Source organism: Roseomonas aeriglobus, from assembly GCA_016937575.1.
GTDB classification, from domain to species: Bacteria; Pseudomonadota; Alphaproteobacteria; order Sphingomonadales; family Sphingomonadaceae; genus Sphingomonas; species Sphingomonas aerigloba.
Genome location: JAFHKN010000002.1, coordinates 3,092,031 through 3,149,701 on the forward strand (window position 1 = coordinate 3,092,031; position 57,671 = coordinate 3,149,701).

Below are 57,671 nucleotides of genomic sequence, written 5' to 3' on the forward strand. Positions count from 1 at the left end.
CCGATGCCGGCGATATCATCGGATTCGGCGATCTCGTGTGGGCGACCGGCGGCGAGCCGCGTCGGTTGACCTGCGACGGCCATGATCTGGCGGGCGTGCACACCGTCCGCACCCGAGCCGATGCCGATCGCATGCGCAGCGAACTGCCCGGTGTCGAGCGCGTGGCGGTGATCGGCGGCGGGTATATCGGTCTCGAAGCCGCGGCGGTCATGGCGAAGGCTGGCAAGTCGGTCGTGCTGCTCGAGGCACTCGACCGCGTGCTGTCACGTGTGGCGGGGGCCGCGTTGTCGGACTTCTTCGAAGGCACGCACTGCGCGCACGGTGTCGATGTCCGCGTCGGAACGATGGTCGAATGTCTGCTCGGCTCCGGGCGCGTCGAGGGCGTGCGACTGGTCGGCGGTGAAGTCATCGCGGCCGATCTGGTCGTCGTGGGTGTCGGCATCGTGCCCGCAGTCGACCCGTTGCTGGCGGCGGGTGCAGAGGGCGGAAACGGCGTACGCGTCGACGCGCAGTGTCGCACGACCCTGCCGCATGTCTTCGCGATCGGCGATTGCGCGCTCCACGCCAACCGCTTCGCCGACGGGGCGGCGATCCGGCTGGAGTCGGTGCAGAATGCCAACGATCAGGCGACGGTGGCCGCTCGCGCGATCGTCGGCCATGCGATCGACTATGACGTCGTGCCGTGGTTCTGGTCGAACCAGTATGACCTCAAACTCCAGACGGTCGGGCTGTCGTCCGGGCATGACGTCGCGGTGGTCCGCGGCGATCCGCAGACCGGCAGCTTCGCGGTCGTCTATCTCAAGGACGGGGCAGTGATCGCGCTCGACTGCGTCAACGCGGTCAAGGACTATGTCCAGGGACGCAAGCTGGTCGAAGGTCGGGTGCGCGCCGATCCGGCGGCGCTGGCCGATTTGACCGTGCCGCTAAAGACGTTAGCCCAGGAACAAGGATCTCAACCATGACCGATGCCCTGATCATCGATGCCGTCCGTACGCCACGCGGCATCGGCAAGGCCGGCAAGGGCGCGCTTGCCCATATGCATCCACAGCATCTGGCGGCGACTGTGCTGCGGGCGATAGCGGAGCGCAATGCGATCGACACGGCGGACGTTGACGACATCATCTGGTCGACCTCGACGCAGCGTGGCTTACAGGGCGGCGATCTCGGGCGGATGGCGGCGCTCGATGCGGGCTACGATATCAAGGCATCGGGGGTGACGCTCGATCGCTTCTGCGGCGGCGGCATCACTTCGGTCGCCCTGGCGGCGGCGCAGATCATGAGCGGGATGGAAGACCTGGTCATCGCCGGCGGGACCGAAATGATGAGCTACACCGGTGCGGTCGCCGCCGAGGACATGGCCGAGGGCAAGCCGGCGACGCTGATGGGATCGCATAATGCCCGCCTCGATGCCGCGCACCCGCAGTCGCACCAGGGCGTGTGCGGCGATGCGATCGCATCGATCGAGGGCATCAGTCGTGAGGACCTCGACGCATTCGGGCTCGACAGCCAGCGCAAGGCTGCGCGCGCGATCGCCGAAGGAAGGTTCGAGAAGTCGGTCGTGCCGGTGATCAACGACGACGGGACGGTCGTGCTCGACCGCGACGAATATCCGCGACCCGAGACCACGTCGGAAGGTTTGGCGCAATTAAAGCCCGCGTTCGCCGGCCTCGCCGACTGGGCATTCGACGACAGCGGCACGACGTTCCGCCAGCAAATCAACCGGCGGTATCCCGACGTCGATATCCGGCCGGTCCATCACGCCGGCAACTCGTCAGGCGTGGTCGATGGAGCCGCAGCGCTATTGCTGGCGTCGCCCGACTATGCGGCGCAGCATGGCCTGAAGCCGCGCGCACGGATCGTCGCGACCGCGAATATTGGCGATGATCCCACGCTGATGCTCAACGCCCCTGTGCCGGCGGCCCGGAAAGTGCTGGCGAAGGCCGGGTTGACCAAGGACGACATCGACCTGTGGGAGATCAACGAGGCCTTTGCGGTCGTCGCCGAGAAGTTCATTCGCGATCTCGAGCTCGATCGGTCTAAGGTGAATGTGAATGGCGGATCGATCGCCCTTGGTCATCCGATCGGTGCGACGGGCGCGATCCTGATCGGAACGGTGCTCGATGAGCTTGAACGTACCGGCGGGCGCTACGGCCTTGTGACCATGTGCGCAGCGGGCGGCATGGCGCCTGCGATCATCATCGAACGAGTTTGAAGGGCTGGCACATGAACATTTCGAACGACATCGCCGCGGTGGTGACCGGCGCCGCATCGGGCCTGGGCGCAGCGACCGCGCGGGCGTTGGCGGCCAAGGGCGCAAAGGTCGCAATCTTCGACTTGCAAGCGGAAAAAGGCGCGGCGCTGGCAGCCGAGATCGGCGGCGTGTTCTGCGAAGTAGACGTGACATCGGACGACAGCGTTGACGCGGGCTTCGCCAAGGCGCGCGCGGCGCACGGGCAAGAGGCGGTGCTGGTGTGCTGCGCTGGCACCGGCAACGCGATCAAGACTGCCAGCCGCGCGAAGGAAGACGGGAGCATCAAGCACTTCCCGCTCGACGCGTTCGAGCGGATCATCCAGATCAACCTGCTCGGCACGTTCCGCTGCGTCGCGAAATCCGCGGCGGGGATGCTGACGCTTTCACCTGGCAAGGATGGTGAGCGCGGCGCCATCGTCATGACGGCAAGCGTCGCAGCAGAGGATGGTCAGATGGGACAGGCGGCCTATTCGGCGTCGAAGGGCGGCGTCGCCGGCATGACGCTGCCGATCGCGCGCGACCTGATGAGCGAGGGCATTCGCGTCAACACCATCCTGCCGGGCATCTTCGCGACCCCGCTGATGCTCGGGATGGGCGACAAGGTCGTCGACGCCCTGTCGGCAACCGTGCCGTTCCCCAAGCGGCTGGGCGATCCGGCCGAGTTCGCGCATCTGGCGGTGACGATGATCGAGAACGGATATTTCAACGGTGAGCGCGTCCGCCTCGACGGCGCGATCCGCATGGCGCCTCGCTAACCCAAAGCGCGCGACGCGACCGCAAGCGCGGTCAGATGGAAAACAGCTTCGCTAGGCTCGTCATGCGCGCGCTGACGTCGGCGATCCGATCGTCGTCGAACCGCGCTTCGAAGTCGCTGGCGGTCAGCCCATAAAGCGGGCGTCCGTCGCCGCCCGATATGATGACGCCGATCGACACGATGCCGGGATACAGCGTTCCGCGATCGATGCCGTACCCCGTCTCGCGCGCCGTGCGAACCTGTTCGACATAGTCGTCGGCGCTGATCGGGCCCTCCCACCTCAGTTTCCTGAACGCCGCGCGAAGCTGGGGATCGGTCATCTTGAGATATGCCGCCATTGCGCGACCGACAGCGCCCATCATGATCGGCAGGCGCTGTTTCACCGGCATGTCGAGCCGCATCGGCTGATCCGATACCGCCCGTTCGATCAGGATCATGCGGTCGGGTGTCGCCTGCCATATCCCGACCAGGCACGATGTCTCGGTTGCGAGACGATTGAGTTCGGGCCTGATCTCGGCGACCAAGCTGTGTCCCAGAAGCTTGCGAGACAGCGTGAGCAGTCCGCCGCCAAGCGCATAGGTCTTTGACGGCTCATCGAAGTTAACCAGCTTCTCGACTACCAACGTCCGCAGGATGTTGAATGCTGTCGATGGGTTGATCTTGGTCTCCCGCGCCAATGCGCTGACGCCCATCGGTTTGTCGCTGACCTCGAGCGCGTGAAGCAGCTTGACCGCCTGTACGACCGCTCCCACGAGCTTGACATTGCTATCGTCCGGATTGCCCATGCGGCATCGCTATTGGCTGGAGCAGGTTCGGTCAATTAGGGCGGCCTCGCCAGCGGCCTGCTTTGCCGTGCTCGTCAGCCCGGTGCGCGGCAGCGCGCGTGCGGGCGCGGGGGAAGCCGATACATACACCATCTTTCTCATGTCGGAATGTCATTCTCTATTGTTGACACGGTTCGTCAGGCATGTGACGTTTGTCTCCTGATCGGACCTGGTGGGCCGGTCGAGACGGAAAAAATCGAGAGCGGACGTTATGGTGGCCAGCAAGCCTGTGGCGCTGGCAAGCTGCAAACGATCCGATCCGGCGAGAGGATGGATCGCATGCACACTTCCAGCACGGCCGAAGTCGACATTCCGTCGCACGTGCGCCCCGAGCAGGTTCACACCTTCGATATCTACAGCGATCCCCGACTGCTAAAGGATGTCCACACCGGCTACCGCGCTTTGCAGCTCGAAGCGCCAGAGATTTTTTTCACGCCGCGCAACGGCGGCCATTGGATGGTGACCCGCTACGACCTGATCGAGACGGTCATCAAGGACACCAACAATTTTTCGAATCGCGAACTCGAAGTTCCGAAAACGCGCAGCCCGTTCGTCGCCATTCCGATCAACCTCGATCCCCCCGAGCATACGCCGTACCGCAAGATGCTCATGCGGCATTTCACACCGCGAATGGTCGCCGATCTCGAAACGCAAATGCATGACTGGGCGACGCGGCTGATCGACAAGGTCTATGATGCGGGGACGTGCGACTTCGCCGAGCAGCTTGGCGCGCTCTATCCGGTCACGATCTTCATGGAACTGGCCGGTTTGCCTCTCGATCGCTACGTGGAGTTCCGCGAGATCGTAACGGAATTTTTCAGTCACATCACCAAAGAGCGTCGTATCGAACTGCAGCGGCAGATTTTTTTCGAACTCGAGACGGTGTTCCGAGCGCGTATGGAGAAGCCGCGCGACGACCTGTTCAGCCGGCTCGTCGCCGAAGAGATCGACGGGCGGAAGCTGACGATGGACGAGCTCCTGTCGATCGGCTTTCTGCTCTTCGTGGCGGGTCTGGACACCGTCGCCAATGCGCTCACCTTCGCCTTTCACTTTCTGGCACAGCATCCGGAGATCCAGGACCGCCTGATCGCCGATCCGGCAGCGATCCCTAAATTCGTTGACGAGGCGATGCGCCGTTTCCCGGTGACCAACGGTGTGCGCGAGATTCGAAACGACATCGAGCTTGGCGGGGCTCAGCTGCGAGCGGGCGAAATGATCGTTGCCCCGATGACGCTAGCCGGGCTCGACGATAGGCGTAACCCGGATCCGGAAAGTTTCGACATCGATCGCCAGCGTCGCCAACACATCAGCTTCTCGACCGGTCCGCATCTTTGTCTCGGTCACTATCTCGCCAAGGCGGAGATGCGCATCTTCATCGGTGAGTTTCTGCGCCGCATCCCGCGCTTCGAACTTGCGGACGGCTTCGTGCCAAAGTTTCGTGCCGGCATCGTGATGGCGCTCGAAACGCTACCGATCACGTGGCGGGCAGCGCCTGAGACCTGATCATCACCTGCATCACGCGGAGCCGCGACTTCGCTATTCAGAATGATATTCTTTTAGCGGAATATCCGTTTTGGGGTTTCCAATGTTTTTTGACCCGGCAGCAGTGAATGTAATTGGCGAGCAGATCATTGGCGGCCGCGTGCCGGGCGAGCGCTCAGCGGAGGTCGTCAGTCCATCGGATCACGAAACGATGCGTTCCATGACCTGGGCGTCCGACGCGCAGGTCGACCTGGCCGTGACGACTGCGCGCGCCGCTTGGTCCGAAAGCGGCTGGGGGCGGGCGGGACCACGCGAACGTGCCGCCGTGCTCACGCGCTTCGCCGATTTGGTCGATGCAAATGCCGAAGAGCTCTGCCGTTTGGAATCGCTAGTTTCCGCCCGCATCTATTCGGAGGCGATGGCTCGCGACGTGAAGGTGGTCTCGGGCGTGCTGCGGTACTTCGCCGAATACGCTGACAAAGTGGACGGCAGCGTCACGCCGACACCGCGCAATTCGCTTTCTCTGACGGTTCACGAGCCGCACGGCGTGGTCGCGGCGATTTCGCCGTGGAATTTTCCGATGATCTTAGCCGCGTGGAAGTTCGCGCCGGCGCTCGCTGCCGGCAACGCGGTCGTCCTGAAGCCATCCGAGATGACTCCGTTCAGTGCGGCGCGGATTGCCGAGCTCGCAGTCGAGGCAGGGTTGCCTCTGGGCCTGTTCAACGTCGTACAGGGGGACGCGTCGGTGGGGGCGGCGCTCGTTAGCCATCCCGGCGTCGATTACGTAACTTTCACTGGATCAAGCGCGACAGGCGCGCGCATCATGGCAGATGCGGCGATGACGGGACTGAAGCCGGTCAGCCTGGAGCTCGGCGGCAAGGGGCCGCAGCTCGTGTTCGATGATGCCGGCGAGATCGATCGGCTAGCGAGGATGATCGCGCGCGGGATCACCTACAATTCTGGTCAGGTTTGCTTCGCGGGATCGCGGCTGATCGTGCAGCGCGGGATCGCCGACGAATTGCTTGACGCGGTCGCAAGGGTGATGCGCGACTTTCGCGTCGGGGCGACGTGGGATGAGGCGACGACGATGCCGCCGATCATCAACGCGAAGCAGGCGAAGCGGATCGACGACATCGTCCGCGCCGGGATCGCCGACGGAGCGACCGCGCTGTGCGGGGCGGCGCCGGTCGAGCATCCCGATGGCGCGTTCTATGCCCCTACCATCCTGCGCGGCCTGCCGAGCGACAGCCGCGCGCTGCGGGAAGAGATATTCGGGCCCGTCCTAGCGGTGCAGGAATTCGACGATCCCGACGAAGGCGTCGCGCTCGCCAACCACGCCGACTACGGTCTGACGGCGTCGGTGCACACCCGAGACATCAATCGCGCGTTCGAAGCCGCGCGCGCGATCGAGAGCGGAACCGTGTGGATCAACGACTGGGGGCGCCGCACTGACTTCACCGCACCGTTCGGCGGCTACAAGCGCTCGGGCCTGGGCAAGGACATGGGGCGCGCAGGCTTCGAGAAATATTTGAAGACCAAAGCGATCTGGGTCGAATTCGCATGATCGCGCGCTCTTTAGGAGATTTGCGATGCCGTTAGCCCAGATAACGCTGGTCGAAGGTGCGTCCGAAAGTCAGAAGCGCGCGCTGATCGCGAAGATCACCGACGCGATCGCCGAGAGCCTCGACCAGCCGCCGCAGGCGGTGCGGGTTCTGCTGAACGAAATCCCGGCGGCGCACTGGGGCGTGGCGGGCGTATCGATGAAAGACCGCGCAACGTGAGGTTCGGCGAGGTCATCAACGATCCCCCGAGCCCGGCCTACCGCAGCTATGTGCTCGGCGTGTTCGCCGTCGTCTATGCGCTCAACTTCATCGACCGCCAGATCGTCAGCGTCTTGGCACTCGACCTGAAGCGCGATCTCGGTCTCAGCGACGCCGATCTGGGATTTCTGTACGGAACCGCCTTCGGCGTTTTCTACGCGCTGTTCGGTATTCCTATGGGGCGGCTGGCGGACAGCTGGAACCGCGTGCGGCTGACCACACTCGGTCTCGCCTTGTGGTCGGCGATGACGATGGTGTCGGGCTTCGCGCGTAACGGGATACAGTTGACTGCGGCACGGATCGGCGTCGGAATTGGCGAGGCGACAGCCAGTCCCTGCGCCTATTCGATCCTGTCCGACTATTTTCCCCGTGAAAAGCGCGCGACCGCTCTCGCGACCTACTCGGCGGGCATGTATGTCGGCGCCGGGCTGTCGCTGTTCATCGGCGCCGAAGTGCTAAAGCGCTGGAACGCGGCCTTTCCCGATGGTTGGCACGGGATCGTTGGTTGGCAGGCGACCTTCATGATCGTTGGCGTGCCGGGGCTGCTGCTTGCGGTGTTGGTTGCGACGCTGAAGGAACCGGTGCGCGGCCTGTCCGACGATCTCGTCGCGCCGCCGTCGCCGCATCCTTTCCGGGCGTTCGGCGAGGAACTGGTGACGATGCTGCCGCCGCTCACGCTGATCGGCGCGGCGCGGCGGGGGGCGGGTGCCCTGGTCGCCAACATTGCCGGCGGCGCCGCGATTGCCGTAATCGCGTGGGCGCTGATCGCTTGGACAGGCAATATTCTGCAGTGGGTCGCCGTCGCTACCGGCGTCTATGCGGTGTTCAGTTGGGTATCCGCACTCAGGACGCGCGACTATCCGGCATTCGCGCTAATCTGGAAAACGCCCTCCTTCTTGCTGCTCGCTATCGGGCATGGACTGACGTCGTTCGTGAATTATGCGGTGATTTTCTGGTCGCTGCCTTATGCCGAAGGCGTGCTGGGTGCAGAGAAGTCGACTGCCGGTCTCATCATCGGCGGTGCGGGCGCCGCGGGAGGGTTCTTGGGGTTGATGGCCGGCGGGCGAATGGCGGACCATCTGCGCAAGACTAACCCGGCGGGGCGTGTGCTGGTCGTCATCGCCGGTGCTACGATCCCCTTCGTGCCGCTGACGATCAGCTTCACCACCGACAGCCTAATGCTGTTCTATGTGCTTCATTTACCGATGGTCGGGCTTGCAAGCATCGGCCTGGGGGCGTCGGGTGCGACGACGCAGGATCTGGTGTTGCCGCGTATGCGCGGGCTTGCGACTGCGACCTTCTTTCTGTCGATCACGATGATCGGGCTGGCGCTGGGCCCGTACAGTGTCGGCCGCATCTCGGCACTGACCGGCAGCCTGTCGACGGGTGTGCTGTCGTTGATGGCGGTGTTGCCGGTTTCGACGACCTGCTTGATTCTGCTCTATTTCAACCTCCCGCGCGCCGAGGCCAGCGTCGTCGAGCGCGCGCGCCGGGCGGGGGAGGCGATATGAGGTCCAAGATCCGCTCCAGTCCGACTGCCGCGCTCGACGGCATTTTGCGCGACGGCATGACGATCATGTCGGGCGGCTTTGGACTGTCCGGCAACCCCGAAAGCCTGATCGATATCGTGCGCATGTCGGGCGTGCGCGACTTAACCGTCATATCGAACAACGCCGGCGCCGACGGGTTTGGATTGTGGCACTGGTTGAACGGCGGTCAGGTGCGCAAAATGATCTCGTCCTATGTTGGAGAGAACAAGCTTTTCGAGCGCCTGTACCTGTCTGGCGAACTGGAGCTTGAACTCAACCCGCAAGGTACGCTTGCCGAACGCATCCGCGCAGGCGGGAGCGGAATACCGGCCTTTTATACAAGGACCGGCGTCGGCACCGTCGTTGCGGAAGGGAAACCGGTCGAGGAATTCGATGGCGAGCTGTACGTTCGTGAACGTTGGCTGCGCGCCGACCTGGCGATCGTGAAGGCGTGGAGGGCCGATCCGGCGGGCAACCTGATTTTCAGGAAGACCGCGCGCAACTTCAACCCGATGATGGCAACCGCGGCGACGATCACCGTTGCGGAGGTGGAGGAGATCGTCGAGCCCGGCGCACTCGCGGCCGATTTCGTCCACACGCCTGGTATCTACGTTGATCATATCGTTCTCGCGACGATCAACGAGAAGCGGATCGAGCGCCTGACCGAGCGCGATCCGGAGGTGAATAAATGAGCTGGACCCGTGACCAGATGGCGGCGCGCGCGGCGCGCGAGTTGACCGACGGCGCCTATGTGAACCTCGGTATCGGCATCCCGACGCTCGTCGCCAACCATGTGCCGGCCGGCTTCGATGTCACCTTCCATTCCGAAAACGGCATGCTCGGCATCGGGCCGTTTCCGCTGAAGGGTGAGGCCGATCCCGATCTCATCAACGCTGGCAAGCAGACCGTCACCGAACTCCCGACGACCAGCTTCTTCTCGTCTGCGGACAGCTTCGCAATGGTGCGCGGCGGGCACATCGACCTGACGGTTTTGGGCGCGATGCAGGTCGCGCAGAACGGCGACATCGCCAACTGGACGATCCCCGGCAAAATGCTGAAGGGGATGGGCGGCGCGATGGATCTGGTCGCGGGTGTGAAGCGCATCGTCGTCGTGATGGAGCACGTGTCGAAGGATGGCTCGCCCAAACTATTAAGACGCTGCACGCTGCCATTGACGGGAGCGGGGGTGGTCGACCTCGTGATTACAGACCTCGCCGTCTTCGCGTGCGATGCGCAGGCCGCTCGCCTCACGCTGATCGAACTGGCGCCCGAGGTCGCGATCGACGCGGTCACCGCCGCGACCGAAGCGGAATTTACGGTCGCCCTGACGGCTTGACCAGACATATCCGGAGACGAACATGACCCAGTACGACGCCTCCCTAGGGCTTTATATAGCAGGCGAATGGCGCCGCGGTGGCGGGCGCGACACCCACGTCCTGCTCGATCCGTCGAGCGGCAAGCCGCACGCGGAACTGCCACTCGCCACAGCGCAGGATCTCGACGACGCGCTCGACGCCGCCGAGCGCGGTTTCCGAGCGTGGCGTGTCACGCCCCCCGAACAGCGCGCTGCGGTCCTTATGAAGGCCGCGACGCTGCTGCGAGAGCGCGCCGACCGCATCGCCACCATCGCGACGCTCGAACAGGGTAAGCCCAAGGCGGAGGCGCTAGGCGAGATCGGCCTAGCCGCAACGCTGTGGGAATTTCATGCAGGCGAGGCGCAGCGCATCTATGGCCGCGTTCTCCAGCGTCCGCTCGGCACTCGGTCGATGGTACTGCAGCAGCCGGTGGGACCGGTGGCGGCGTTCTGCGCATGGAATTTTCCAGCGCTCAATCCGATCCGTAAGCTTGGACCGGCGATTGCCAGCGGTTGCTCGATCATCCTGAAGCCCAGCGAGGAAACCGCCGGCTCCGCGATCGAGGTATTTCGCTGCCTTCAGGACGCAGGGCTCCCCGGCGACGTCGCGCAGTGCGTGTTCGGCGTGCCGGATATGGTATCCCGCCATCTTCTGGCGTCGCCGGTCACCCGCAAGCTGAGCTTCACCGGATCGGTGCCGGTCGGCAAGCAGCTCATGCGCCTCGCCGCCGACACGATGATGCGGACGACGATGGAACTGGGCGGGCACGGCCCCGTGCTGGTGTTCGACGACTGTGATCTCGACAAGACGCTCGATCTGCTGGTCGCGAACAAGTTTCGCAATGCGGGCCAGGTCTGTATCGCGCCCACTCGCTTCTACGTGCAGGACGGTATTTACGACCGGTTCGCGGCCGGCTTCGCCGAACGCGCTCGCGCGCTGAAGATCGGGCACGGTCTGGAAAGCGGTACTCAGATGGGACCGATGGCCAATCCGCGCCGCCCGGAGGCGATCGCTGCCATGGTCGATGACGCCCGCGCCGCGGGAGCCCGCGTGTTGGCCGGCGGCGATGTGCAAGGCGCGGACGGCGGGTTCTTCTTTACGCCGACCGTGCTGGCCGATGTGCCGACGATCGCGCGCGCGATGAACGAAGAGCCGTTCGGGCCGCTGGCGCTGCTGACGCCGTTCGCAACGATCGAGGAGGCGATCGAGAATGCGAATCGGCTGCCGTTCGGTCTCGCCGCCTACTGCTTTACGGAGAACGCCCGTCGACAGAACGTCCTGATGGAATCGATCGAGGCTGGCATGATCGGCATCAACAACGTCCGCCTGAGCTGGGCCGACTCTCCCTTCGGAGGAATGAAGGACAGCGGTTACGGGTCAGAAGACGGCCCAGAAGGTATCGCCGCGCATCTAGTAACGAAAACGGTTCACTCGATGTAGAGAAATTCTGAATGGAGAATATTATTCTCATTTCTTGACACGGCCGCTGGGACGCGGGATGACGGAGCCAGTGTCGCGTTTAGAAGCGGTTGGAGAGGTCCTGTGAGCGCAGTCCAGCGGATACGCGGCGGCATCGGTGCCGATGAGGAATATTGGCTGGCAATAGAGCGCGGCGAATTCCGCATCTCGCGGTGTCGCCATTGCAAGAGCTGGATGTGGCCGGCAAATTTCCGATGCGGCAAATGCGGATCGTGGGACATCGACTGGGAGCCGGTCGAGCCGATCGGTACCATCTACACCTGGACGCGCAATCATGCCGTGTCCGAGGCGCTCGCCGAGCGGCAGGCGGACCTTCCGTACGTTACGCTGCTAGTCGAATTGCCGCAGGCGGGCGGTGCACGAGTGGCTGGGGTGCTGGAGGGCGACGAGACTGCGTTGAAGATCGGCGCCCAGGTGCGAGGCCGAATACTGCCGCCGAGCGACAAGGCGAAAGGCTATGGCAGTGTCGTCTGGTCGATCGAAAGCGACGCGGCATGACTCGCTCGATGCGCGGCAGCGCGGCGATCGTCGGGATCGGACAGACGCCATATTACAAACGCGGCACCTCGCCGGACGCCGAGATGAAGCTTGCATTACGCGCGATCGTCTCGGCGTGCGACGATGCGGGGATCGACCCACGCGATGTCGACGGCTTCGTCTCCTACGGCTCGGAGCATAACACCGGGCAGAAGCTGGTCCCGGGGCTCGGCACACGCGAGTTGCGCTTCGGGGCGCTCGCATGGACGCACGGCGGCGGCATCCCGGCGGCGGTCGGCATTGCCGCGGCGGCGATCCACGCGGGTCAGGCCGACGTCGTCGCGGTCTATCGCGCAATGGCGGAGGGATCGAACCAGCGCCTACGCGTTGCGGTCACGCAAAACGACACCCCCGCGCAATTTCTCGTCAACGGTATCGACATGGTGATGCAGCGCTCGGCAATGCGCTCGCGGCGCATGATCGAGGTCGACGGCGTACCCGCTGAAACGCTCGAGACGATCGCGCGCGTCAGCTATTATCATGCGCAGAACAATTCCGGTGCTGTTGGCCACGGTCGGATGCTGACCCATGAGCAATATGCCGGGTCTCGCTTCATTTCAGAGCCGTATCATCTGTTCGACTGTTCGCGGGAAAACGATGGCGCAGCGGCGCTGATCCTCGTCTCTGCCGATCGCGCGCGGGACCTGAAGCAGAAACCCGCCTACGTTTTGTCCGTGCCGATGGGGGCAGGTGCCGACGGCGGCTCGCGCGAGGACAATCACGAACCCTACACCTCGGTAGGCATGATCGGGCTGGCGAAGCGGATGTGGGCCGAGAGTGGTTACGGCCCAGCGGACGTCGACGTCGCACAGATCTACGAAAATTTCACCGGAATGGCGGTGCAGTCGATTATCGATCACGGGTTCTGCACGGCTCAGACGGCAGGCGACTTCGTTACTTTCGACAACCTGATCGCGCCGTCGGGCTCGCTGCCGATCAACACCTCCGGCGGTAACATCGCTGACGGCTTCATCCACGGCATGGGCTCTATGGTGGAGGCGGTGCGCCAGATCCGCGGCACGTCGACCAATCAGGTGCCGGGCGCGAAGCTGTCGATGATGGCGGGCGGCCCAGGCGATTCGATGACGAGCACCGGGCTGTTCGGCGCTTTCGAGACATTGTGACGGAGCAGGCGTAATGGAAAAGACGACCGATACCCAGAGCCCGCCGCCGCGCAAGGTGGCAACGCTGGAGACGCTGAACGCCAGCCAGATCGCCGCCATCAGGGCGATACCGGAATACAATACCGTCCCGCCGCCGGTCCTGACGGAGACACGTCCGGTGTCGATTTTCCTCGACCAAGCGCGCTTTGATCAAGAACAGGCGAGCATTTTCCGTAAGTTGGCGGTGCCCGTAACTTTATCGGCGGCGCTGCCGGAACCAGGATCGGTGATCGGGCACGAGGGCTATGGTCTGCCGCTGATCGTTGCGCGGGCTAAGGATGGCAAGGTCCGGGCCTTTCTGAACGCCTGCAAACACAAAGGATCAAAGCTGGTCGAGGATTGCGCTCATCACAAGATGGCGCGCCTGACATGCCCGTATCATGCCTGGACCTACGGGCTTGACGGGCGGCTGTTGGCGGTCGCGCGCGGCGACGCCTTCGAAGCGATCGACAAGGCCGACTACGCATTGACCGAACTCGCCTGTCGCGAACACGGCGGGATCGTCTGGGTGTCGCTCAACCGTCACGCGGAACCAGATTTTTCTGCGTTGATGCCCGAGCTCGAGGACGATCTGAACGCCCTCGGGATTCCCGGTATGACGCTGTACGGGCGCAAGACTTTCCATGTGAAGGCCAACTGGAAACTGGTGCTCGAGCCGTTCATGGAGAGCTACCATGTGCCGCGACTTCACGCCGGTTCGATCGGTGAATTATTCGGTGACGTCACGCGCGTGATTGACCAATTCGGCCCGCACCAGCGTAAGATCGCCGGCAAGATCCGCTACAAGCCCGAGATGCTCGACTTGCCGGGTGAGAACATCCACAAGACCGTCACGCACGCCTATCAGATCTTTCCGAACGCGGTGCTCATCACCAGTCCCTATTACATGAGCTTCATGACGTTGATGCCCAAGGCGCCGGGCGAGACGATCGTCGAATATTTCAATCTTGTGCCGGGCGAGGCACCCAACGAAAAGGTCGCCGACCTCTACCGACGCTCATACGAACTCGTCCTCCACGTTTTCGGAAACGAGGATTTCCGTGCGGCCGAGATTAGCCATGCCGGTCTTGCCTCAGGCGCTCTCGACGTCGTGACCTACGGCGGCATGGAGAATACGATCCCGATGTATTACGAGCAGCTCGAAGCGCGGCTATGACGCACAACGGGCTGCTGCACGACGGGCTTGCGTACGGCGCGCGGCGCGATCCCGACAAGGTGTTCGGATCGGTTGACGGTGACGTAGTACGCTATGGCGAACTGGCCCGATGGAGCGACGGTGTCGCCGCGCATTTACAGGACAGGGGCGTGCAGGCAGGCGACACCGTCGCGCTCGCGGGGGGCAATTCGCTGGCTTGGATGGCCGCCGCTTTTGCGATCCTGAAATGCGGCGGGATCATCGTCCCGGTTAACGATCGCTACGTCGCCGACGAGGTCGACTATCTGATCGGCTTTACAGAACCGCGCGTGGTCATGGCTGACGACGCCCGCCGTGCGATCGTCGCTCAGACACGCTGCGACGTGCCGGTGATTGCACTTGAAGCGCTGGAAACCTTTCGCGATGGCCCACCACTCGGTTGGCGCGAGGTGCGTACGTCGTCCGATGCGGTGGCGATGGTGATCTTCACCAGCGGATCGACCGCGCGCCCCAAGGGCGCGATGATGACGCACGGCAATTACCTCGCGAAATTTCTCGAGATGATGCTGCTCGATACCAGGCTAGGGCCCGACACGCGGGCGCTTATGCCGCTCGGGCTGCATTCCTCGCCGGGCCTGCCGTGGGGCATATTATTCACCGCTACGCTCGGCGCGACGTTATACGTTACTAAGAAATATCGTGCCGACGAAACGCTTGCGACGCTGCGCGATGCACGCGTGACCTTCTTCATCGGCGCGCCGATGATCTTCGACCAGATTGCCAAGCTTCCTGATTTTGCCGCAGCCGATCTGTCAGCACTCCGTTTCGCGCGATGCGGCGGAGCTACGCTCAATCCTGCGACGGCTGCGGCCTGGCGCGCCAAGGGAGTTGTCGTTCGCGGGCTATACGGCATGACGGAGATGGGCGGCGGATCGCTGATTGCGAGCGAGGAGGAAGCGCTCGTCGCGCCGGACAGCTGCGGACGCGGCCTTACTTTCACTCGCTTCCGGATCGTGCGCCCCGATGGCGGCGACTGCGCACCAGGCGAGCCCGGCGACATCCTGCTTCGCGGTCCCGGCATGATGGCTGGCTACTGGCGAGATCCAGAAGCGACGGCGGCCACCATCATAGATGGCTGGCTGCATACCGGCGATGTCGGCGCGGTCGATGAGGATGGATATTTCCGCTTTGTCGATCGGTCGAAGGAGATCATCAAATCCGGCGGTTTCAATATCTCCCCGACGGAAATCGAGGCCGTCTTGGTCGAAATAGACGGTGTGATCGAAGCGGCGGTGTTCGCCGTCGGCGACGACAAATTCGGCGAAGTCCCGTTCGCGTCACTGTGTGTCAGCGCCGAGATCGAACCGGGTCACGTGATCGAGCGCTGTCGTGGCAAGCTCGCCGCATTCAAGCTGCCGCGCTATGTCTTGGTCGATCGCGCGCCGCTGCCCCGGCTTGCAAATCAAAAGCTCGACCGACGGACGCTGAAGGCGCTCTTTGCGGATCCTGCACGGCGACCAAGCCGCATCGACTAGTCCGTGTAATTCTCTATAGAGAATATCATTTCAAGTTAGTTGACACGTGCTGTCGTTGTTGACACTCCTATTCAATCCGGTGCCGCACCGGCGCGTGACGGGGCTCTAAAAGTGTCCGGCGCAAAAAAATGGCGAGTACTCGCCGTTGGGGAGGATTGAGAATGACGCACCGAATCCGTCGATCGATGCTGACCTTGAGCGTCGCTACCGCAGCGTTGATGAGCATCCCCGCGGCGGCGCAGGACACGCCCTCGCGTCCAACCGCTGCAGATGAGGAACAGGCTAGTGCGGTCGAACGCGACATCATCGTCACGGCGCGCCGGCGAGATGAAACGTCGATAGCGGTTCCGGTTGCAATTACGGCGGTTAGCGGTGAGCAATTGGCGCAGCGCGGCATCGCTTCGGTCGATGCGCTCGCGCGTGCGGTCCCGACGCTCATCACGTCCGAGGCGACCTCGTCACCACAAGGCGGCATCGTAGCGATCCGCGGCCTGTCAGGCGTTGATGCGAACCCGTTCGGGGATCAGGCAGTATCGTTCAACATCGATGGCGTCGGCGTCGCGCGCTCGTCGGTGCGTCGCCTAAGCCAGATGGACATCGCGCAGATCGAGGTCCTCAAAGGGCCGCAGGCACTGTTTTTTGGCAAGAACTCGCCCGGCGGCGTCATCTCGGTCCGATCTGCCGATCCCACCCGCACGTTACAGGCGGGCGCGACCGTCGGCTATGAGTTCGAGGCCGATGAACTGCGTACCGAAGGCTACGTTTCCGGGCCGCTCGGGGATACACTCGGGTTTCGCATCGCCGGCTATTACGACCGCATGGAAGGCTATGTTGACAACATTGCTCCCGCGACCGGAACGGGCGTTTATGCTCCGTTCGATCGCCGCGCTCCAAATGGCGACGAATTCGCGGTCCGCGGCACGCTGAAATGGGACCCGACCGATCGCTTCAACGCACGTTTAAAAATTTCGTACAACAAGGCGGACGGATCGGGTTCGACTGATCTTCTGCAATATTTTAATTGTCCGCTTGGCGTGCCGCAGGGGAGCTCTGCACCCGAGAACTGCAAGGCAGACGACAAGGTCACGACGTCCGACAACATCGGGCCGAATTTTGTCAACGCCGATCCTCGGTACGGTGGAAATGAGACGTTCCTCAAGTCAGACCAGACGCTCGGCGGCCTTGAGTTGAACTATGACGTCACGGGTGATCTGACGCTGTCGTCGATCACCGGCTATTACAAAGCGAACAACAGCTATGTCGGCAACTTCACCGCGACTTTCGCCGATACCGGAGTGCTACCTCGCGTATTCCTTCCCGCCTACGCCCGGCTCGACATCCGCGAGATCACACAGGAATTGCGCCTGACGTCGAATTTCGACGGTCCGGTCAACTTCATGTTCGGTGGCCTGTACCAGGATACGAGCGCGAACGTGGAAGCCACGGTCTATTTCAACGCGCAGACGCCCGTCTTTTCGTCAAACTATCAGTATCGGCAGGACGGCACGGCGCATTCCGTGTTCGGTCAGGCACAGGTCAAGTTTACACCCACCCTCGAGTTGTCGGGTGGTGCGCGTTACTCTTACGAGCGCAAGCGGCTGCCGATCTGGCGCACGGGTATCGCCGGGGCACCGCGCACGCTACTCGACATTGACGGACCGCGTGAAGTTTCCTTCAACAATCTTTCGCCGGAGGCCACGCTGAGCTGGCGCCCATCCAATCGGTTGACCGTTTATGGTGGGTATAAGGAAGGCTTTCTGTCGGGCGGATTTAACGCGACACAGCCGGCCACGGTGGCGGGGTCGAGTGCAAGCCGACGTACATCACTAATCGATCCGCGCTATGATCAGCAGCTGATCCAAGGGTTCGAAGGTGGCGTGAAGACGGCGCTGCTGGATAACAGCCTGCGCTTGAACCTGACCGGCTACACCTATCGCACGATCGGTTTGCAAGTGGCGACACTCGTCGGGCTGCAACAGGAATTGCGAAACGCCGGGTCGGTGCGGACGAAAGGCGTTGAATTTGATTTCAGCTACCGCACCCCGTTGCGCGGTCTGTCGCTATATGGCGCGGTCGCGTACGAAGACGGTAAGTATACCGATTATCAGGCTACCTGCTATCGCGGGTTGTCCGCACCCCGTTGCTCCACCCAGGTCAACCGATTCACGCGCTCGACCGGATTGTTCAACGATCTTTCGGGAACGCAGCTGGTACGCGCGCCTGACTGGACCGGGAACTTTGGAGCGGATTTCGTGTCGCAGCCGATCGGCGCGTTCAAGATCGGTCTTTCGGGTAATTACACCTTTTCGGACAGCTTTTTCACCGATGTCATTTCGGCGCCGGGGGGGCGACAGAAAGCCTATGACCTGATCGATGCCGGCATCCGAGTGATGGACAAGAGCGAAAGGTTCGAGATTGCCCTGCTTGGCAGAAATCTAGGCAACACCTACTATTTCACGCGTTCGGCCGACAATCCGTTCTCGGGTTCGGCGCCGGGCGGGACGGGGACGCTCCTTGGCGACACGGTTGGTGTGCCGAGTCGGGGTCGCGAGATCTGGCTGCGCACGACCGTCAGATTCGGCGGAGGGCGCTGATCGGGGGCGGCCGTGCTGACGCCGTCGCGGCGTTCCCTGTCTGCGACCGGGCTGACGATGCCGGCGGCCAAGCGTCTATTTCGTCAGGCGATTGCGCATCGCGGGGCGATGTTTGATGCGCACACGCCGGAAACCGTCCCGCCGATGACGGACACGATTATGGCCTAGTATTGAGCTTGGGCCAAATGAATCCGATGCGCTGGCGAAGCTGCCGATGGCGGCGATCTAGCCGAAGCTGCGCGCCCTAGCGACGGTAGTTGCGTGGCGAATAGGGCCGGTGATCGGACTGGACCTGCCGGCGTATCCGCCATCCCGGCGCGCCGGCTTTGTCGCGCGACCTGCCGTTGCTGATCGGCAGCGACGGAGATGAGTCGACCTTAACCGCCGGCGCGATCGATCCGGCTGCGTTCGAGCTCGAGCAAGCGGGGTTGCGCGCAAGAATGTTGCGGTCTCGTAGCGACTGGTCGGCGAAAGCGGGCAGTCGCCACTCGTGCCGATCCGATGAGCATTGTCGGTAAGCGGTCGCGTGTACTGGTGATCCCGATTGGCCTACGTATGATATCGCCCACCGCGCAGCGATAATCATTGACGCGAGTTCGGCGGTCGCCCACGGTCCCGATCCCGATCCCGATCCCGATCCCGATCCCGATCCCGATCCCGATCCCGATCCCGATCCCGATCCCGATCCCGATCCCGATCCCGATCCCGATCCCGATCCCGATCCCGCTGAGATGCTACTGTCGGCCGAGATCGCCGATCGATTTGTTGACGCCCGGGGCGCTAAAGACCCTCGCGGTCGATCAACTCGGCAGCGCGCCACGCCATCGCGACGACCGGCGCAAAAGTGTTTCCGCTTGGGATTTGCGGTGCGATCGAAAGATCGACGACATGCAGGCCTTCGACCCCGCGCACGCGCGTCAAGGGATCGACAACCGACGCGGCGTCAGAGCCCATCCGGCAAGTGCCGGCGGCATGATATGCGGGGATGCCCATGTCGCGGTAGGCGTCGAGGATCTGATTGTCGTCCTCGACCTGCACTCCTGGGCGGGTCTCCTCCACCACCAGTTCGGCAATCGGATCCGCGGCGACGAGCTTGCGAACCGCCCGGACCGTGTCGACCAGTTCAACCCGGTCGCGCGGATCGCCGAAAAAGTCTAAGGTAGCATCGGGTAGTACAAATGGGTCGGCCGAGGTGATGTGGACCTCGCCTATCGCGCGCGGTCGGAGCGGATAGACCACCATCTGCATGCCAGGAAACGGCTCCATCGCCATGGTCGCCTTGCTGCGATCGAGACTGTGCGGGACCGCGAGCAACTGCGCGTTCGGTCGCGGGGCGTCGGGATGGGTGTGGAACGCGGCGCCTACTTCGAACGTGGCAATTGCGAGCGGCCCGCCGCGTGTCAGATAGTATCGCAGGCCGTTCCATAGCACGCGCCAGCCCGAATATTGCGCGTTCCGCGACGTGCCGGGCTTTAGGCGCCACTGAAGGGTCAATCCGCAATGCTCGCGCAGGTTGCGACCGATCTCGGGCCGGTCGGCGACGCAGGCGATGCCGAGCGCACCCAGGAGATTGGCGTCACCGACGCCCGATCGTTCGAGGATTGCGGGCGAGCCGAACGTGCCAGCGGAAACGATAATGCGACTCCCGTCAATCCGCGCGATGCCGTTCGCGTCTCGCACTTCGACCCCGATCGCGCGGGTGCCATCGAACAGGATGCGGTCGATGGTCAGTCCGGTCCGCACGGTCAGGTTGGGTCGGTTGAGCGCCGGCTTTAGAAAAGCTGCAGCGGCACTCTGTCGCCGGCCGTCACGGATCGTCTGCGGGCAATAGCCGATACGATCCCGATCCGCGGGCGCGTTGAAATCCTCGACCGCGGCCAGACCAACCGCCGAACCGCTCGCAATCAACGCCTCCATCGCCGGATTGTCCGCGGGCGGCAGTGAAATACCCAGCATGCCCCGAGTGCCGCGCCCGTCACCGCCGCCCAGCGCGTGATCCTCAATCTCGCGATAGACACGGCCAATCTGTGACCAGTTCCAGTCGGCGCTCGTTTCCTCGGCGATCGCGTCAAAATCGGCAGGCTGGCCGCGCACGTACATCATGCCGTTGACCGACGAAGAACCGCCGAGCACCCGCCCGCGCAGCCACGGCTTCGGCGGCCGATTGTCGCCCTCGCCGGCGCGGACCGGATAGGCCCAGACGTGAGCCGGGTCGGCGAGCACCTTGCCGACGCCTTTAGGCATATGGATCATGGGATGACGATCGACCGGCCCCGCCTCGATCAGAAGCACGTTGCGCTGCGGGTCGCGGCTCAAGCGGTTCGCGAGGACGCAACCCGAAGCGCCACCGCCTAGGATCACGATGTCATAGCCGCTCGTCACCGCACCCCCTCCATCCGGTATAGAGAATTATGTTTGCCATACAGAATGATGCGCTACAATCGATTTGACGGAGCGGGGGGCGGAGAAAAGATATGGACGACGACCGTGTACCGGTGATCGTCGGCGTCGGCGAGCTCGCGGATCGACCGGGAAGACTCGCTCAGGCACTCGAACCGATCGCGCTGATGGAATCGGCGCTTCGACGTGCGGAGCGGGATGCCGGCGCGGCGCTGCTCGCACGGCTCGATGGTCTTGAGATCATCAACGAGATCTCTTGGCCATATTCCGATCCTTGCGCCCTGCTGGCGGAGCGGCTGGACGCAAGGCGCGCCGAATGCACCTATCATCCCGTCGGGGGGCAGACGCCGATGCTGGCCATCCACCGCGCGGCATTGGCCATTCAGGCGGGCGCGTGGCGAGTGGCGGCGATCTGCGGCGCCGAATCGCAGGCAAGCGTAACGGCTGCGGGACGTGCCGGGTTCGACTTGCCCTGGCACCCCCGGGTCGTTGATTTCGTACCGACCCGCGGTGCCGCTTATCAGCAGGCGATCGCACGCACGCTCGATTTCGCGACACCCGCGCACGTTTATCCGTTCTACGAATCAGCAACGCGGGCGATGTGGCGCCAGACCTTGGCTGAAGCGCAGGCGGAGTCGGGCACGATCTGGTCACACAATGCAAGCATCGCCCGGCAGCGCGACGCGGCATGGATCCACCGCGAAGTGTCGCCCAAGGAAATCGTGGAGCCGTCGGCGGACAATCGTCTGATCGCATGGCCCTACACCAAGCTGATGATGGCCAATCCCGGGGTCAACCAGGGAGCGGCGGTGCTCGTGTGCAGTCTCGCGATCGCGCGCGAGCTCGGCATCGGCAACAATGGCATCGTTCACATCCACGGCGGAGCAGCCGCAGACGAGCCGCGCGATTATCTTGCGCGTCGAACGTACCGCCGATCGCCGGCGATGGAATGGGTGCTCGGTCGCGCGAGCGACCTGACCGAGGAACGCGGCTTCGACGCCGTCGAACTCTACAGCTGCTTTCCCGTCGTGCCCAAGATGGCGCGGCGGACACTCGGCCTTGCCACGGAGGCGCCCCTAAGCATTGCGGGCGGGCTGACGTTCTTCGGCGCGCCGCTCAACAATTACATGACGCACGCTGCGGTGGCGATGGTCGAGCGGCTGCGGCGAACGCGCGGGCGGGGGTTGCTGTACGCGCAGGGCGAATATGTGACGAAGCATCACGCGCTGGTCCTCGACACCGAAGCACCCGTGGCCCCCCTGCGCGAGGATTATCGCCGGCCCGACGATACCGACCTCGCCGTAGCCGCCCTTGGCTATTCGGGACCGGCGCAAGCGGAGGCAGCGACGATTCTGTACGATCGCGCCGGCGCTGTCAGGCACGGGGGCGTTCTGCTGAAGACGCCTGCCGGGGAGCGTTTGCTTGCGCGCGTGCCGGCGGAGTACGAGGAGACGATCGGCGCGATCCGGTCGGACCAGGGCGTGGTCGATCGCCTGGGCGTGGCATCGATCGCGTCCGACGGCACGCCCGAGTGGCGCGTCGATTAGCGGCCGGTCCAGTCCGGTTTGCGCTTTTCGGCGAATGCGCGCGGGCCCTCGCGAAAATCGTCCGATGCGATCATGGCCTGCAGCGCGGGTTGTTCGTCCTGTCGGGCGACCGCCTCCGCAATGTCCGGATGCGTCAATCCGGCATGGGCGACCCGCTTTGCCGCACGCACGGCAAGCGGGCTGCAGGCGAGAATGTCAGCCGCCCACCGCCTCGCCTCGGCCATGACCTGATCGGGCGCGGTGACGGCATTGACGAAGCCCAGCGTTCGTCCCTCATCGGCATCGACGCTCCGCCCGGTCAGGATCATGCCCATCGCTTGCGGCAAACCGATAGCGCGCGGCAGTCGGTGTAGCCCGCCGCAGCGTGCGGCCATCCCGACCTTCGGTTCCGGCAGCGCGAAGCGGGCGTCGGCGCTGGCGACGATGATGTCGCACGCCAACGCGATTTCGAACCCGCCGCCCAGCGCCAAGCCGTTGACGGCAGCAATTACCGGCTTGTCGAGGTCGTGGCGTGCGGTGAGCCCAGCAAAGCCCGATGGGGGGCGGTCCAGGCTGCCACCCGCCGCCTGGAACTTCAGGTCGTTGCCGACGCAGAAGGCGCGACCGCGACCGGTGACGATCGCGACCCATTGATCCGGATCGTCGGCGAAATCATCGAACACGGCGTGAAGCTCGCGGTGCGCCGGACCGTGCAAGGCGTTCAAAACCTCTGGCCGGTCTAGCGTAACGATTGTCAGTCGACCTTCGCGGACGACATCGACGAACGCGTAGCGGCGGTCGTCTGTCTGCGGCGTGGTGTCAGCCATGAGCAGAGCCCTCCGAAGACTGCTGAGGGGTGCGGCGTTCGATTGCCGCGTCCAGCCCGACGACACCCAAGCCCGCGGCACGGACGAGCAGGGGATTGATTTCGACCGACGTGATATCGTCAGCCTGCGCGGCGACGAAACGCGAAAAGGCGGCGATCGCCTCGGCGGCGGCGTCGACGTCCGCAGCCGGCCGGCCGCGAGCGCCATTAAGGAGCGGCCATGCGTGCAGAGACTGCAGCAACCGGCGCGCACCGGCGGGATCGATCGGCGCGAGGCCGATCGCGACGTCGTGAAAGATCTCGACAAAGATCCCGCCCAGGCCGCAGACGACGATCGGTCCGAACACCGGGTCTATGCGACCGCCGAGCAGCAGTTCGACCTCGCCCCTCTCCATCGGCCCGACCAGGAAGCCACGCAATTCGACATCGGGAGTCGCGGCACGCACCGTCATCAGCATGGTTTCGGCTGCACGGCGCGCCGTGTCGGCATCCGTCAGATTGAGAACAACGCCGCCGATATCCGATTTGTGCGCAATGTCAGGCGACAGTATCTTGAGTACGGCGGGCCTGTCGAGCGCCGCCACGGCGGCAGCGACGGCGTCGGAATCGGCAGCGTGATACGACTGCGCCATCGGCACGCCGGCTTCGGACAGCAACAGACCGACTTGACGCTCATCGAGAGCACCGGTCGGGAGCGTCACCGCCGCCGTGAGCCGGGGTTCCGGTGCAGGTTCCGCCGCCAAAGCTTCTCCAATCCATCGCGATCCGGCGAGCGCCCGGATCGCATGGCTGGGGTCGTCAAACACCAGCATCCCTGCGCGGTCGAACGCCTCGATCGTTTCCGGACCGGCGTTCATCGCCACGGCGACGGTGCGACCGGCGCGGCCGTCCAGGGCATCGGCGATTGCCGCGCGTAGCCGTGGCCCCAGCGCCGGGCTGTCTGGCCAGTTCATGAAGAACCCCACGACCGCATCATATTGCGCATCGTCGATCATCGTCCGAATTGCATTGCCGACCAGTGATAGGTCGTTCATCGCCTGTGCCGTGGTATCGACCGGATTGGTCGCTGATCCGAACGGAATTGCGGCCTTCAGCTTTGACTGCGCCGCTGCCCCCAGCGGTGGCAGGCGAAAGCCGTAGTGCGCGGCCGCATCGGCCATCAGCACGCCCGCGCCCCCCGATACTGTAATGATCCCGAGGCCGCTGCCCCCGACCGGGGGCCGCCGGTCGAGCGTGTAGAGCAGATCGACAAATTCCTGCGTCGTGTCGACGCGAACGATTCCGGCCGACGCCGCCGCGGCACTGAAGACTGCGTCGTCACCGGCGACGGAAGCGGTGTGCGACTGCGCCGCCGCCCGCCCGTCGGCGCTCCGGCCCACCTTCATCATGACGATCGGCTTGCCGGCACGGCGCGCCCGCTCGACCGCCGTCAGGAAAGCACGACCGTCGTCGATGCCTTCCGAGTAGCAGCCGATTACGTCAACGGCCGGATCGTCGGCCATATGCGCGATGCAATCCGCCAACGTCACGTCGGCCTCGTTTCCGGTGGTGACGAAGCGCGAGATTCCGATCCCGCGGGCAAGCGCGAGCATCGCCAGATGTGCGCCATACGCTCCCGATTGCGATACGATGGCCAGCTTTCCGGGCAGCATCGCGCCAGTCTCGATAACGCTGCTGAACGTCGCGCAGACGCCACGACCGTTCGCGATCAAGCCCAGGCTGTTGGGGCCGATCACCCTCATCCCATTCTCACGCGCCGCATCGAGCATGGCGGCTTGCAGCTCGGCGCCTTCCGCGCCGATTTCCGCGAAGCCGGAGGACAAGATCACGGCGCCGCGCGCGCCGCGCGCGCCGGCAGCGCGGACGGCCGCGGGCACCTCGGCCGCAGGTATCGCCAGGACGGTCAGGTCGATGGTTTCCGGAACCGCGTCTAAGCTTGGCCACGCGGACAGCCCTTGAACGGTTTTTCTACCAGGATTGATGGGAAACATCGCACCTTCGAACCCGTCTCGCAGGGAATAAGCGAGGGGCCTGCCGCCAATTCGTTGCGGATCGTCCGATGCGCCCACGAAAGCGATCGATCGCGGCTGAAAGAACACGTCCAAGTCGCCCACGATACTTCTATCCCTCTCCACACGAACGGCCGCGAATGCCCTTGACGAGCAGGCTTTGCATGACGATCATTCGATATCAAGAATGGTATTCGCAAATTTTCGAAATGCGAGACCGGTAGGACAATGCCGTGAATCAAGCCATTACGCCGCTGCGACACCCCGACAAATTTTACATCGATGGCGTATGGCGTCGTCCGTCGTCGGACGCGACGATCACGGTCGTCTCTCCGGCGACGGAGCAACCCTATATGCGCGTCGCGGAAGCGCTGGAGGCCGATGTCGATGCCGCGGTCGATGCGGCGCGACGGGCTTTCGATCTGGGGCCCTGGCCGCGGATGAGCCCGCTCGAACGTGCTACCTATCTGACGGCCATCGGCGACGCGCTGGACGCGCGCGCAGGCGATGTCGCCGCGATCTGGCCGAACGAGATGGGAATCGTCCACCGGACGGCGCAGACCTTCGCCGGAGCGGTCGGCAGCGTATACCGCTATTATGCCGGACTGGCGGAAAATTTCTCGTTCGAGGACATTCACACGCCGCTGACTGGTAATGGAGCGGGGCTGCTGGTCCGCGAGCCCGTCGGCGTCGTCGGCGCGATTATCCCTTGGAACGGCCCGATCTCGCTCATTGCATGGAAGCTTGCTCCGGCACTCCTCGCCGGCTGTACCGTGGTTATCAAGGCATCGCCTGAAGCTCCCGGTCACGCGCTGCTGATGGCTGAAATCGCAGAGCAGATCGGCTTGCCGGCGGGCGTACTCAATGTGCTGACGGCGGATCGCGACGCGTCGGAAGCTCTCGTACGGCATCCCGGAATCGACAAGATCACCTTCACGGGTTCGACGGTTGCGGGAAAGCGGATCGCGTCGATTCTCGGCGAGCGGGTGGCGCGCTATACGCTGGAACTCGGCGGAAAATCTGCTGCGGTGGTGCTGGACGACTATGACATCGATGCGGCGGCAGCGACGATCGCACAGCGATCGTGCCTGTTGACGGGGCAGGTCTGCGCCGCGATCTCACGGATCGTCGTGCCGCGAAATCGACACGATCAGATGGTTGAGGCGCTAAGCGCGCACATGGGCCGGATCAGCGTCGGCGACCCTTTCGACGCACAGAGCGACATGGGGCCGCTCGCGACGGCGCGCCAGCGCGACAGGGTGGAGGGCTATATTGCCGGTGCCGTATCCGACGGTGCCATGCTCGCGACCGGCGGGAAGCGGCCGACCCATCTCGATCGCGGCTATTTCATCGAGCCGACAGTTTTCGGCAAAGTCGATAACACGTCACGGCTGGCGCGCGAGGAAGTGTTCGGACCCGTTCTCGCCGTGATTCCTGCCGACGATGAGGAAGATGCCGTCGCCATCGCCAATGACAGCGATTTTGGGTTGGCCGGCGCGGTCTACACCAATGATGTCGACCGGGCTTACGCCGTGATGCGCCGGATGCGGACGGGCACGATCAGCCACAATGCGCCGCGAATTGATTTCGGAATCGCTTTTGGGGGCTTCAAGCAATCGGGGGTGGGACGCGAAGGCGGTGTGGAGGGCCTGTTGCCATTCCTCGAAACCAAGACCCTTCTCCTCGACACTATGCCGTCACGCCTTGCGAACGGAGGCTGAAGCTATGCCCTGCATCATTGTCACCACACGCGACGGCGAGGACTGCCGGATTGATGGACGCACCGGCTGGAGCGTCATGGAAGCGATACGAGACGCGGGCATCGACGAGCTTCTGGCGATGTGCGGGGGCTGCTGCAGCTGCGCCACGTGCCATGTCTACATCGATCCTGACTTCGCTGACCGGATACCGCCGATCTCCGATGACGAGGACAACTTGCTCGACAGCGCGGCGGCCCGCAACGGCCGATCAAGATTGGCATGTCAGATCCGCCTTTCCGAAGCGCTCGACGGACTGCGAGTCGAGGTGGCGCCGGAGGAGTGACGGCTTCGTTGACGAGGCGTGGAGTTATGCAGAGGATCGCCTAGGGCCGAGTACGCAGCGCTTGCCGACGCTCAATCTGGTTGCAAGCGCCGTGACGGGTGCTGTCAGACCTTGTGCACCGTCGCATTTTAGCCAGTTCGACGCGCTGTCGTAAGGCTGCCGCCTTCGCCTTTTTCAGCGGGGTTTGAGGGACCACCTTACCTTAGATCGGACTAGGGTCAGTCCGGCCTCAGCGATCTTTCCGGTGGCGCGATCGATCAAATCACGATCTACGCTTTCCTCATAAACAATTGCGCTGTCTCTACGGTGAGGAAACGCGTTTTGAGATCGATCAGACTGGAAGGGCTTACTGTTCAAAGATAGCCCGCAAGGGCGTTCTTGATGGTCGACGCTCGGTAGCCTGCGATCCGTTGGTCGCGATCAAATGAGATGCCCATCCAGTTGTCTTGATCAGGTGTATCGCATACGATTGCCATAGCCGAGTGCCGGTGTCGCTATTGCTTGAGGGCAACCTAGCAACGGCTGACGCAAGTTCTCCAATAACCTGAGTGCCCAGCTTTGTCCGCTGTGGGGCACCACTGCCGATCCAATAAGGGCACCGTGCAGCGGCGATGACGGATAAACAACAGACGACCCTCAAAGTAGGAAGCGCGTTCTGCAGCGGTGAAATCCTGTCCCCGATTTGAACCTGATCTGGCGCATTCAGAACGGTTGGATGAAAATTGTCCAGTCTTCTGAGTGCCCTTTCGGGTGGTTCACGGTGCACCAGATATGAAACCCTGGACAGGCGGCGCTCCTCAGCGCCGCTGCTCGGCAATGTAGCGGTTCACCTGCTCTTCCAGCACGTCCAGCGGCAGCGATCCCTGGCGCAGCACCGTTTCATGGAAATCGCGGATGTCGAATTTCGGCCCCAGCTCGCGCTCGGCCTTCGCGCGCAACTCGGCGATCTTCAGCTGGCCGACCATGTAGCTCGTCGCCTGCCCCGGCCAGTTGAAATAGCGATCAACCTCGCGCGCGATGTCGGTGTCGGATACCGAGCTGTTCGCCTTGAAGTACGCGATCGCCTGATCGCGGGTCCAGCGCTTGGAATGGATGCCGGTGTCGAGCACCAGACGGATCGCCCGCCAGACCTGGAGCGAGAGCATGCCGAACCGGTCATAGGGCGTCTTATAGATGCCCATCTCGTCCGCCAGCCGCTCCGAATACAGCCCCCAGCCCTCGGCATAGGCGCTATAGCCGCCGAAGCGACGGAACTTCGGGATGCCGGTCAGCTCCTGCTGGCGCGCGATCTGGAAGTGGTGGCCGGGCGCCCCTTCGTGCGCGGCGATGCCGGCGACCTGCACCTTCTGCGTCTGGTTCATGTCGACCAGGTTGACATAGTAGATGCCCGACCGCGATCCGTCCGCCGACGGGGAGTTGTAGAAGGCGGTCGATGCGGTGGCTTCGCGCCATTTCTCGACCGCGCGCACTTCCAGCTTCGCCTTGGGCAGCACGCGGAAATATTGCGGTGCCTTGGCCATCACCGCTGCGATCACGCCGCGCGCGTCGGCCAGATACTGCTCACGTCCCGCTTCGGTGTTCGGATATTTGAGCGTCGGGTCGGTACGAATCCTGTCGAAGAACTGTTCGAGCGTGCCGGTGAAGCCGACTTGGCGCTTGATCGCCTCCATCTCCTGCCGGATCGCGGCGACCTGGCGCAGGCCGAGGGCGTGGATCTGGTCGGCGGTCAGATTGGTCGTCGTCGACTGCTTCAGCCGATCGGCATAATAGGCCGCGCCATCCGGCAGCGCCCACACGCCGAAATTGCCCTTCGACAGCGGCTCGACCGCATCGATCGCCGCGATCAGCGTGTCGTAGCCCTGCTTGAACGGCCCGGTCAGCGCGGTGCGCGCGTCGGCCAGCAGGCGCTCCTTGGTCGCGGCGGGCGCATTCAGCGCGGTCACCTTCTTGCGGAAATCGGCCATCAGCGTCGAATCGGGACCGCCGTCGAACGGCGCGCCGACCAGCACCTTCTTCGCATCGTTGCGCGCGGGCGCGAAATTGACCTTGTTCGGTACGATGCCGGCGGCGGCCTGCGCACGCATCGTCGCGGCGACTTCACGCATCACGCGGTTGGTATCGCGCAGGCGGGCGATATAGGCCTGGGCGTCGGCGACGGTGTCGACCTTGTGGTTGTTGATCAGCAGGACGGGGATGGCGCCCGCCGGACTGCCGTTGGTCGACACCGGAAAGCGCAGCTTGCGGAAGCGGAAGCTGTCGGCGGCGCGCGCATTTTCATATTCAAACAGGCGATAGCTGATCCGCGCATTCTCGCTCAGCCGATCGGGCTTGAAGCGCAACTGCATCGCCTTTGTCTGCGCGGCGACCAGCGCACGCATGCGGACCGCGGCGGCATCGGTATAGTCGTCGAGCCGGTCGTAGTTCGTCTTCAGCCCCAAGTCGGTCTGGGTTTCCGGACTGAGCGCGACCTGTTCGTCATAGGCGCGGTCGAGGAAGGCGAGCAGCGCGGCGTCCTGGGTCTGCGTCTGCACGGGTGCCGCCGCCGACAACACAGGCACGGCCGACACCAATACCCACGAAACCGCCTTGCCCATCGTCGCTCTCCCAAATCGTCACCCGGACCGTGGCACGGCGCGGGCGACGAGGGAAGCGATCTGAGAGACTTAGTCCGCGAACAGCAGGACCGGCGTCTCGAGCAGCTTGCGCACCGCTTGGACGTAGCTTGCCGCATCCCAGCCGTCGACAACGCGGTGGTCGCAGCTGATCGACAGGTTCATCAGCTTGGCGCGCACGATGTCGTCGCCGCGGAAGACGGGGCGTTCGACGATCTTGTTCGGGCCGATGATCGCGACTTCGGGGCGGTTGATGACCGGCGTCGTCGCGATACCGCCGAGCGGCCCCAGCGAGGTGACGGTCAGCGTCGAGCCCGACAGTTCCTCCGACTTCGCCTTGCCGGTCCGCGCCGCCTCGGCCAGGCGCCCGATCTCGCTCGCCAGCTGCCAGACGTTCTTGTCCTGCGCGTCGCGGATGACCGGGACCATCAGCCCCGCATCGGTCTGCGTCGCCATGCCCAGATGTACGCGGCCGTGGCGCGTCACCACGCCCGCCTCGTCGTCGTAGCGGGCATTGAGCATCGGGAAGTCGGGCAGCGTGCGGCAGATCGCGACGATCAGGAACGGCAGCATCGTCAGCTTCGGCCGGTTGCCGCGGTTGGCGTTCAGGTCCGCGCGCATGTCTTCGAGCGCGGTCACGTCGATTTCGTCGACGTAGGTGAAGTGCGGGATCTGGCGCTTCGACGCGGCCATGTTCTCGGCGATGCGGCGGCGCATGCCGATGACCTTGACCGGCTGATCCTCGCGCGCCCGGGAGGCATGGGGGGCGTGATAGCCCTGGCCGCCGGAGTAGCGCAGGTACGCGTCCAAGTCGGCATGGCGGATGTGCTGCCCGTCATGCTGGACCTGCGACAGGTCGACGCCGAGGTCCTTGGCGCGCGCGCGGACCGCGGGCGAGGCGAGAACCGGAGCATGATGGGCGCCACTCCCGTTCCCCGGCGAAGGCCGGGGTCCAGTACCACTGTCCCCTGTTGGAGAGGCCGTCGCGCCGTCATCAGCGTCCCGCGACGGGGCCCCGGCCTTCGCCGGGGCACTGACGGGCTGCGGAGCCGGCGTTTCCACCACCTCTTCGACGCCCGGGTTCTCGGCCTCGATCTGCTCTTCGACCTCTGCCGACACCGGGGCCGCCGCTGCAGGCTCGGCGCTCGCCTCGCCCTCGGTCTCGATCACCACCAAGGTCGACCCGATCGGCACCTGATCGCCGACCTCGCCCGCCAGTTCGAGCACCACGCCCGACACCGGCGACTCCATCTCGACGGTCGCCTTGTCGGTCATCATGTCGGCGAGGCCCTGGTCCTCTTCGACACGGTCGCCGACCTTGACGTGCCAGGCGACGATCTCGGCCTCGGCGATGCCTTCGCCGATGTCGGGCAGGCGGAATTCGAAGCGGGCCATCAGGGGAGTGTCCTTGTTGCTGGCAGGGCCGTGACAGGCCAGATTTTGGTACGGGCGTAGGAGCAAGGAGGGAGCGATGGGACACCATCGTGACCGACGCGGGACGCCCGCCCGTGCCGGAAGCTGGCCTGCCGCGCAGCGGTCGTCCGCAGGACGATCACGGCGTCTGTCAGCAGCAAGGACACTCCCCCTAGTCCTTCATGATCTTGGCGAGCGCCTGTCCAATGCGGACGGGCCCGGGGAAATATGCCCATTCCAGGCTGTGCGGGTAGGGCGTGTCGAAGCCGGTGACACGCTCGATCGGCGCCTCCAGATGGTGGAAGCAGCGCTCCTGAACCAGCGCCGACAGTTCCGCGCCGAAGCCGCCGGTGCGGGTCGCTTCATGGACGATCATGCAGCGGCCGGTCTTCTTCACCGACGCCTCGATCGTCTCGATGTCGAGCGGCACCAGCGTGCGCAGGTCGATGACTTCGGCATCGACGCCGGCTTCCTCGACGCTCGCCATCACGACGTGCACCATCGTGCCATAGGCGAGGATCGTCAGGTCGTTGCCGGGGCGCACGATGTTCGCCTTGCCCAGATCGACACGGTAATAGCCGGTCGGCACCTCGCCTGCAGGATGCGTAGACCAGTTCGACGCTGGCCGATCCCAATGGCCGTTGAACGGGCCGTTGTAGATGCGCTTGGGTTCGAGGAAGAGGACGGGGTCGTTGTCCTCGATCGCGGCGATCAGCAGGCCCTTCGCATCGTACGGCGTCGATGGGATGACCGTCTTGATGCCCGAGACATGGGTGAAGATACCCTCGGGCGACTGCGAGTGGGTCTGCCCGCCGAAGATGCCGCCGCCATAGGGGCTGCGTACCGTGATCGGCGCGGTGAACTCGCCGGCCGAGCGGTAGCGCAGCCGCGCCGCCTCGCTGACCAGCTGGTCGAGCGCGGGGTAGATGTAATCGGCGAACTGGATTTCGGGGACCGGGCGCAGGCCGTACGCCCCCATGCCGATCGCGACGCCGATGATCCCGATTTCGGTGATCGGCGTGTCGAACACGCGGGTCTTGCCATATTTCGCCTGCAGCCCCGCAGTCGCGCGGAACACGCCGCCGAAATAGCCCACGTCTTCGCCCATCACGACGATGTCGCCGTCGCGGTCCATCATCACGTCCATGGCGCTGTTGATTGCCTGGATCATGTTCATGCGGGTGGTGGCGCCGGTGTCGGCGGCCTCGCCCGCGGGGGTATCGATCACGTCGGTCATGCTGCCTTCACCACGAAGCGGTCGCCGTCGGGCGCCGTCCAAGTCTTGAGTTTCGCCGCGGCGGCGGTGTCGCCCTGGCCATGGCCTGCGATGAACAGGTCCACCGCCGGCAAGGCGCGCGCCATCGCCACACTGTCGGCGACCAGTTCATGCCCGCCGTCCCTTTCGATCAGCGTGTAAGCCGCTTGACCCGCGGTCTGCCCGACGAAGAGGTGATCGGCCGGATCGGCGACGAAGCCGGGAACGGTGTCCGCCGTACCGGTGACGATCATCGCAGGCACGGCGAGCGAGGCGTAGGCGCTCGGCTGGATCAGGCCCGGAATCTTGCCCGGTGTCGAGAAGCCCAGCACCGCCCTGACTGCCGGCACCCGGAACGGCGCGATGTACGACAGCGCACCCCCGAGGCAGAGCGCGGTCAGCGTGCCGAAGCTGTGGCCGACCGCAATGACCGGCAGGCCCGGATAGTCCTTCGCCGCGATCGCCGCCGCCGCACCCATGTCCGCGATCCGCTCGCCGAAGCTTGCCTGCATCGTGAATTTGGCACGGTCGGGATGGCGCATCGAATCGACATGCAGGGGGGCCAGCGTCGTATAGCCGCGGGCAGCCAAAATGGCAGCGAGAAAGCTGTATCGGTCTGGCCACGAACCATGTCCGGTCGACAGCAGCGCCACTCCCTTACGACTATTCGACTCCCAGATCGTTAGGTCAGTCGACCGTGAAGCCGACACAACCAGTCGTTCGACCTTCGGAAGCGGGGGCGGGGCGGGGGTATACGCAAGCCATTTCGGCTGACAGGCAGCTACCGCCACGCCGCCTGCGCCAGCGATCAGGGTGCGCCGGTCGATCACTTGCGCGCCCACGGCCGGCCGGAGGCCTCTTCCTCGGCGATCATCTGCGCCTGCTGCTCACGCAGGTGCCACGGCATCTCCTCGAACACGCCATCGAACAGCGAATCGAGCGGCTGGTGCAGCCCGTGGCCGAGGATGCCGTTCTTCTCGGCCTCCTTCTGCGCGGCCTTGACCTGCTCGGCGACCTCGCGGTCCATCGCGTCGTGCCGTTCCTCGTCCCACTCGCCGATCGCGATCAGATGCGCCTTCAGCCGCTTAATCGGGTCACCCAGCGGCCACGCATTGGGCTCGCCCTCCGAGCGATACTGGCCCGGATCGTCCGACGTCGAATGGCCCTCGGCGCGGTAGGTGAAATGCTCGATCAGCGTGGGGCCCGCATTGGTCCGCGCGCGCTCGGCGGCCCAGAGCGTCGCGGCATAGACCGCCAGCACGTCGTTCCCGTCGACCCGGATGCCGGCGATGCCATAGCCGATCGCGCGCGCGGCAAAGGTGGTCGCCTCGGCGCCGGCAAAGCCCGAGAAGCTCGAGATCGCCCACTGGTTGTTGACGACGTTGAAAATGACCGGCGCACGGTAGACGCTGGCGAAGGTGCAGGCGGAGTGGAAGTCGCCTTCCGCGGTCGATCCTTCGCCGCACCAGGTCGCAGCGATTCGCGTATCGCCCTTCGCCGCGCTCGCCATCGCCCAGCCGACCGCCTGCGGATATTGGGTCGTCAGATTGCCGGAGATCGAGAAGAAGCCGAAACGCTTCTCCGAATACATGATCGGCAGCTGCTTGCCCTGCAGCTTGTCGCCGCGGTTCGAATAGATCTGGTTCATCATGTCGACCAGCGGGCAGCCACGCGAGATGAGGATGCCCTGCTGGCGATAGGATGGGAACACCATGTCGTCCGATGCCAGCGCCGCAGCGGCGCCCACCGACACCGCCTCCTCGCCCAGCGACTTCATGTAGAAGCTCGTCTTGCCCTGGCGCTGCGCGCGGAACATGCGCTCGTCGAAGGCGCGGGTCAGCGCCATGTTGCGCAGCATCTGGCGCTTCAGATCGGGCGAGATACGCGGATCCCACTGGCCACCGGCGGTCCCGTCCATGTCGAGCACGCGCACCAGGCCGAAGGCGAGATCGTGAAAGCCGTTGGCCGCGTCGGCGGTGTCGGGCCGGCGGGACGCATCGACCGGCGGCACCGCAACTTCGGTGAAATCCACCGTGTCGCCGGGGCGGAACTTCGGCTCAGGCACATGCAGCGCGAGCGGCGGCAGATTCGATCGACGGGACGCGTCGGACATGGTCTCTCCTCGGGCGGCGCATGGTGGCAGCGCCCGAAACAAGCTTTGCGAGCCTTGTAATAAAATTTCAAGAGGCCTCGCGCGTGCCGAGAGGGCCGCCGAGCGGAATCCGTCTGCCGATCGACGACGTGGGGGCTGGCGTCGCCGTCCTGCCGCTGCTAGGCACTCTCCCCACGCACCGGCACCCGTAGCTCAGCTGGATAGAGCGCTGCCCTCCGAAGGCAGAGGCCACAGGTTCGAATCCTGTCGGGTGCGCCATTCCTGGCATGGCGGCCTTCGGGCGTTTGCGACTCGACGCTGACAGGATAGCGACAGGCGTCGGAAACATCGGATGCGGCCGGGGACCGCCGGCCCGCCCTCTCCCATATGGGAGAAAGCGGACAGAGCGTCCCTGCCTCAGCGCCCGATCGCCATCCGGATGGCCTGTTCGACCGGTGAATAGTCGCCGTCTTCCCTGTCGAGGCAAAGAGGCTCGCGGGGAAGCAGCGGAGGTTGCGCCAGGAAGCGCGGTGCCGTTCCCCTATGGCGTTGCGCTGCGTGCACCAGGAAAGGATGGCACAAGTAGACCGTGCCAGCCTCGCCGACCGCCGATATCTCGGGCCGGCTTGCCGAGCCCGCAAAGTCGTCGGCCGCCAATTGGCGGAGGCTCAGCCCGGCCTCACCGGCAGGCGCCAGCTGCCGGGCACTATCGATATGCGACCCCACCCTGATGCGGGTGGGCGCGTCATCGGGGCCGGTATCCGAGAACAGGAACAGCATGAGCAATGCACGCCCCTTGCTGCTGACGTTGGCGCGCCATTCCATGAAGTCCGGACTGTCGCCGAAGCTCACATCGATGTGCCAGCCGTCATCCTCTGGTTTCTCGGAGCACGGGAAGCGGATGGGGAAGGTGCCGAGAGCGCCAACCGGCAACCAGCGTCCCGGTCCGACGAGCTGATCAAACGCCCTGCGCAGGGTGGGTGTGCTCGCTGCCTCCCGGAAAGGAGGTTGCGCATAATGGCCCAAGCGGATCACCGGTCTGGTCCATGTCGATCGGTCAGCGGGGTCGCAGCCCGTCTCCTTCCACAAAATGGCTCGCGCGTCTTCGGCTGTCCGTTTGTCGAACGCATGGTCGAGACGAACGAAGCCGTCGCGAATGAACGAGTTTATGTCTGCGGCGCTCAGCGCTCGCCCATCTTCAGGTCGCATAGTGGATTCTCTCAATGTCACGTGATGCCGCGGCGGCGACCGTGGTCGCGCCGTGCAGGAAGCCGGAACGATCCGCTTAGATCAGCGGAAACGCGGCCGCGCGATTGAGAGTGACGAACTTCACGCAGCAAGCATATCAGCCTTCGCTTGCTGCGCAAGAGACGGCCTTTGTTCGAATTCGCCGGTCAGCCCGAAGATGGTGATCGCCGCCAACCAGACATCAGCCGATCGGCGGCAGGGATATTGCCCTGTGACCCCGCGGGTCCGCTCTGTCATGCTGGTGCCGCACTGGCCTCCCGGCGCCGAACACCTTGCGATCAAAGATCGCCGATCTGATCGAGCAGGCGCAGCGCATGCTGTCGGTCACGCTCGACGATCGCGCCGGTGAATCGCAGGATCAGGGACTGGAGCCGCCGCGTCGCCTTGCGTTCGGGTGCCGGAAGCGGCCCGTCGATCAGACGCCCGCCCCACTCGCTCGACAAGCGCTGCGCCGCATCGGTCGCACCGAGTACGAGCGACGGGAACGGTAAGGCAGAGCGTGGCGAGGCAAAAGGCCTGGGATCGGCTTCGGGCGCGACCAGCAACGCGCCGGCCACGCGTTCGACATAGGAGAGCGGCGACAAGCGCGCCCACCAGGCAGCGGCGGCGCAACCCACCCCCTGGGCCACCATCAGCACGGCACGGTCCGCATCGAGGATCGCGCGGTCGATATGGGCGGCGGTCTGGTTGCGCTGGGTTGGCGTCTGCGCCTTCACCGCGATGTGCCGGATCGACGATGCGCCCAGAAGATCGAGCAGGCCCGCCGGCGGCTCCAGCTGGTCGCGATCCGACAAGGAGACGATCGAGAGTCCGCGAAACGACATGACGATGGCAGACATGCTGTCTTCCTTTCCGGTGCTGGACACACGGTACGCGTGACGCCAGCTTACCCGTCGGCGCGCGGGACGCGAGGCCCGCTCACCGTGAATTTCGCCCGGACTAGCCCGCTCGATCGTCCCCAACCCGCAGCGTGGCCAACGCGGCGAGGCCCATTACCCCGGCGGCGAAGGCCATCGTCCAGACGGGCTCGGTCGGAAACAGATGGCGGACGATCGTGCCCATGACGGTCGCCACCAGCAGCTGGGGCACGACGATGAAGACGTTGAACAGCCCCATATAGATGCCGAGCTTAGCCTGCGGCAGGCTGGAGGCGAGGATCGCATAGGGCATCGCGAGGATCGACGCCCAGGCAATTCCGATCGCGACTTCGCTCAGCAGCAGCAGGTTCGCGTCGCGGACGAACAGGAAGGAAAGATAGCCGAGCGCACCGATGGCCAGGCACAGCGCATGCGCCCGCACCTTGCCGATCGCACGGGCGAGCGGGCGCAACAGAAACAGCGCCGCCAGCGCCGCGACCGCATTGTACGCAGCAAAGAGGATACCGACCCAATTGCCACCGGCATTGTAGGCGGCGCTAGCCGGGTCGGACGATCCGAACACATATTGGGCGACGACGGGCGTGGTGTAGATCCACATGATGAACAGCGCCGACCAGGTGAAGAACTGGACGAGTGCGAGCCGCTTCATGATCGGCGGCATGCCGGCGAAATCGCCGACGATGTGCGTCAGCAGATTGTCGCTGCGCCCGCTCGCGTGGCGCTGCGCCGCGACGATCCGGGCCGAGCCGTAGGCGGCGAGCAGGCCGGCGAGGACGTACAGCTCCTTCTCCAGGCCGGCCGTGAAGACGAGCGCACCGATGACGACGCCGCTCGCGATCCAGGCAAGGCCCCCCGCGGTCGATTGCGGCGGCGCGGGTGTCGCGGGAGCGGCAGCCCCGTCGAAGGCGGCGATCTGCTCGGGCGAATATTCGCGCGTCGTCAGCACCGTCCACAGCACCGCCAGGAACAGCGCCGCGCCGCCCGCGTAGAAGCTGTAGCGTACCGTATCGGGCACCCCGCCCCCGCTTGCCACATTGGCGACGCCCAGGTGATCGAGGACATAGGGCGTCACCGACCCGACGACGGCGCCTGCACCGATGAAGGCGGTCTGGATCGCATAGCCGGCGGTATGCTGATCCTTGTCGAGCATATCGCCGACGAAGGCGCGGAACGGCTCCATCGAGACGTTCAGGGACGCATCGAGCATCCACAGCAGCACCGCCGCCGCCCACAGCGCGGGGGCATTGGGCATGCCGAAGAGCGCGAGCGCGGCGAAGATCGCACCGCCAAAGAAATACGGCCGCCGCCGCCCGAACCGCCCCCAGGTGCGATCGGAATAATGGCCGATGATCGGCTGGACGATCAGCCCGGTCAGGGGCGCCGCGATCCACAGGAAGGCCAGATCGTCCAGGCTCTCGCCCAGCGACTGGAAAATGCGGCTCATGTTCGCATTCTGCAGCGCGAAGCCGATCTGGATGCCGAAGAAGCCGAAGCTGATGTTCCACAGCCCGGCAAAGCCCTGGCGCGGGCGGCGGTTTGCTGTTTCGGTCATCGTCGCCTTTCCAGAGTCAAAACTTCCCTCCCCGGATAAGGGGGGCGGGGGGTGGGTCGGCATGAGGCCGGGCAGGTCCGCTGGGGGTGGCCAACCCACCCCCAGCCCCTCCCCTTGTCCAGGGAGGGGAGAACATATGCCCCGTCCTTACCGCCGGCGCTTGCCCCTCGCCGCGCCCGGCGCCACGAAACGAATCGCCTGGCCGCCCCCCGGAGCCAGCGCCAGCGTCAGCGTATCGCCGCGCTTGACCGGCTTGCTCTCGATCGTGATCGCATGGCGGTTGGGCGTGCGGTAATCGGCGTTCGGCCCGTCGCGGTAGATTTGCGCGGTGTAGGTCTTGCCCGGGTCGAGGAAGTCGAGGCCGATCGTCGTCGTCCGCGGCTGTTCATCGCCGACCGACCCCAGGAACCAGTCGTTCGAGCCCTTCGCCTTGCGCGCGATCGTGACATAGTCGCCGACCTCGCCGTTCAGCACGCGGGTGTCGGTCCAGTCGGTGGGGACATCCTTGATGAACTGGAAGGCGCCCGGATATTGCGCATAGGCCTCCGGCGTGTCGGCGACCATCACGACCGGCGAGTAGATGACGACATAATTCGCCAGCTGCTTGGCCAGCGTCGAGGGGATGTCGCTGTTCTCGCTGCCCTTCAAGCTCACGATGCCGGGCGTGAAATCCATCGGGCCGCCGAGCAGCTGGGTGAAGACCATATTGGCTTCATGCTCGGGCGGGTTCTTGCCGGCCCAGCTCATATATTCCATGCCCCGCCCGCCTTCGCGCGCGACCCAGTTCGGGTAGGTGCGGCGCAGCCCGGTGTCCTTCACCGGCTCGTGCGCGTCGACCGACACCTTGTACTTGGCGGCGGTCTGCACGACGCGCAGATGGTGGTTCACCATCCACTGGCCCTCATGCCATTCACGATGCTTCGAGCCATCGGGATCGACCCGCTCGATCTGGCCGGCGTCGGTGACATAGCCGGTCTTCACGAAGCGCTCGCCGTGGTCGGCGGCAAATTTGAATGCGGTGTCGAGCTGCTTGTCATAGTGGCTGACCGACCCACCGGTTTCGTGGTGGCCGATCAGGCGGACGCCCTTGCCGCGCGCATATTCCGACAGCGCCTTGATGTCGAAATCCTCGGTCGGCTGGCTGAAGTTCATGTCGTTGCCGTTGCCGAACCAGTCGCCGTCCCAGCCGACATTCCAGCCCTCGACCAGCACGTTCTTGATGCCGTTGGCCGCGGCGAAGTCGATGTACTGGCGGACATGGGCGTTGGTCGCGCCGTGGATGGGGCCGCGCGCCCAGCTCCACACGCCCTTGATCATGTTCCACCAGACCCCGGCGAACTTGCCCGGCTCGATCCACGACACGTCGCCGAGCTTGTTGGGCTCGTTGAGGTTCAGCGTCATCCGACTGGCGTAATACAGCCCCGGCGCATCATCGGCGATCGCGATCGTCCGCCAGGGGGTCGAGAAGCCCGCATCGCGGCTGACCTTGGGCGCGCCCGATCCCGGCGTCAGGTTCGCCTTGAGCTTGGTGCCTTCGAAGCGCTGAAGGTTCATCGCCGAATAGTCGACCAGCGCCGCTTCGTGAATCGCGATGTGCGTACCGCTGGCGAGCTTGAAGGTGGCGACGGTCTGCGCGGTACCGACGCTGGAAATGGGCGTCGCGTTGTAGAGATATTCCTCGCGGTTCCAGCCGTACGCCGGCTTCCACCAGGCGACACCGTCCTCGGCGATGGCGAATTCCGTCAGTTCGTCGGCGATGTTGACGTGGTGCAGGTTCGGCTGGTCGGGCAGCGTGTAGCGGAAGCCGACGCCGTCGTCGAAGATGCGGAAGGTGACCTGCATCTCGCGCTGGTCGCGGACCTTTTCCTTAAGGCGCACGACCAGATCGGTGTGATTGTCGCGGATCGTCTGCCATTCGCCGAACGGCTGGGTCCAGCTGGTATCGCTTTTCGACGTCTTGGCGTCGACCAACGCGAAATACCGGTCGAGTTTCGGCGCATCGGTGAACAGGAAGCCAAGCGCGCTGTTGGCGATGATCGGCTTGCGCTTGCGCGTGACCGCATAGGACGCGCGGCCATCATTATCGATCGAGACCGAGACGGTTATCGACTTGTCGGGCGAATCCGCCTTGGCAACGACCTCGGCCAGGGCAGGCTGCGCGGTGACCAGCGCCAGCAGGCTCACGAACATCCGGGTCATCATGCAATCTCCCTTGCGATCAGCCCCGCGGGGCCGGTCAAAATCCATTTGTCGGCCACGCCGACCTGTTCGATGATCTGCCATCCATCCGCCTGGTCGGGCGTCAGATCAACCGGCGCGGTGCCGAAATTGAAAGCGCAGCGCAGCCGCTCCCCCTCGCTGCGGCGCTCGAAGACGAGCACGTCGTCGGTCGCGGTCAGCACGATCATGTCGCCCCGCATCAGCGCGGCGCTGGTGTGGCGCATCCGGAGCAGGCGGCGCGTGAGGTGCAACAGCGAGCCGGCATCCGCCTCCTGCCGATCGACCGCAAGGGGCCCATGATCGGGGCCGGTCGGCAGCCACGGGTCTGCGCTCGAAAAGCCCAGGCCCGCCGCGTCGCCCGCCCAGGGCATCGGCGTCCGCGCGCCGTCGCGCGACAGGGTCAGCGGCCAGTTGGCGATGGCTTCGGGGTCCTGTAACCGATCGAACGGCACATCGACCTGGGTCAGCCCCAGTTCCTCGCCGTAATAGAGGATGATGGTCCCGCGCAGGCAGGCGAGCAGCAGCATCTTCATCGCGGCGAAGGCTTGAGGATCGCGCGTCCCTGCCCAGCGCGACACCGCCCGCGGCGCATCGTGATTCTCGAATGCCCAGCTCGGCCAGCCGGTATCGGGCGCGTCGGGCCACGCCTGCACCGCCTCCGCCACCACCCGCGGGGTAAGCGCGCTCGCATAGAGGAAGTCGAAGCCATAGGAACTGTCGAGCCGCCCGGGCGCGGTGAACGCCTTGCGTTCGCGCTCGCTGTCGTCGCCGCCGACCTCGGCCACCGTGAAGGTCGCGCCATAATCGTCGAGGACGCCGCGCAGCCGCTCGAGGAACAGCGGAATGTCGGGATGCGACTGGTTGTGGACGTGCAGCTGGAAATCGAACGGCCGCGTGCGGACGCCGTTGCCGGTCGGTGCGGGCGGATTGTCGGTGAGCGATGGGTCGTGCATCGAAAAGTTGATCGCATCGACGCGGAAGCCGTCGACCCCGCGATCGAGCCAGAAGCGCGCGACGTCGAGCAGTGCGTCCTGGACGTCCGGATTATGCCCGTTGAGCTGCGGCTGGCTGCTCAGGAAATTATGCATGTAATATTGGCCGCGCCGGGCGTCCCAGGTCCAGGCCGGGCCGCCGAAGACGGACTGCCAATTGTTGGGCGGCGCGCCATCGGGCTTGGCATCGGCCCAGACATACCAATCGGCGCGCGGATTGTGCCGGCTCGCGCGGCTCTGCGCGAACCAGGCGTGCCGGTCCGACGTGTGGGCGTAGACCTGATCGACGATGACCTTCAGCCCCAGCGCATGCGCGCGGGCGACCAGGGCGTCGAAATCGGCGAGCGTACCGAAGATCGGATCGACGTCGCAGTAATCGGCGATGTCATAGCCGAAATCGGCCATGGGCGAGGTGTAGAAAGGCGACAGCCAGATCGCATCGACGCCGAGCGACGCAACATAATCGAGATGCGAAGTGATGCCGGCGAGGTCTCCCACCCCGTCGCCGTTCGCGTCGGCAAAGCTACGTGGATAGATCTGGTAGATCGCTGCGCCACGCCACCAGTCGGCGGCGGTCGCAGTGTTGGTGTCGGTACGGGTCAGGATGGTCATGTCGGGTCCGAAGCACAGATGGCATAGCCGAGCGGCGGCAGCGTGACGGTGACGCTGCCCGGCGCGACAGCGGTGGCGGCGCAGGGGCCGGCAAGAGCGGAAAAGTTGCGCGAGCCGACTTCGACCTGCACCTGCGCCCGCACCGGCGCGGTGGAGGTGTTGAAAGCGAGCAGCACTTCGCGCCCGGTTTCGGGATCGATCCGCGAAACGGCGAGCAGGCCGGGCGTGTCCTGGCGGTAGCGGATGGCGGTCGACCCGCGCCGCAGCGCGGGTTCGGCGCGGCGAATGCGGGCGAGTTCGGCGATCTGGCGGAACAGCGGACCGTCGGTGCCGAAATTGTCGGTCGCGGTGGTGCGCGTCGTGCCGACCAGCCGGTTGTCGTTGTAACTGGCGACCCGGCTCGCGAACATGTCCTCGCGCGCGTCCTGGTCGCCGCCATCTCCGGCGAAGCCCTGTTCGTCACCCGAATAGATCGTCGGCACGCCACGTAAGCTCAGCAGCAGCGCGTTCGTCAGCTTCACCCGATCGAGGATTTCGGCTTCCGACGCGGTCGGGAAAGCCTTGCGGATCGACGTTGCGACGCGGCCGTCGTCATGATTGCCGGTGAAGGTCGGCAGGATGCGCGCGGTGTCGGCGCCTTTCGCGTAGATCGCGTCGCCATCGAAGAGATGTTCGAACAGGATGGTGCCGCCGGTGCCCGCGACGGTCGCCGCCACCGCCTCCTTGAACGCGAAGTCGAGCACTGCGGGCAATGCCGCGGTCCGCGTCCACTGCGCCAGCGCGGCCGGGCGGATGTCGTGTTCGGACACTTCGCCGAAGATATGGAAATTGGCGATTCCCCTGGCCGTGGCGCGCGCCTCCATCGCAGGGACGAACACCTGCCAGAATTCGGGGTTCACATGCTTGGCGGTGTCGATGCGGAAACCATCGATGCCGTAGCGGTCGATCCAGCCACCGAAGATATCGATCATGCCGGCGATGACGCGCGGATTTTCGGTCATCAAATCGTCGAGCCCGACGAAATCGCCCATCGTCGAGCTTTCGTTGCGGTACGTCGTATCGCCCCGATTATGGTAGAGCGTCACGTCGTTGAGCCACGCCGGCACCTTTATGCCCTTCTCCGTCGCCGGGACGACCGGGGTATAGGCATAGGTCGGATCGGTCAGTTTCGCGAAATTCTCCGCCGTTCGGACCTCGTCGCCGGCAAACCCTGGATTGATCGCCGGGCCGGTCACCCCGCCGCGCCGCTGATAGGGATAGTCCGCGCGGCTGCGGTAGAGGCATTCGCCCTTGCCCGCACATTCCCGCATCTGGATCACGTCCGCCGTATGGTTGACGATGATGTCCATATAGACCTTCATTCCACGCGCATGGGCGGCATCGACCAGCGCGCGGAAATCGGCATCAGTACCCAGATGCGGGTCGACGGTCGTGAAATCGGTAATCCAGTAACCGTGGTAGCCGGCGCTCTCCCGGCCCGGCGCGCCCTGCACGGCCTTGTTCTTGAAGATCGGCCCGACCCACAGTGCCGTCGCGCCGAGCGCCTGGATATAGTCGAGCCGCCGGATCAGCCCCTTCAGGTCGCCGCCGTGGTAGAAGCCCTTGGCGGTTGGATCGAACCCGGTCTGAAGTGGCCCGCCTTTCAATCCACCGCGGTCGTTGGCCGGGTCGGCGTTGTCGAAGCGATCGGGCAGGACGAAATAGATGATCTCGTCCTCGGGCGGGCGAGTGCGGAAATCGTCCGTGTTACTTGCCCCGGACGCCCTTCCCACACCGTTCGCCCTGAGCTTGTCGAAGGGCTGTCTTTCTTCGTGCTGCAAACTTGCCGCCAAAGAAACAGGCAATGCTCCGACAAGCTCACCACGAACGGTCAGAGGGTTAGCCGCAGCAACCAGGGCAAGCAGCAGGCTCACGCCGCCAACCCCCGCGGTGCAGCGCAATTCCGTGCGATGAAATCGGCATGTCCGGGCATCTGGGCCACCTCGCGCGCGTTGAGTTTGGGCAGGATGTCGAGGAACTCCGCGACCTGCGCCGCCGGCATCGTATCGGCCAGTGGATGCCAGGCGTCGGGCATCACACCCTGCCCGACAAGCACCTGCAGCCAGCCGACCTCGGTAAACAGTTCCTCGCGCTCGCGGGTGATCTGCGCCGACGCCTTCCACAGGTCGAGCTTCGCGCGGAGCGTGTCCGGCAGTGCCGTCTCGCGCCGGTCCTGCCAGAACGGCTCATGGCGGCGGTTGGCAACGTAATGCAGCAGGATGAAGTCGCGGATGCGTTCGTATTCGAACACCGCCTGGCGATTATATTCGTCGCGCAGCGCCGGGGCGATGCGGCGACCGGGAAGCAGTTTCAGCACGCGTTCGATCGCCGACTGAATCATATGGATGCTGGTCGATTCGAGTGGCTCGAGGAAGCCCGACGCCAGCCCGACCGCGATGACGTTGGCCTTCCACAGCGCGCGGCGTCGCCCGGTCGTGAAGCGCAGCGGCCGCGGATCGGCGAGGGGCTCGCTGTCGAGGTTGGCCAACAGACGGTCGCGCGCCGCCTCGTCGCTCAGATGCGCCGAGCTGTAGACGACGCCGTTGCCGGTGCGATGCTGCAGCGGGATGCGCCATTGCCACCCCGCACCGTGCGCGGTCGCGCGGGTGTAGGGCGTGAAATCGTCCGCCCGCGCCGAGGGCACCGCCATTGCGCGATCGCAGGGCAGCCAATGCGTCCAGTCCTCATACCCCGTCCCCAGCACGCCTTCGATCAACAGCGCGCGGAAACCGGTGCAATCGAGGAACAGGTCGCCTTCGATCCGCCTGTCGCGGTCGAGCAGCAGCGCGGCAACGTCGCCGCTCTGGCCATCGCGCACGACCTCGACGATCCGCCCCTCGACCCGCGTGACGCCGCGCGCTTCGGCGAAGCGGCGGAGGTAGGCGGCGTAGAGGCTCGCATCGAAATGAAAGGCATAGGGCATGTCGGGCAGCACCGATGCCGTCCGCGCCGGCCCGCGTTGCATCCGCCCGGCGAGCGCTGCCTGATTGTTGAGGGAATATACCGCCAGTGGCCGCGCCAGACCATCGCGCTGCCCGCGCAACCACAGGTGATGGAACGGCGCCAGGCCGCTGTCGCGCCCGATGTCGCCGAACGCGTGCATGTAGCGGTCGCCGGCCGCGCCCCAGCCGACGAATTCGATCCCCAGCTTGAACGTCGCGCCGGTCGCGCGGACGAAATCGTCCTCGTCGATCCCAAGCGCCTGGTTGAACAGCCGGATCTGCGGGATCGTCGCTTCACCGACACCGACGATGCCGATCTCGTCGGATTCGACGAGCGTCACGCTGAAGCCCGGGCCCAGGAACCGCCCGAGCGCCGCCGCGCACATCCATCCCGCTGATCCGCCGCCGGCGATCACGATGCGGATCGGTGGGTTGGTCGTCATGTCCGCGCTCCGATCTGGCAATTGGGAAGGATGTTACCCCTCACCCGTTCGCCCTGAGCCTGCCGGGCACCCATCGAAATGCTACTTCGACGGGACCCTGGTCGAAGGGCCGTACCGTGATACACCCGCGATGACTTTGCGGCACGACGTACGGTGCTTCGACTAGCTCAGCACGAACGGTAGGGGGACGCTTAGAACTTGTACGTCACGCCCAGATAATAGTCGCGCGTGTACCGCTGATACTCGCGCACCAGGCGGGGATCGCTCGCTTCGCTGGTGACGAACGGCTCGTCGGTCAGGTTCTTACCCTGCAGCAGGATCGAGAGCCCCGTCAGCGGCCCGGACTTGAACTCGTACCCGATCTGCGCATCGAGCACGCCTTCGGCCTTGCCCTGGCGAAATTCGGGATTGGCCGACAGGCCCGCCAGTTCGGCGAGGAAGCTCGAGCGGTAGCGATAGGTCGCGCGCGCCTGGAAGCCGCCCTTTTCGAAATAGGCGGTGCCGGTGCCGACCCACTTCGACTGGCCCGGCAGCGTGATCGCCACGGTCGGATTCGACCCGTATTTGATCGCACTGTCCACGTACGTGCCGGTCAGGAACACGCCGAACCCGTCGAGCGCGTTTGTGAACATCTTGAACGGCAGCGATGCCGTCGCCTCGACGCCCATCACGTCGCCGCCGCCCGAGTTGGTCGGCTGCGAGACGAGACCGAACTGCGCATTCTGGCCGCGGATGACCGCCTGCTGCGCCGGGGTCAGCGCCGGCAGCAGCCCGGAGAAGTCGAACAGCGTCGAGCTCGACGGATCGACGAAATCGGTCAGGTGCTTGTAGAAGCCGGTCAGCGCGACATAGCCGCCCTGGTCGAAGTATTTTTCCAGGCTGATATCGACGTTGGTCGACTTGTACGGGCGCAGGTTGATGTTGCCGCCGTTCGAGCTGAACGGGCTGTTCTGCGGCAGGCTGCCACGACCGATGTTCGCGGTGTTGATGCCGACGTCCTGCGTGATGCGCTCCTGGTCCAGACGCGGGCGGACCATCGTCTGCGCGGCGTTCAGCTTGACGTAGAAGTTCGGCACCAGTTCGACCGACATCGTCGCCGACGGGAGGACGTTGGTGTAGGTCGCCTTGCCGCTGACCGGCGAGGTCGTGACGACGCCGTTCAGCAGGCTGGCGATCTGGCCGTCCGAGCTCTGCTCGGTATGCACCACCTGGACGCCCAGCGTCCCCTTCAGCGGCTTGCCGCCGGCCAAGCCGTCGATGACGATCTTGCCGTAGCCGGTCCACACATTCTCGGTCACGACATTGTCGCGCACCAGCGACGACGGACGATTGTCGAATACCGGGTTCAGCAGCGCATAGACCTTCAGCGGGTCATAGGTGAGCATCTGCGGGACGCCCAGGTAATCCAGGCTGACCTTGCGATCGAGCAGCACGTCGTTCGGCACCGCCACGCTGGTCGGCGTTCCGCTCGATACGGTGCAGTTGGTCCCGCCGCCCTTCGGGCAGAGGAAGAAGGAGGTGTACCGGCTTTCTTTCTGACGACGGCTGAAATTACCGCCGATTTCCCAGCCCTTGATCACACCCAGATTGCCGAACTCGCCGTCCAGGCTGGCGCGCAGCGACTTCAGGTCGTCGGTGAAGTCGGGCCGGTTGAGGAAGCCCGCCTGCACCACGGCGGCGGTGCCGTTATAGCCCCAGCCCCGCGGATCGGTCAGGCGGATGATGTTGGTGTTCGAATAATCGAGCGTCGGTACGATGTCGTAAGTGCCATCCCCGTTCTGAGTGATGCGGATCGTGTCCTTGGCGCCGGTCGCATTGTAGCCGGTGCCCGAATAGGTTTCGAGCAGGAAGTCGGTGCGGGTCGCACGGCTCCAGCTGGCATCGACCTTCAGGTGGGTCGTCTCGGTGATCGCGAAGTCGTTGTTCCAGCCGAGCGACAGGTTCTCGGCGGTCCGGCGGTTATAGTCGTTGCGCTGGACAGCGACGACGTTGCTGATCGTCGCTGCGGTCACGAGGCCGTTGGTGACGGTATAGCCCGGCGCGATGATCGTCGTCCCGTTGGCGGCCGTTCCCGACCAGTCGGGATTGATCGGGAATTCGATGCCGCGCAGGCGCTGCGTTTCCTCGAAGTTCGAATAGAGCGCGTCGAACGTCGAATGGAAGCGGTCCGAGGGACGCCATTCGATCGTCGCGACGCCGCCGTAGCGCTTCAGCAGGTTCGACTGAACGTAGGGCTTGGCGCCACCCAGGATGAGGTTGCCGCCGGCCTGCGACGCATTGGGGAACCCCCAGGCGGCATAGCGTTCGATCTGGGTCGGGGTCTGCGTCGCCGAAGCGCCGATCGCGATGCCCAGCGTATCGTTCGCGAACTGGTCGACATAGGTCGCCGACGCCCGATAGCCGTACCGGCTGCCGTCGGGATTCAGCGCCTTCTTGTCGTTCATCTGTCCGCGCGCCGAGAGGACGACGGTCTGCTTGCCCTGGTCGAGAGGGCGCAGCATGCGCAGGTCGACCGTGCCCGAGATGCCCGCCGCGATCAGCGCCGGGTCGGCGCCCTTGTAGACGTTGACGTTCTGGAAGAATTCCGACGGATACTGGTCGTATTCGACGCCGCGATTGTCGCCAACCGTCACCTGCTCGCGCCCGTTGAGCAACGTCGTCGAGAAGTCGGGGCCGAGGCCGCGGATCGACAGGCGCTGGTCGCGACCTTCGAGACGCTGGGCGGTGACGCCGGGGATGCGGGCAAGCGAGTCGGCGATCGACACGTCAGGCAGCTTGCCGACGTCTTCGGCGGACACCGAATCGACGATCATCGTCGCATTGCGCTTGGTCCGGGCCGATGCCTCGAGTGCACCGCGGATGCCGGTAACGGTGATTTCGGTGCCGGCCTCGTCCTCGGTCGTGCCGGGGGCCACAGGGCCGCTCGCCGGATTCTGGACCGGTGCATTCTCGGCCACCTGGGCGAGAGCCGGCATGGCGATGCCGAGGGCGATGGCGCTCGCGCCCAGGACGAGCCCGGCGCGGCGGCGCGTTGAAATGGTGCTGGAATACCGCATGGAAGTCCCCTCCTGTCGCCCGCGTCGCATCTTTGCTGCACGCTTGTCGGGCACCGTCCCCACGGACGGCCTCGTCCCGCGATGTGGAACAACCGGCGGTTTTGGGGAAGCGGACGACATACGTATTCAACCCTATCCCTTTACGTCCGTCGCCCGGGCGCTACGGTGGGCGGACAGGGAGAGTATGTCGCAGGACAAGCCGACTTCGTTCGACATCGCGCAACTGGCGGGCGTGTCGCAACCGACCGTCAGCCGGGCGCTGCGTGGCGACAAGACGGTCAGCGAAGCGACGCGCATCCGGATCGAAGCGATCGCGCGCCAGCTGAATTACAAGGTCGACAAGAACGCCTCCTCGCTCCGCCGCGGCATGACCAACACGCTGGCGCTTCTGTTCTTCGAAGATCCCGCGCTCGACGATTCGCTGATCAATCCGTTTTTCCTGTCGATGCTGGGATCGATCACCCGGACCTGCGCCAAGCGCGGCTTCGACCTGCTCGTGTCGATCCAGCAACTCTCGGCCAATTGGCACGTCGATTACGAGGACAGTCGCAAGGCCGACGGGATCATCCTGCTCGGCTATGGCGATTATTCCGCCTACCGCGTCCGGCTCGACCAGCTGGTCGCGCAGGGCACGCATTTCGTGCGCTGGGGATCGGTGCGGCCAGGCCAGCCGGGAACGACGATCGGCTGCGACAATGTCGAGGGCGGGCGGCTGGCGGCCCAACATCTGATCGATCGCAAGCGGACGCGCATCGCGTTCCTGGGCGACGCGTCCGAACATTATCCCGAATTCGCCGACCGCTACCGCGGCTATGCCGGGGCCCTGCGCGCGGCCGGCCTGCCGGTTGATCCGGGCCTGCAGGTCGATGTCGTCGCGTTCGAGGATGCGGGCGAAGACGCCGCCCGCCGACTGATCGGCCGCGGCATTCCCTTCGACGCGATCTTCGCAGCGTCCGACCTGATCGCGATCGGCGCGATGCGCGCGCTGGCCGACGCCGGCCTGTCCGTGCCACGCGACGTGGCCGTCGTCGGCTTCGACAACCTGCCCGCCGCCGCCAGCGCCAACCCGCCGCTGACGACGATCGCGCAGGATTACGGCCACGCGGGCGAAGTGCTGGTCGACACGCTGATCGCGCAGCTCGGCGGACGCGACGTGACCGGCGAAACCCTGCCACCACGCCTGGTGACGCGCGCATCGAGCTGACGCACGGGCACAGGCCGGACCGGCCCACAACGCAACGTACTTAAACTCGAATTAACCATGACACCCTAGGTCTCGGCGAATGCGATCTGACCAGCATGCCGCCATAGACCATCCCGCGCCGCCCGGGTTGCCGCCGGTCGCGATCGACCGACCCGCACAGGCCTTCCCGTGGCTGCAGGGCGTGCTGCCCGAAGGCGATTGGTCGGAACCGGTGCGGGAGACGCTCACCACGATCCTGCTGCAGCTCGGCTGGGCGGCGGTGCACGATGGCGGCTTCGACCTGCTCGAGCGGCTGTACCGGGATTTCGTGTCGATCTACCCGCGATTGATGGCGGACGTCGCCGACGTCGATCGCGCCGCCAATCTCTATACGCTGTTGCACATCATGCTGTGGCGGCGGACCCAGCGGCTGAACGAGCTGATGGTGTTCAACGACGATGTGGTGCGCCCGTTCAACGCCTATCTGGAGCGCACCTTCGCGAAGTCACCGCCGCGGCCCGCAATCCGGGACCTGCCGCGTATCGCCTATCTGTCCGAAACCAGCGACCTGTTCGGATCGAATGCCGTCGCCCGAGTCACGGTGTCGCTGATGTTGGGGCAGAACGCCCTGCGCGCCGCTGCGGACAGGCCGATTCTGTATTGCCTGAACCCGCCTGGAGCCGACCTGCGCGCCTTTGCCGCGGACCATGACCTGATCGTGCGCAACGTCGCGGCAGCGACCCCGTCGCAGACGGCGGCGACCGTTCTCGACCAGCTCGAGCAGGACGACATCGACATCCTAATCGCCGACAGCAATTGCGCGGTCGCGACGCTGGTGATGCACCACCGGCCCGTCCCGGTGCAGGCGTTCCACGAAAACGGCTTCGCACCTTGGGCGATCCCCGAACTGGACCTCGTCTTCCTCGGGATCACCCGGCCGTGTGACCGTCTGTTTGCCGACCATGTCACCATGGTCCGTACGCCACGCAACACGGCATCCGCCATGCAGAAGGCACCGCGCCCGCCAGCCGAGATCGACGCGATGCGCGCGTATCTGCGGACAGCGTCGGGCGTTGCGCAGCCGAGCGTCGTCTACGCCTTCTACGGTCGGATGGCGAAGGTTACCGCCGACTATATGGCGCAAGTCCAGACGATCCTGGCGCACGATCCAAAGGCGATCTTCTTCGCCGGCGGCACGGGCGTGTGCACGGTCGTCGAGGAGGCCAAACGCAGCTCGCGGGTGGGGGACCGCATCGTCCTGATCAACGGCTTCGTCGACGGGCATGTCGTGTCCGAATGCATCGACGTGTTCCTCGACACTTTCCCCTTCCCCGGCGGGTTGTCCTGCGTGGAGGCGGAGGCGCGCGGCGTTCCGGTGGTCTGGATGGACACCGATGACCTGCCGGCGATCATCGCCGAGTATCGAGACCCGCTGCTCAGGGCGACCAACGCCCGCCAGTTCGTCGATCTGGCAATCGCGCTCGCCGATCCGTCCGCGCGCGCCGCCGCCCGCCCGACGGCTCTGGAAATCGCCGAGCGCGCCGGGGACATGAGCGACGAGGCGAAACAGGTCGACGGGCATCTGGCCACGGTGTGGCAGCGCGCGCGGGCGAAGTCAGCGACGGCGCCAGAGTCGCGCCCGGCTTAACGCTCCGCTAACCATTCTGCGTCACTCCTCGTTCACGACAATCGCAGCTCGTCTCGAAGAGGAAGCCACTCATGTCCATCGGCTACGCCAGCGCGCTCGTATCGCGACTCGGTCCGAGCCATGTGTTCCTCGACCGGGCGCGTAATGCGGGACTGGTCCAGGAACTGGTGATGCAGGGCTGCGCCGTATCCGACTTGACGGATGTGGCGACGGACCGGCGAGGGGCCGACGTGCGCCGCGTCGGTCTGCTGTCCTGGACGGACGCGGCGGCGGGCGCGAAAGCCCTGGCCGATCTGGCGTCGATGGACGTGCTGATCGTGCTGTCGGGCGCCGGTGCGCGGCCGACGATCGACACCTGTCTGTTCGCCCATGGCTGGCAGCGGCACGGTTCGGGCATGGCACCGGGGGAATATACCGCCTTCTCCGACGCCGCCCTGCCGAACGTGACCTTCTATCAGAAATCGGTGGCCGGGGCCGACGGGCTGGACGCGCTGCGGCGCAGCGGCGCCGATGCCGACCTCTTCATCGCGCGCTATACCCAGCTCCTCCCGTTCATCCGCCGGGGCGATCATGCGCTGATCGACGGCGCCGGCGGCCTCGATGCCGCGGTCCTGCTCGGCGCGATGTCGCACGCCGGTGCGGTGACGCTGGTCGGCGATCATGACAATGCGGCACTCGCCGCACTGGCGATGCCTGCCGCAACCGCGCCGAGCGACCTCTCCACCCTCGCGGACGGTTCGGTCGGCGTCATCGTCGCGCTGGAGCCTGCGATACCCGGCAGCTGGCAGGCGCGGCTTCGCGACTATGCGCGGGTGCTGCGGCATGACGGACGGCTGATCATCGGCTGGCCGACCGGTTGCGACGCCGGGACCGCGGCGCCGGCCACCTGGGCCGAGCTAGTCGCAGAAGCCGGCGACCGCTTCCTGCCCGAGGCGCGGATCGTCCAGCAGACCCAGGGCGGACGGCCGGTCCTCGCCAAGACCGACGTCGATCGTCCCTACGAATCTGATTGGATGATCCTGATCGCGTCGGCCAATCCGCTGCGCGGCGCCGACGACTCCGCGCACTTCACCCATCCCGCCTATCCTCCGCGGACCACCGATGGTGCGCTGCCGGTCGTCGTCGATTTCGCGGGAAGCTACGACAACCCCTACCTCTACCGCGCGATGATCCAGATGGGCGAGCGGCTGGACGACGAGGGGCGGCTGGGCGATCTGGCGGAACATGTCATCCTGAACGCCCGCGCCGGATCCGCCGACCAGGGGTCCGCGATCAGCGTGCTCGGCTATCGCATTCTCGAGCAACGGCGGGCGCCGCTGGTCCCCGTCTTGGTCGGTGCGATCCGCGAATTTCTCGATCACGCGACAGGCAACGAGCCGCACGTCCTGCGCTGGCGCATCTCGCTGATGTTTCTCGCCGGCCGCCTGTGCGAGTTGGCCGAGGCCCGCGCCGACGCGGTCGACTGGTATCATGCGACATCGACCGCCGACTGGTCCGCCTTCTCGCCGCTGATCGCCACCAAGTCGATCGGCGCGGCCTTCTTCGAAGGGCGGCTGCACTTGAGCGACGGCGATCTGCCTGCGGCCAAGGCCTGTTTCCAGCGGGGCGTCGCGACGGCGCTGGCCGCCGCACAGGCATCGCACCTCGATGCGCTCGGCGATCCGGAGCGCCCGGTGCCCTTCTACCTCACCGAATTGGCCGAAGTGCTCGACATGGGATCGCAATGCGCGAACGCGGTCGCCAACCTGCCCCTGTGGTCGCGCGATCCAGGGACCTTCTGGCGCACGGTCGATGTCCGCCGCTTCGGGCTCAGCAACTGGGCGCGGGATCTGCAGCGCGAGAACGAGGCTCTGCGCGCCGCGGCTTGACGCCTAGCCCAGCCCCTTCGCAACCGCATCGAGCCGGAGCAGCGAGGCGAGCAGCGGCCCCATCTGGTCAAGCGGCCAGGCATTGGGGCCATCCGACAGTGCCTGGGCGGGATCGGGGTGGGTTTCCATGAATACCCCCGCGACTCCAACCGCGACCGCCGCGCGGGCGAGGACCGGCACGAACTCGCGCTGCCCGCCCGACGACGTGCCTTGCCCGCCCGGCAGCTGCACCGAATGCGTCGCGTCAAAGACGACCGGGCAGCCGGTTTCGCGCATGATGGCAAGGCTGCGCATGTCGGACACCAGATTATTATAGCCAAAACTCGCGCCGCGTTCACACACCAGGATGGTGTCGGGCGACACGCCCGCCGCCAGTGCTGCCGCGCGCGCCTTGTCGACCACGTTGACCATGTCGTGCGGCGCCATGAACTGCGCCTTCTTGATATTGACCGGCTTGCCCGACGCCGCGACCGCCGAGATGAAATCGGTCTGACGCGCGAGGAAGGCCGGGGTCTGCAGCACGTCGACGACCGAGGCCACCGCGGCCACCTGCGACGGTTCGTGCACGTCGGTCAGCACGGGCACGCCGACCTCCCGCCGGACGTCTTCCAGAATGCGCAGCCCCTCCTCCATGCCGGGCCCGCGATAGGCGGTGCCGGAGCTGCGGTTCGCCTTGTCGAACGAACTTTTGAAGATGAACAGGATGCCGTGCGGCGCGCACAGGTCGCGCAATGTTTCGGCGACGCGCAGCGAAAAGTCGCGCCCTTCGATCGCGCAGGGCCCGGAGATCAGGAACAGCGGCTGGTCGAGGCCGACCGCGCGGTCGATCAGTTTCATGACGGTTATCTCCCCAGGCCCGGCACGACGGCAACCGGGCGCGCGTGCGTGAATAGGCGGTCGCCATCGGCCGCATAGGCGGCGGCGTCGATACCCCCCGATACGAAGACGACGTCGATCCCGGCCATGGCGGCGCCAGCGACGTCGGTCGCGATACTGTCGCCGATCGCCAGGATGGCGTTACGGTCGGGATTGCCGGCACAGGCGACGGCATGGTCGTAGATCTGCGGATGCGGCTTGCCGAAATGGCGCACCGTTCCGCCCAACGCCTTATAGGCATCGGCGATTGCCCCCGCGCAAGGCTCCGCCACCCCGCCGCGGTGGACCAGCCGGTCGGGGTTGAGGCACAGCATCCCGACCCCGCGCTCGGCGAAGCGGCGCAGCTGATCGGCGTGATGGGCGAGGTCGAAGCCGCGCTCGTCGAAGCCGGTGCAGATCACCCTGTCCGCCGCGTCTTCGGACACGAACGTCAGGCCCGCTGCTATCAGGCGCGCTTCGTCGGCGCGGCTGCCGATGAAGGCGCAGGCACCGTCGCGGCCGTCCCCCGCCAGCCACGCCAGCGCGGCGTCTCCCGAACTGACGACCTGGCCGTTCAGGCGATCGGGCAGGCCCAGTCCGGCAAGCTGTTCGACCACCGCCGAAGACGGCCGCGGCGCGTTGGTCAGGAAGAGCACGCGCCGCCCCTCGTCCTGCCATCGGTCGAGCCGGTCGACGACGCCCGGCAGGATCGCGACACCATTGTGCACGCACCCCCAAAGGTCGCAGAAGACGACGCGGTAGCGCTCGGGCAATGCGTCGAGGCTTTCGATCACGGACGCAGCATCCGTGCCAGCCCCGCCTCGACGACGCCCACGTCGGACGCGTTGTTCAGTTCCCAGATGTCCCAGGCCGGGGGATCGACCGGCACGACCGCGACCGGCGCGCCGAATTCCAGAAAGCGCAGCTGCTCGAGCCCCTCCAGCCGTTCGAGCTCGGTTTCGGGATGCGCGACATAGGCATCGAGTGCCGCGGGCGTATAGGCATAGATGCCCATGTGCAGCAGCGTGCTGACGCCGCTCTGCCGCCGGTCGGCCGGCTGGTACGGAATCATCTGTTTCGAGAAATAGAGGGCCCGGCCATGTTCGGTGCAGGCAACGGTCGTCGCACCGACGATTCCGCGACGCGCGTCGGCCTCCAGCCGCTCGAACTGCTCGAGCGAACAGCGCAACGCCGGGGTATGCACCATGGCATCGCCGCCCGCCGCAGCGCGCTCGATCAAGGCGGCAACGACATAGCCCGGCGTCAGCGGCGCATCGCCCTGGACATTGACGACCAACCGCGGCCGCCCGCCGAGCCGCCGGACGGCATCGGCGCACCGTTCGGTCCCGTTGCGACAGTCGGCCGACGTCATGACGACCTGTGCGCCGAAGCCCTCGGCGGCCCGCGCGATCTCGTCGCTGTCGGTCGCGACATAGACGGCGTCGACGCCGGGAACGGCGCAGGCGGTTTCCCACGTCCACCGGATCAGCGGCTTTGCCTCGCCCGTCGGCCCCTTCAGCGCATAGAGCGGTTTTCCGGGAAACCGGGTCGACGCGAAGCGCGCCGGAATGACGATGATGATCTGGTCGTCGATCATTCAGGCAAGCCCCAGGCCGATGAATTGATGCATATGGACGATACCCGCCGGGCGCTGCGCCGCGTCCGTCACGACGAACAATGTCGAGATGCGGCGGGCATGCATGATCGCCAGCGCTTCGTCCGCGGCGATGTCGCCGGCGACGGTCACGGGTGATGCGGTCATGATATCTTCCGCGCGCCAGCCCGGCGGGCGTTCGAAACTGCGGCGAAGGTCGCCGTCGGTGATGATCCCGACCAATTGTCCCGCGTCGTCGACGACGCCGGTGGTGCCCAGTCGCTTGCTGGTCATCTCGACGATCGTCACATGGCTGTCGGCCGTCCGGCCGACCAGCGGCATGGCGTCGCCCGTGACCATCAGTTCGCGCACTTTCGTCAGGCGCAGCCCGATCTTCCCGCCGGGGTGGAGCATTGCGAAATCCTGGCGCTGGAACCCGCGGCGCTGCATGACGGTCAGTGCCAAGGCGTCGCCCAATGCGATCGCCATCGTGGTGGAGGCGGACGGTGCGATATTGAACGGGCACGCTTCCGCGACGTCGAGCAACGGCACGACGATGTCGGCCGCCCGGCCCAGCCGCGATCCAGCCGCCGCAGTGATGGCGATCGTCGTCAGTCCCAGCCGCCGGGCGTGGGCGGCGACGTGCAGCAGTTCCACCGACTCACCCGAATTCGACAACATCAGCACGACGTCGCCGCGCCCGATCATGCCCAGATCGCCGTGCGCCGCCTCTGCCGGGTGGACGAAGAAGGCAGGGGACCCGGTCGACGCCAGCGACGCGGCGATCTTTCGCCCGACATGGCCCGACTTGCCCATGCCGCAGACGACGATCTTGCCCGATGCCGCCAGCATCGCGTCCGCCGCGCGCGCGAAATCCTGTCCGAGCGCCTCGGCCAGGCCGTGAAGGGCATCCGCCTCGTACCGCAGCACCGTGCGCCCGTACGCCGTGGAGTCGAAATTTGCCATCTCGTCGGTCGCCGCCACGCCCCTTGCCCCGTCTGCGCGCTTGCCTGGAAGTGCGCCCTGATATGCCGCCCCATCCGGCAATGCTACCATGTTGCGGCCCGGCTGTCGTAAAGCCCGTGCAGCGGCAGCGGCGGCTACTACGGATGGGCAGGGTGCGAAGAGGCGTATGGCAGGCAAAACCTTGATCTTCCCGGGCGGCATGCCCGGCGCGCTTGCGCATGCGGCACTATGCCGTTCGACCGGCCAGTCGGTGGTTGGCGCGTCCTCGCTCGCCTATGATCCCAATGGCGCGCAATACCGCGAATGGACCACCCTGCCCTTCCTGACCGCGCCGGCGTTCGATGCCGCGTTCGACCAGGTCGTCGCCGATCACGGCGTCACGCAGATCTTCACGCCCCATCCGATCGTGTGGCGGCACCTGCAGGATCGGGCGGCCGCCGGTGCGCTGGCGGCGGCGCTGTTGCCGCTGCCGGCCGAAAGCGACGCCGAACCCTATCGTCACGCGCTCGCAGCCAGCGATCTGCCGCCCTTGCCGCTTCCCCTGTCGTCCGCTCGCGCGCCCTTGCCGGCGATGGAGACGGCCGCGCTTCTCTGCCACACCGAGCGCATCGCGGGGATGTGCGACACCGACAAGACGCGCGCGCTGATCGAAATCTTTCGCAGCCTACCCGTCGGCGATGTGGTCGAAATCGGCAGCTGGTGGGGGAAATCCGCCTTCATCCTGCTCCGCCTAGCCCAGCTTCACGCCATCGGCTCTTTGCTGTGCATCGATCCGTGGACACGCGAGAATTCGATCCAGCACGACAGTAGCGGACTGGTCGACCAGCTGGTGGCGACGATCGATCCCGACGAAGCGCACCAGATCTTCACGCTCAACCTGCTGCCCTATGCGAAGGGCGACATCAATTATCTGCGCATGCCCGCGCACCAGGCGATCGGCG

The 57,671-nt window shown here is 65.2% G+C and carries 43 protein-coding genes and 1 tRNA gene (2 of these 44 cut by a window edge); 23 read left to right on the forward strand and 21 right to left on the reverse strand.

Annotated elements, in window-relative coordinates; all coding sequences use genetic code 11:
* The 3 genes in view from JW805_15160 to JW805_15170 are tightly spaced (at most 11 nt apart) and all read left to right on the forward strand, a layout consistent with a single transcriptional unit that may run on beyond the window.
* A protein-coding gene (locus tag JW805_15160) for an FAD-dependent oxidoreductase (protein ID MBN2973347.1) crosses the window boundary here: on the forward strand, positions 1-962 show its 3' portion. 280 nt of this gene lie to the left of the window's left edge; the window shows 962 of its 1,242 coding nt (coding positions 281-1,242); its start codon lies off the left edge, out of view; it ends in the stop codon at positions 960-962.
* A complete protein-coding gene (locus JW805_15165) occupies positions 959-2,212 on the forward strand; it encodes an acetyl-CoA C-acetyltransferase (GenBank protein ID MBN2973348.1) in 1,254 nt (417 codons plus the stop codon). Before JW805_15160 ends, JW805_15165 begins: the two co-directional genes overlap by 4 nt.
* An 11-nt stretch (positions 2,213-2,223) precedes the next feature.
* Positions 2,224-3,006: an SDR family NAD(P)-dependent oxidoreductase gene (locus JW805_15170; GenBank protein ID MBN2973349.1), complete on the forward strand. Its 783-nt coding sequence runs from the start codon at positions 2,224-2,226 to the stop codon at positions 3,004-3,006.
* Between the two features lie 31 nt (positions 3,007-3,037).
* Here JW805_15170 and JW805_15175 read toward each other — a convergent pair whose 3' ends face one another.
* The gene (locus JW805_15175) at positions 3,038-3,790 is read right to left on the reverse strand and encodes an IclR family transcriptional regulator (GenBank protein ID MBN2973350.1); all 753 of its coding nucleotides are present in this window, start codon (positions 3,788-3,790) and stop codon (positions 3,038-3,040) included.
* 147 nt (positions 3,791-3,937) lie between these two features.
* Here JW805_15175 and JW805_15180 point away from each other — a divergent pair, with 147 nt between their 5' ends.
* The 12 genes from JW805_15180 (at position 3,938) to JW805_15235 (ending at position 18,458) form a co-directional block, all read left to right on the forward strand.
* A complete protein-coding gene (locus tag JW805_15180; GenBank protein ID MBN2973351.1) occupies positions 3,938-5,332 on the forward strand; it encodes a cytochrome P450 in 1,395 nt (464 codons plus the stop codon).
* 190 nt (positions 5,333-5,522) lie between these two features.
* The gene (locus tag JW805_15185) at positions 5,523-6,875 is read left to right on the forward strand and encodes an aldehyde dehydrogenase (protein MBN2973352.1); all 1,353 of its coding nucleotides are present in this window, start codon (positions 5,523-5,525) and stop codon (positions 6,873-6,875) included.
* Positions 6,876-6,900: 25 nt separating this feature from the next.
* The gene (locus tag JW805_15190; GenBank protein ID MBN2973353.1) at positions 6,901-7,092 is read left to right on the forward strand and encodes a 2-hydroxymuconate tautomerase family protein; all 192 of its coding nucleotides are present in this window, start codon (positions 6,901-6,903) and stop codon (positions 7,090-7,092) included.
* Positions 7,089-8,642, forward strand: coding sequence for an MFS transporter (locus JW805_15195; GenBank protein ID MBN2973354.1), 1,554 nt, complete (start codon positions 7,089-7,091; stop codon positions 8,640-8,642). Before JW805_15190 ends, JW805_15195 begins: the two co-directional genes overlap by 4 nt.
* Positions 8,639-9,352 carry a CoA transferase subunit A gene (locus JW805_15200; protein MBN2973355.1) on the forward strand — a complete coding sequence of 238 codons (714 nt, stop codon included), beginning with the start codon at positions 8,639-8,641 and terminating at the stop codon, positions 9,350-9,352. The genes JW805_15195 and JW805_15200 overlap by 4 nt, the downstream gene beginning before the upstream one ends.
* On the forward strand, positions 9,349-9,996 hold the full coding sequence (locus JW805_15205) for a CoA transferase subunit B (GenBank protein MBN2973356.1): 648 nt from the start codon (positions 9,349-9,351) through the stop codon (positions 9,994-9,996). The genes JW805_15200 and JW805_15205 overlap by 4 nt, the downstream gene beginning before the upstream one ends.
* Positions 9,997-10,018: 22 nt before the next feature.
* Positions 10,019-11,455 (forward strand): NAD-dependent succinate-semialdehyde dehydrogenase, encoded by a 1,437-nt coding sequence (locus JW805_15210; protein MBN2973357.1) that lies wholly within the window; start codon positions 10,019-10,021, stop codon positions 11,453-11,455.
* 102 nt (positions 11,456-11,557) lie between these two features.
* On the forward strand, positions 11,558-11,992 hold the full coding sequence (locus tag JW805_15215; GenBank protein ID MBN2973358.1) for an OB-fold domain-containing protein: 435 nt from the start codon (positions 11,558-11,560) through the stop codon (positions 11,990-11,992).
* Entirely contained in the window at positions 11,989-13,155 is a 1,167-nt protein-coding gene (locus JW805_15220; protein MBN2973359.1) for a hypothetical protein, read from the forward strand. Before JW805_15215 ends, JW805_15220 begins: the two co-directional genes overlap by 4 nt.
* 13 nt (positions 13,156-13,168) lie before the next feature.
* Positions 13,169-14,350, forward strand: a complete 1,182-nt coding sequence (locus JW805_15225; GenBank protein MBN2973360.1) for an aromatic ring-hydroxylating dioxygenase subunit alpha — start codon at positions 13,169-13,171, stop codon at positions 14,348-14,350.
* Positions 14,347-15,864 carry an acyl--CoA ligase gene (locus tag JW805_15230; protein ID MBN2973361.1) on the forward strand — a complete coding sequence of 506 codons (1,518 nt, stop codon included), beginning with the start codon at positions 14,347-14,349 and terminating at the stop codon, positions 15,862-15,864. Before JW805_15225 ends, JW805_15230 begins: the two co-directional genes overlap by 4 nt.
* A gap of 185 nt (positions 15,865-16,049) precedes the next feature.
* Positions 16,050-18,458: a TonB-dependent receptor gene (locus tag JW805_15235; protein MBN2973362.1), complete on the forward strand. Its 2,409-nt coding sequence runs from the start codon at positions 16,050-16,052 to the stop codon at positions 18,456-18,458.
* A gap of 780 nt (positions 18,459-19,238) precedes the next feature.
* Here JW805_15235 and JW805_15240 read toward each other — a convergent pair.
* On the reverse strand, positions 19,239-20,840 hold the full coding sequence (locus tag JW805_15240) for a GMC family oxidoreductase N-terminal domain-containing protein (GenBank protein MBN2973363.1): 1,602 nt from the start codon (positions 20,838-20,840) through the stop codon (positions 19,239-19,241).
* A 92-nt stretch (positions 20,841-20,932) separates the two neighbouring features.
* Between JW805_15240 and JW805_15245 the strand changes: the two genes are divergently transcribed.
* The gene (locus JW805_15245) at positions 20,933-22,405 is read left to right on the forward strand and encodes a hypothetical protein (protein ID MBN2973364.1); all 1,473 of its coding nucleotides are present in this window, start codon (positions 20,933-20,935) and stop codon (positions 22,403-22,405) included.
* Here the strand turns inward: JW805_15245 and JW805_15250 are convergent.
* Together JW805_15250 and JW805_15255 are read right to left on the reverse strand one after the other, a co-directional pair.
* Entirely contained in the window at positions 22,402-23,211 is an 810-nt protein-coding gene (locus JW805_15250; protein MBN2973365.1) for an enoyl-CoA hydratase/isomerase family protein, read from the reverse strand. The two genes, JW805_15245 and JW805_15250, sit on opposite strands and share 4 nt — an antisense overlap.
* The gene (locus tag JW805_15255; GenBank protein MBN2973366.1) at positions 23,204-25,324 is read right to left on the reverse strand and encodes an acetate--CoA ligase family protein; all 2,121 of its coding nucleotides are present in this window, start codon (positions 25,322-25,324) and stop codon (positions 23,204-23,206) included. The genes JW805_15250 and JW805_15255 overlap by 8 nt, the downstream gene beginning before the upstream one ends.
* Positions 25,325-25,452: 128 nt before the next feature.
* Here JW805_15255 and JW805_15260 point away from each other — a divergent pair, with 128 nt between their 5' ends.
* The gene (locus tag JW805_15260) at positions 25,453-26,940 is read left to right on the forward strand and encodes an aldehyde dehydrogenase (protein ID MBN2973367.1); all 1,488 of its coding nucleotides are present in this window, start codon (positions 25,453-25,455) and stop codon (positions 26,938-26,940) included.
* 4 nt (positions 26,941-26,944) lie between these two features.
* A complete protein-coding gene (locus tag JW805_15265) occupies positions 26,945-27,262 on the forward strand; it encodes a 2Fe-2S iron-sulfur cluster binding domain-containing protein (GenBank protein ID MBN2973368.1) in 318 nt (105 codons plus the stop codon).
* Positions 27,263-28,059: 797 nt separating this feature from the next.
* Here the strand turns inward: JW805_15265 and JW805_15270 are convergent.
* From JW805_15270 to JW805_15290, 5 genes are all read right to left on the reverse strand, one after another.
* The gene (locus tag JW805_15270; protein ID MBN2973369.1) at positions 28,060-29,856 is read right to left on the reverse strand and encodes a DUF885 domain-containing protein; all 1,797 of its coding nucleotides are present in this window, start codon (positions 29,854-29,856) and stop codon (positions 28,060-28,062) included.
* 69 nt (positions 29,857-29,925) lie between these two features.
* Positions 29,926-31,269 carry a 2-oxo acid dehydrogenase subunit E2 gene (locus tag JW805_15275; protein ID MBN2973370.1) on the reverse strand — a complete coding sequence of 448 codons (1,344 nt, stop codon included), beginning with the start codon at positions 31,267-31,269 and terminating at the stop codon, positions 29,926-29,928.
* Positions 31,270-31,459: 190 nt separating this feature from the next.
* Positions 31,460-32,524: an alpha-ketoacid dehydrogenase subunit beta gene (locus JW805_15280; protein MBN2973371.1), complete on the reverse strand. Its 1,065-nt coding sequence runs from the start codon at positions 32,522-32,524 to the stop codon at positions 31,460-31,462.
* Positions 32,521-33,195 carry a hypothetical protein gene (locus JW805_15285; protein MBN2973372.1) on the reverse strand — a complete coding sequence of 225 codons (675 nt, stop codon included), beginning with the start codon at positions 33,193-33,195 and terminating at the stop codon, positions 32,521-32,523. Before JW805_15285 ends, JW805_15280 begins: the two co-directional genes overlap by 4 nt.
* 173 nt (positions 33,196-33,368) lie before the next feature.
* Positions 33,369-34,655 (reverse strand): 3-methyl-2-oxobutanoate dehydrogenase (2-methylpropanoyl-transferring) subunit alpha, encoded by a 1,287-nt coding sequence (locus JW805_15290; protein ID MBN2973373.1) that lies wholly within the window; start codon positions 34,653-34,655, stop codon positions 33,369-33,371.
* A 181-nt stretch (positions 34,656-34,836) separates the two neighbouring features.
* Here JW805_15290 and JW805_15295 point away from each other — a divergent pair.
* Positions 34,837-34,913: transfer RNA gene (locus JW805_15295), tRNA-Arg, on the forward strand.
* Between the two features lie 138 nt (positions 34,914-35,051).
* On the opposite strand, the gene JW805_15300 is transcribed toward JW805_15295, so the two are convergent.
* The 8 genes from JW805_15300 to JW805_15335 form a co-directional block, all read right to left on the reverse strand.
* Positions 35,052-35,843 (reverse strand): phytanoyl-CoA dioxygenase family protein, encoded by a 792-nt coding sequence (locus JW805_15300; GenBank protein MBN2973374.1) that lies wholly within the window; start codon positions 35,841-35,843, stop codon positions 35,052-35,054.
* A gap of 317 nt (positions 35,844-36,160) precedes the next feature.
* Positions 36,161-36,721, reverse strand: a complete 561-nt coding sequence (locus tag JW805_15305; GenBank protein MBN2973375.1) for an alpha/beta hydrolase — start codon at positions 36,719-36,721, stop codon at positions 36,161-36,163.
* 100 nt (positions 36,722-36,821) lie between these two features.
* Positions 36,822-38,312 carry an MFS transporter gene (locus JW805_15310; protein MBN2973376.1) on the reverse strand — a complete coding sequence of 497 codons (1,491 nt, stop codon included), beginning with the start codon at positions 38,310-38,312 and terminating at the stop codon, positions 36,822-36,824.
* Positions 38,313-38,459: 147 nt separating this feature from the next.
* A complete protein-coding gene (locus tag JW805_15315) occupies positions 38,460-40,514 on the reverse strand; it encodes a glycoside hydrolase family 97 protein (protein ID MBN2973377.1) in 2,055 nt (684 codons plus the stop codon).
* Positions 40,511-42,136 carry an alpha glucosidase gene (locus JW805_15320; GenBank protein MBN2973378.1) on the reverse strand — a complete coding sequence of 542 codons (1,626 nt, stop codon included), beginning with the start codon at positions 42,134-42,136 and terminating at the stop codon, positions 40,511-40,513. The genes JW805_15315 and JW805_15320 overlap by 4 nt, the downstream gene beginning before the upstream one ends.
* Complete coding sequence (locus tag JW805_15325) at positions 42,133-43,968, reverse strand: alpha-amylase (protein MBN2973379.1); 1,836 nt, start codon at positions 43,966-43,968, stop codon at positions 42,133-42,135. Before JW805_15325 ends, JW805_15320 begins: the two co-directional genes overlap by 4 nt.
* Positions 43,969-44,045: 77 nt before the next feature.
* Positions 44,046-45,560 carry a tryptophan 7-halogenase gene (locus JW805_15330; GenBank protein MBN2973380.1) on the reverse strand — a complete coding sequence of 505 codons (1,515 nt, stop codon included), beginning with the start codon at positions 45,558-45,560 and terminating at the stop codon, positions 44,046-44,048.
* Positions 45,561-45,751: 191 nt separating this feature from the next.
* Positions 45,752-48,616 (reverse strand): TonB-dependent receptor, encoded by a 2,865-nt coding sequence (locus JW805_15335; GenBank protein ID MBN2973381.1) that lies wholly within the window; start codon positions 48,614-48,616, stop codon positions 45,752-45,754.
* A 184-nt stretch (positions 48,617-48,800) separates the two neighbouring features.
* Between JW805_15335 and JW805_15340 the strand changes: the two genes are divergently transcribed.
* The 3 genes from JW805_15340 to JW805_15350 all read left to right on the forward strand — a co-directional run bounded on the left by JW805_15340 (position 48,801) and on the right by JW805_15350 (position 53,315).
* On the forward strand, positions 48,801-49,820 hold the full coding sequence (locus JW805_15340; GenBank protein ID MBN2973382.1) for a LacI family DNA-binding transcriptional regulator: 1,020 nt from the start codon (positions 48,801-48,803) through the stop codon (positions 49,818-49,820).
* A 79-nt stretch (positions 49,821-49,899) separates the two neighbouring features.
* A complete protein-coding gene (locus tag JW805_15345; protein ID MBN2973383.1) occupies positions 49,900-51,447 on the forward strand; it encodes a hypothetical protein in 1,548 nt (515 codons plus the stop codon).
* A 71-nt stretch (positions 51,448-51,518) separates the two neighbouring features.
* Positions 51,519-53,315, forward strand: coding sequence for a hypothetical protein (locus tag JW805_15350; protein ID MBN2973384.1), 1,797 nt, complete (start codon positions 51,519-51,521; stop codon positions 53,313-53,315).
* A 3-nt stretch (positions 53,316-53,318) separates the two neighbouring features.
* Here JW805_15350 and kdsA read toward each other — a convergent pair whose 3' ends face one another.
* The 4 genes from kdsA to JW805_15370 are packed head-to-tail and all read right to left on the reverse strand — an operon-like array spanning position 53,319 to position 56,730.
* Positions 53,319-54,152: a 3-deoxy-8-phosphooctulonate synthase gene (kdsA, locus tag JW805_15355; GenBank protein MBN2973385.1), complete on the reverse strand. Its 834-nt coding sequence runs from the start codon at positions 54,150-54,152 to the stop codon at positions 53,319-53,321.
* 5 nt (positions 54,153-54,157) lie between these two features.
* Entirely contained in the window at positions 54,158-54,964 is an 807-nt protein-coding gene (locus JW805_15360; GenBank protein ID MBN2973386.1) for a TIGR01459 family HAD-type hydrolase, read from the reverse strand.
* Positions 54,961-55,767 carry a 3-deoxy-manno-octulosonate cytidylyltransferase gene (locus JW805_15365; GenBank protein ID MBN2973387.1) on the reverse strand — a complete coding sequence of 269 codons (807 nt, stop codon included), beginning with the start codon at positions 55,765-55,767 and terminating at the stop codon, positions 54,961-54,963. Before JW805_15365 ends, JW805_15360 begins: the two co-directional genes overlap by 4 nt.
* Positions 55,768-56,730 (reverse strand): KpsF/GutQ family sugar-phosphate isomerase, encoded by a 963-nt coding sequence (locus tag JW805_15370; protein ID MBN2973388.1) that lies wholly within the window; start codon positions 56,728-56,730, stop codon positions 55,768-55,770.
* A 166-nt stretch (positions 56,731-56,896) separates the two neighbouring features.
* Between JW805_15370 and JW805_15375 the strand changes: the two genes are divergently transcribed.
* Positions 56,897-57,671 carry the 5' portion of a class I SAM-dependent methyltransferase gene (locus JW805_15375; protein ID MBN2973389.1) on the forward strand. It continues 299 nt past the right edge of the window, so 775 of the gene's 1,074 nt are visible here — the first part of the coding sequence; the start codon lies at positions 56,897-56,899; its stop codon lies off the right edge, out of view.

What these genes read in the sequence shown, in the direction of transcription:
- JW805_15235 (MBN2973362.1), top strand. Translation starts at nt 16,050, where the DNA reads ATGCTGACCTTGAGCGTCGCTACCGCAGCGTTGATGAGCATCCCCGCG.
- JW805_15350 (MBN2973384.1), top strand. Translation starts at nt 51,519, where the DNA reads ATGTCCATCGGCTACGCCAGCGCGCTCGTATCGCGACTCGGTCCGAGC.
- JW805_15210 (MBN2973357.1), top strand. Translation starts at nt 10,019, where the DNA reads ATGACCCAGTACGACGCCTCCCTAGGGCTTTATATAGCAGGCGAATGG.
- JW805_15340 (MBN2973382.1), top strand. Translation starts at nt 48,801, where the DNA reads ATGTCGCAGGACAAGCCGACTTCGTTCGACATCGCGCAACTGGCGGGC.
- JW805_15190 (MBN2973353.1), top strand. Translation starts at nt 6,901, where the DNA reads ATGCCGTTAGCCCAGATAACGCTGGTCGAAGGTGCGTCCGAAAGTCAG.
- JW805_15225 (MBN2973360.1), top strand. Translation starts at nt 13,169, where the DNA reads ATGGAAAAGACGACCGATACCCAGAGCCCGCCGCCGCGCAAGGTGGCA.
- JW805_15290 (MBN2973373.1), bottom strand. Translation starts at nt 34,655, where the DNA reads ATGTCCGACGCGTCCCGTCGATCGAATCTGCCGCCGCTCGCGCTGCAT.
- JW805_15280 (MBN2973371.1), bottom strand. Translation starts at nt 32,524, where the DNA reads ATGACCGACGTGATCGATACCCCCGCGGGCGAGGCCGCCGACACCGGC.
- JW805_15345 (MBN2973383.1), top strand. Translation starts at nt 49,900, where the DNA reads ATGCGATCTGACCAGCATGCCGCCATAGACCATCCCGCGCCGCCCGGG.
- JW805_15315 (MBN2973377.1), bottom strand. Translation starts at nt 40,514, where the DNA reads ATGATGACCCGGATGTTCGTGAGCCTGCTGGCGCTGGTCACCGCGCAG.
- kdsA (MBN2973385.1), bottom strand. Translation starts at nt 54,152, where the DNA reads ATGAAACTGATCGACCGCGCGGTCGGCCTCGACCAGCCGCTGTTCCTG.
- JW805_15185 (MBN2973352.1), top strand. Translation starts at nt 5,523, where the DNA reads ATGCGTTCCATGACCTGGGCGTCCGACGCGCAGGTCGACCTGGCCGTG.
- JW805_15250 (MBN2973365.1), bottom strand. Translation starts at nt 23,211, where the DNA reads ATGGCTGACACCACGCCGCAGACAGACGACCGCCGCTACGCGTTCGTC.
- JW805_15170 (MBN2973349.1), top strand. Translation starts at nt 2,224, where the DNA reads ATGAACATTTCGAACGACATCGCCGCGGTGGTGACCGGCGCCGCATCG.
- JW805_15305 (MBN2973375.1), bottom strand. Translation starts at nt 36,721, where the DNA reads ATGTCTGCCATCGTCATGTCGTTTCGCGGACTCTCGATCGTCTCCTTG.
- JW805_15245 (MBN2973364.1), top strand. Translation starts at nt 20,933, where the DNA reads ATGGACGACGACCGTGTACCGGTGATCGTCGGCGTCGGCGAGCTCGCG.
- JW805_15330 (MBN2973380.1), bottom strand. Translation starts at nt 45,560, where the DNA reads ATGACGACCAACCCACCGATCCGCATCGTGATCGCCGGCGGCGGATCA.
- JW805_15335 (MBN2973381.1), bottom strand. Translation starts at nt 48,616, where the DNA reads ATGCGGTATTCCAGCACCATTTCAACGCGCCGCCGCGCCGGGCTCGTC.
- JW805_15365 (MBN2973387.1), bottom strand. Translation starts at nt 55,767, where the DNA reads ATGATCGACGACCAGATCATCATCGTCATTCCGGCGCGCTTCGCGTCG.
- JW805_15180 (MBN2973351.1), top strand. Translation starts at nt 3,938, where the DNA reads ATGTCATTCTCTATTGTTGACACGGTTCGTCAGGCATGTGACGTTTGT.
- JW805_15370 (MBN2973388.1), bottom strand. Translation starts at nt 56,730, where the DNA reads ATGGCAAATTTCGACTCCACGGCGTACGGGCGCACGGTGCTGCGGTAC.
- JW805_15300 (MBN2973374.1), bottom strand. Translation starts at nt 35,843, where the DNA reads ATGCGACCTGAAGATGGGCGAGCGCTGAGCGCCGCAGACATAAACTCG.
- JW805_15175 (MBN2973350.1), bottom strand. Translation starts at nt 3,790, where the DNA reads ATGGGCAATCCGGACGATAGCAATGTCAAGCTCGTGGGAGCGGTCGTA.
- JW805_15200 (MBN2973355.1), top strand. Translation starts at nt 8,639, where the DNA reads ATGAGGTCCAAGATCCGCTCCAGTCCGACTGCCGCGCTCGACGGCATT.
- JW805_15275 (MBN2973370.1), bottom strand. Translation starts at nt 31,269, where the DNA reads ATGGCCCGCTTCGAATTCCGCCTGCCCGACATCGGCGAAGGCATCGCC.
- JW805_15320 (MBN2973378.1), bottom strand. Translation starts at nt 42,136, where the DNA reads ATGACCATCCTGACCCGTACCGACACCAACACTGCGACCGCCGCCGAC.
- JW805_15310 (MBN2973376.1), bottom strand. Translation starts at nt 38,312, where the DNA reads ATGACCGAAACAGCAAACCGCCGCCCGCGCCAGGGCTTTGCCGGGCTG.
- JW805_15205 (MBN2973356.1), top strand. Translation starts at nt 9,349, where the DNA reads ATGAGCTGGACCCGTGACCAGATGGCGGCGCGCGCGGCGCGCGAGTTG.
- JW805_15270 (MBN2973369.1), bottom strand. Translation starts at nt 29,856, where the DNA reads ATGGGCAAGGCGGTTTCGTGGGTATTGGTGTCGGCCGTGCCTGTGTTG.
- JW805_15220 (MBN2973359.1), top strand. Translation starts at nt 11,989, where the DNA reads ATGACTCGCTCGATGCGCGGCAGCGCGGCGATCGTCGGGATCGGACAG.
- JW805_15230 (MBN2973361.1), top strand. Translation starts at nt 14,347, where the DNA reads ATGACGCACAACGGGCTGCTGCACGACGGGCTTGCGTACGGCGCGCGG.
- JW805_15165 (MBN2973348.1), top strand. Translation starts at nt 959, where the DNA reads ATGACCGATGCCCTGATCATCGATGCCGTCCGTACGCCACGCGGCATC.
- JW805_15265 (MBN2973368.1), top strand. Translation starts at nt 26,945, where the DNA reads ATGCCCTGCATCATTGTCACCACACGCGACGGCGAGGACTGCCGGATT.